This window comes from Phenylobacterium sp. LjRoot219 (assembly GCF_964252995.1).
Taxonomy (GTDB): Bacteria; Pseudomonadota; Alphaproteobacteria; order Caulobacterales; family Caulobacteraceae; genus Phenylobacterium.
The window spans coordinates 1267330-1323242 of the sequence record NZ_CAXUQI020000001.1 but is presented as its reverse complement, the minus strand read 5'-3'; the positions used below and the strand labels follow the sequence as shown (position 1 = coordinate 1323242).

The following is a 55913-nucleotide window of genomic DNA, read 5'->3' as shown; positions in this document are numbered from 1 at the left end:
CCGAGGTCGCGCGCACCTTCGGCGCCCTGCCGCCCCGCCCCGCGCCCGAGCGCGCAGCGGCCGAGCAGCGGCGCACCGGCTTCCCGGCGCCGACCGCCACGCCGATCGTCCTGACCCACAAGGGCCGCCCCGACCAGGCGGTCGGCTACATCGCCTGGCCGACCAGCGACCTGTGGGCCGATCCGCAGCGGGCGCTCGCCACCACCGTGCTCGGCGAGGTGCTGCGCAACCGGCTGACCGAGGAGCTGCGGGAAGCCCAGGGGGCCACCTACAGCCCGTCGGTCGGCTACACCCACAGCCAGGTCTGGGAGGGCTGGGGCTATCTCGCCGCCAGCGTCGAGGTGCCGCCGGAGAAACTCGACGCCTTCTTTGACGACGTGAAGAAGATCGCCGCCGACCTGCGCGACCAGCCGGTCGCGGCCGACGAGCTGGCGCGCGCCAAGCAGCCGCGGGTGGAGACCCTGCAGCGGGCGCGGGTCACCAACCAGTACTGGCTGGCCGAGCTTTCCGGCGCGCCGGCGGATCCGCGGAAGCTACAGTTCGTGCGCGACATCGTGCCGGGCACGGTCAAGGTCACGCCGGCCGACGTGCAGGCCGCCGCCCGGCAGTTCCTGCGCGACGACACCGCCTTCCGGCTGATCGTCCGGCCGCAGGCGCGCTGAGGCGGCACGTCGTGCCATTTCGGCACAGATGGTTGATGGCGCCGAACTTCCTGCAAGCCGCATGCGGCCACTGGCGGTCGCGTGAGGCGAGCCGATGTTCCACGCCAATACACAGCGACTGATCGACTACTGGACCCAGCGCGCCCAGCCGGGCCGCGCGCCGAGCCGGGCCTCGATCAATCCCGGCGACTTCCGCCAGCTGATGCCGCAGACCTTCATGCTCGGGCGGGAGGCGCGCGGCGCCTACACGGTGCGACTGGCCGGCGGCTTCGTCGGCGACCTGCACCGGCAGGACCTGCGCGGGACCAACGGCCTCATGCTGTGGTCGGAGCGCGATCGGCTGCGGCTGCAGGGCGCGCTGGAGGACATCCGCCGCCGGCCGGAACCGCTGGTCGCCATGGCCGAGGTGCTGACCGACGGCCCGAGCCTGTCGATCGAGGTGCTGTTCGCCCCGCTCGCCGCCCACGACGGCGGTCCGGAGCGCTATCTCGGGCTCTACCAGCCGCTCGCCATGGTCAGCCGACTGCAGGACCGGCCGGCGCTGGAGTTGTCAGTGCGCGCCCTGCGCCGCCCGGCCGCGGCCAACGAAGAGACCGCGCCGGTGCGGCTGGCGACGCTGTACGGCCGGCGGATCGCCTGAGCCTCAGACCGGCTTCAGCTCGGCCTTGAAGCGCTTCCAGTTGGCGACATAGCCGGCGGCGCTGTGGGCCAGGGTCTCGAGCTGCGCCGCGGAGACCTCGCGCACCACCTTGCCCGGCGCGCCGATCACCAGGGAGTTGTCCGGGATCACCTTGCCCTCCGGAATCAGCGCCTTGGCGCCGATCAAGCAGTTCCTGCCGATCTTCGCGCCGTTCAGCACGACTGCCCCAATTCCGATCAACGAGCCGTCGCCGACAGCGCAGCCGTGCAGCATCGCCATGTGGCCGACCGTCACATTGGCCCCGATGACTAGCGGCGCGCCCATATCGGTGTGAAGCACAGAGCCGTCCTGGATGTTGCTGTTCTCGCCGATGATGATTGGATCGTTGTCGCCGCGCACCGTGCAACCCCACCAGATCGAGGCGTTCTTCTTGAGAATCACCCGCCCCATCACGGCGGCGTTCGGTGCGATCCAATATTCGTCATCGTTTGGTAGCTCAGGCGTCACATTTCCCAAACTATAGATAGGCATCAATTATCCCCTGAACTATCGCAACAAGCGTATTTAACGGACCCGAAAGCACGATAGGATCATTCTAGTCGGGCGATTCGAGCAGGCGAAGGCCTTCTCGCTCGCCCCCGCGGGTCGGGGATCCGGTCCGCGTCAAGCGCTGGGCGGAGTTTGATGGCGCTGAGCAGGTCCAACCTTGGGGCGGAGACGTCCCATCGCAATCAGCCCGGCGGGCCACTTGGCCCGGCACGACGCCGCTCCCGTTTCTACACTGACCCGTCGAAGGGCGCTCCCGCAGGGAGACGCCCTTTTTTCATGCCCCCACGGAGGCCTTGATGAGCAAGCGAGCCATGAAGCGACAGCTGCGCGAAGGTACGTTCGATGCCGGTCAGTTCGAGGGTGATGACAAGATCCGCCGCTTGCCGCTGGAGCGCAGCTGGTCGCCGCTGGCCCATCACAACGACGATCGCGACCAGGGCTACCTGAAGACCATCAAGGCCAAGTCGCCCGGCCAGGAAGAGCTGATGAAGGCGATCGACGAAAAGAATCTGGTGCTCGCCCTGGGTCCGGCCGGCACCGGCAAGACCTACCTGGCGATCGCCAAGGCGGTCGAGGCGCTGGAGAGCGGCCGGGTCGGCCGCATCGTGCTGTCGCGCCCGGCCGTCGAGGCCGGCGAATCCATCGGCTTCCTGCCCGGCGAGATGGAGGACAAGCTCGCCCCCTACCTGCGGCCGCTCTACGACGCCCTGTCCGACCGGCTGTCGATGAAGCGGGTCCGGGCGCTGATGGCCGAAGGCGCGATCGAGATCGCGCCGGTCGGCTTCATGCGCGGCCGCACCCTGAACAACGCCTTCGTGGTGATCGACGAAGCACAGAACTGCACCTACGGGCAGCTGAAGATGCTGCTGACCCGGCTCGGCTGGCACTCGACCATGGTCGTCACCGGCGACCCCAACCAGTCGGACCTGCTGCCCGAGCTCTCCGGCCTCGGTCCGGTCGCCGAGAAGTTCGAGGCGGTGAGCAACATCGCCGTCGTCCGCCTGGCCGACCGCGACATCGTCCGCCACCCGCTGGTCGCCGAGATGCTCGGCGTCCTCTGACGCAAAAGGCTCCCCCGCGCGGCGGGGGAGCCTTCTTCCCCGCCGCCTAGGTTTGCGGCGTCTCGGTGCGGCGGCTGAAGTCGGGGAACCACGGGTGCCAGGGGCGTATCAGCCCTACGGCCAAGGTGGTGACATGCGGTGGGCGACGCAATCGGCGGCCGACCGGCGCGGTGAACTCTGAGCGGCTACGCCGCGCCGGGGCCGCGCCCGCCTAATGCTTGCGTCCGCCGAGCTTGGCCATCAGCTCGGCCTTGCGCGCCTGCAGGCGCTCGCCCATCGCGTCGAGGTCGTCGTCGCCCTTCTTGGCCTGGGCGAACATGCCGCCGGGCTGCTCCTCCTCCTTGACGTGGTGCTTGATGTACTCGCTGAGCACCTTGACCTTGGCGTCGTATAGGTCTTCGTCCGGCTTCATCGCCTCGATCTCGGCGATCAGCCGCTTGGCGCCGGCGTGCTCGACGTAGGCCTCGTCGAGGATGTCGTCGTCCACCTCGCCGCGCTCCTCGGGATAGAAGATCTCTTCCTCGATCTGCGTGTGGACCTTCAGCGCGAGCGCGATCTTGCGGAACAGCTCGAGCTTCTCGGCGTCAGCGTCCAGTTGCTCGAACTCGTCGAACCATTCTTCGACCTGGCGGTGGTCCTTCTTCAGCAGCGAGATCGCCAGTGGATCACGCCGCGCGGTGCCGCGGGTCTTGCGCGCGGTGGGGCGGCCGGAGGTCGTCCGGGTTTGGGCGGTAGCCATGAGGTTGCATCCTGAAGTTTCGAGCCCCTTCAAACACTTCCGGCCGGCTCGCGTTCCCCGCAACCGCTCCCTGCGAGTCGCTCTCAACGCCGGCGGTAGCGGCGCGATCTTCGGCCCCGGAACGATGCGCCGCGGCGCACCCGAGATGCGACAGTTGACGCCTTGCCGCCGGCGACCGACGGGCGCAGATGTCGCACGTTGAGCTGCGCTGTACCCGCAACCCAGGACGCCCGATGCACCGACGCCACCTCCTTCAGAGCGGCTGCGCCGCGATCGCCTTCGGCGCGCTGGCCCGCGGCGCGGCGGCCGGCCCGGCCCCGGCGCCGAGCGCGTTCGCCCAGCTGCGCGACCGCTATTTCCTGGAGGCGATGCGCCGCAATCCGGTGACCGCGACCTACCTGGGCGGCGACGGCTACAACCCGGCGCTGGCGCGCATCAACGGCGCCCTGCGCGACTATCGCCCCGAGGCCCTGGCCCAGGAGGCGGCGTTCTACCGGCGGATCCTGGCGGCGGACCAGGCGATCGCCCCGCAGACGCTCTCCGGCCCCGAGCGCGTCGACCAGCACCTGATGCGGGCGCAGATCGCCTTCATGCTGCACCAGCTGGAGCGCCGGTATCAGGAACGGGCGATCGACAGCTACGTCGCCGAGCCGTTCCGCGGCGTGGACTGGCAGATCCAGCAGATGACCGAGCTTCCCGGCGGCCAGCTCGGGACCGACGCCGAATGGGCCCTGGTGGCGGAGCGCGTGCGCGCCGTACCGGCCTTCCTGGAGGTCGCGCTGGCCAACCTCAAGGCCGGGGCCGCCTCGGGCAATCGCCCGGATTGGCGGATGGTCGAGCGCGAGGGCGTCGCCGGAGCCCGCGACGCGGCCAACTACTTCGAGAAGCCGCTGCTAGAGCAGGTCCAGAGCTATCTTGGCGACCGGCCCTCGAAGGCGATGCTGACGGCCGAACTATCCGCCGCCGGCGCCGAGGCGGCGCGCGCCTTCCGGGCGTTCGCCGAGGGCGTGCGCGCGACCTATCCGGCGGCCGACCGCCAGGACCGCTACGCCGCCGGCGAGGCCGAGTACGCCTGGCGACTGCGCAACAACCTGCGGGAGGCCCGCAGCACCGCCGAGCTGTTCGCCTACGGCCAGCAGCAGACGGCCTTCTACCAGGGGCAAATCTACAAGGTCGCCCAGGAGGTCGCGGCCGAGGCCGGCCTCGGCCTGCCGTTCGGGACCACGGCCGAGAAGAACGCCTCGGTGCGCAAGGTGATGGAGCACCTCAGCGGCGACTCGCCGAAATCCGACGCCGAACTGCTCGCCTGGTACGTGGAGACCGGCCGCCGGGCGGTGCAGTACGGCCGCGAGCAGAAGCTGTTCGACGTGCCGGCCAGCTATCGGCTCGACGTCGTGCCCACCCCGCCGGTGCTGCGCGCGGCGCTCGACGCCGCCTACTATCCGGCCCCGCCGTTCAAGAACGCGGGCGTCGGCCGCTTCTACCTGACGCCGACCGGCGACGATCCCGCGGCGCTGCGCGAAAACAACCGCGCCTCGGTCGCCGACACCGCCGTGCACGAGGGCTTTCCCGGCCACGACTGGCACTACAAGTATATGACCGAGCATGCGGCCGGGATCAGCAACGTCCGCTGGTTCACCCCCGGCGCGGTCGAGGATTCGGCGTCGATGTGGGGCGACTCGCTGGCGACCGAGGGCTGGGGCCTCTACGCCGAGGAGCTGATGGCCGAGCCCGTCCCCGGCCGGCCGCACGGCTTCTACAGCGCCGCCGAGCACCTCTACGAACTGCAGGGCCAACTGCTGCGGGCGGTGCGGGTGGTGGTCGACGTCGGCATGCACACCGGCCGCATGAGCTACGACGAGGCGGTCGACTACTTCACCGCCAACGTCGACTTCATGCCGAACGCCCGGGCGCGCGCCGCCAGCGATCCCGCCGCCCGCGCCGTGGCCGAGCGGGCCGAGAAGGCCATCTACCGCTATTCGAAGTGGCCGACCCAGGCGATCACCTACAACCTCGGCAAGACGGCGATCATCGCGCTGCGCGAAGAGTTCAAGGCTGCGCGCGGGGCGGCCTACCAGCCGAAGGACTTCCATGAACGCTACATGCGCCAGGGGCCGGTCGCCCCGGCGCTGATGCGCGACGAGCTGCTGCAGGGGGCGCGGACCCCGTAGAGTCTGCGGAACCGCCCTCGCCGCCGCCCGCTTCTCCGGGCGGAGGCCAGCATGAACGCGAAAACCCCCACGACCGCGCCGACGCAAGTCGAGGTCGCGACCGGCGACCGCCATGACGAGGTGCACTTCGAGCCCGATCCCAATCAGCTGGTCGTGGCCTGGCACCTAGTTCGCCCCGCCGGGCCGCCGGTCGAAGATCCGGCCGGCCACCTCGCGCTCGCCGACTCGCCGCCGGTCGAGGACGTGCTGGTCGCCCCGGACGGGCCGGATGGACCGTCGGTCTGGGATGCACGGCCGGCGGACGACACGGGCAAGCGCTGAGAACCCCGCACCTTATCCGCTCGTCCCCTCGTCTTTCGCCAACCTCCTACCTCCCCCGCGAAGCGGTGGGAGGGGGACCACGCGCCGCAGAGCGCGTGGTGGAGGGGGCAAGCCCCCAGCTCAGACTCGTCGCTTCGCCGACAACCGATCTTCTACGGATCCCGCGGAAAGGCCGCAGGCGCCGCGTGCCCCCTCCACCGCCCGCTCTGCGGCGGGCGGTCCCCCTCCCGCCATCGCTGCGCGATGGGGGAGGTAGAGCGACACCCCTTGCGGCGCTGCGCGCGCTATACTAGATAGTTCGGCAACCTAACTATCTAGATCCGAGTTATCTCAACCGATGACCGTCGCCGCCCCGTCCGCTCCCGCCGCCCGCGAGGTGATCGCCCTCGCCGACGCCTTGCGCCCTGCCTTGCTGCGGCTGTCGCGGCGGCTGCGCAACGAGGCGCAACGGGCCGGGATGTCGGCCCAGGACGCGATCGTGCTGGGCCTGGTGAAGGCCTATCCGGGGATCGGCGTCAGCGGATTGGCCGAGGCCGAGCAGACCGCGAAGCCGACCATGAGCGGCCACGTCAAACGGCTCGAAGCCGAAGGGCTGATCACCCGCGCCGACGACATCGAGGACGGCCGCCGCAGCGGCCTGAACCTGACCCCGGCCGGCGTGCGCCAGCTCGAACAGATCCGCGCGCAGCGGAACGACTGGCTGGCCAAGCGGCTCGCCCGGCTGGACCCGGTCGAACGCGAGCAGATCGCCGCCGCCGCCGCCGCGCTCCTCAAGATGGCGAGCGTCGACGGATGAGCGACGAGGCTATCGATCCCCGCTTGGCGCTGGCCGATCCGCCGGCCTCCCAAAGCGGCCGGCCAGGCTGGCTGGTGCCGGCGATCATCGGCTCGGCGCTGATGATGCAGTCGCTGGAATCCACGGTGATGTCCAACGCCCTGCCGAGCATCGCCCGGGCGCTGCACGAGGATCCGCTGCGGCTGAACATGGCCATCACCATGTTCCTGCTGGCCACCGCCGTCTTCCTGCCGGTCAGCGGCTGGATCGCCGACCGGTTCGGCGCCAAGCGGGTTTTCATGGCCTCGATGGTGCTGTTCGCGGTCTCCTCGGCCGCCTGCGGCCTGGCCGCCGACCTGCCCCAGTTGATTCTGGGGCGCATCGCGCAAGGCGCATCCGCGGCGATGATGACGCCGGTCGCCCGGCTCGTGCTGCTGCGCATGACGCCGAAGAGCGAGCTGGTCAGCGCCATGTCGGTGTTCACCATGCCGGCCCTGGTCGGCCCGGTGCTCGGGCCGCTGCTCGGCGGCTTCATCGTCACCTACGCCGACTGGCGCTGGATCTTCTTCATCAACCTGCCGATCGCCGCGATCGCAGTGCTGCTGGTGCGGGCCTTCGTGCCGGACCTCAAGGGGCAGACCGTTTCGCCGATCGACTGGATCGGCATCCTGCTGACCGGTGTCGGCCTCGCGGCGTTGATGTTCGGCTTCGAGAACCTCGGCCGCGCCTTCCTGCCGGCCTGGCAGGTCGCCGCGCTGTTTGTCGGCGCTGCGCTCTGCTTCCTGCTCTACTGGCGGCACGCCGCTGGCAACCGGGACGCCATCATCGACCTGGCGGTGTTCCGCATCCGCACCTTCAGCGCGGCCACGGTCGGCGGCGGCTTCATGCGCATCAGCATCGGCGCCATGCCGTTCCTGCTGGCGCTGCTGCTGCAGATCGGCTTTGGCATGAGCGCCTTCACCGCCGGCCTGATGACCTTTCTGTCCTCCGCGGGCGCGCTGGTGATGAAGAGCATCGCCCCGCCGGTGCTGCGCCGCTTCGGCTTCCGCACGGTGCTGATCGTCAACGGCCTGCTGGCCTGCGCGAGCTTCGGAATCTACGCGATCCTGCGCCCCGACATGCCGCACTGGGTGATCATGGCGCTGCTGGCCGGCGGCGGCTTCTTCCGCTCCCTGCAGTTCACCGCGCTGGGCAGCCTGGCCTTCGCCGACATCGACCAGGACCAGATGATGCGCGCCTCGACCACCTCGTCGATGTGTCAGCAGGCGGTGCAGACCATGGGCGTCGGCCTGGCTGCTCTGCTCGTCCACTTCATCCAGGTCGCCCGCGGCGACGAGCACCTGACCTGGCAGGCGGTCAGCCCCGCCTATCTGGCCGTCGGCCTGATCGCCGCCATCTCCCTGATCTGGTTCGTGCGCCTGCCGCGCAACGCCGGCGCCGAATTGAGCGGCCGCGCCGCCGACTGATCCATCAGGCGCTTGCGGACGGCTTAAGCGTCACCCTAGCCTCCCGGGGTGAACAAGCTGCTTTCCCTGCTCCTCGCCGCGAGCCTGGCGTTCGCCACCCCGGCGTGGAGCGCGCTCGCGCCGCAGGCCGCCGCGTCCGTCGACCGGGTGATCCTGCCGGCCGAGGTCGCGCCGGAACGCTACGAGATCCGCATCACGCCCGATCCGGACCGCCTGGCCTTCCGCGGCCACGCGCGGATCACCGTCACCGTCGCGCGGCCGACGGATCGGATCGTGCTGAACGCCGCGGACCTCGGCTTCGGCCAGGTCAGCCTGTCCGGCGTCTCCGCCACGCCGAAGGTCGTGCTCGACGCGGCCGAGCAGACCGCGGCCTTCGTCTTCCCGCAGCCGCTCTCGCCGGGGCGCTACACCCTCGACATCGACTACACCGGGCGGATCTATCAGCAAGCGTTCGGCCTGTTCGCGCTCGACGGCGACGTCGGCGGCCGCAAGAGCCGCGCGCTGTTCACCCAGTTCGAACACTCCGACGCACGCCGCTTCGCGCCGATGTGGGACGAGCCGGCGCTGAAGGCGGTGTTCGCGCTGACGATCGAGGCCCCCGCCGGCCAGATGGCGGTGTCCAACATGCCGACAGCGCGGGTCGAGCCGCTGCCGGACGGCCGCGTCGCGACCACCTTCGCCGACACGCCGAGCATGAGCTCCTACCTGCTGTTCCTGGCGCTCGGCGACTTCGAGCGGATCCAGCGCAAGGTCGGCGACGTCGAACTCGGCGTGGTGGCGCTGCGCGGTCAGGCGGAGAAGGGCCGCTTCGCGCTCGACACCGCCGCCGAGCTGCTGCCCTGGTTCAACGACTATTTCGGCAAGCCCTATCCGCTGCCCAAGCTCGATCTCATCGCTGGGCCCGGCCAGAGCCAGTTCTTCGCCGCGATGGAGAACTGGGGGGCGATCTTCGCCTTCGACCGCAACCTGCTGCTCGAGCCGGCCGCCAGCCCGGCCGAGCGGCAACGGGTCTTTACCATCGTCGCCCACGAGATGGCGCACCAGTGGTTCGGTAACCTCGTCACCATGGCCTGGTGGGACGACCTGTGGCTCAACGAGGGCTTCACCTCGTGGATGGAGAGCAAGGCCGCCGACCACTTCCACCCAGAATGGAAGATGTCGCTGCAGGAGATGGCCAACCGCGAGCGGGCCATGCGGCTCGACGCCGGGGCCGGAAGCCATCCGGTGATCACCCCGGTCCGCGACGTCTTCGCCGCCTCGAGCGCCTTCGACGCGATCACCTACCAGAAGGGTCAGGCCGTCGTGCGGATGCTGGAGCAGTTCGTCGGCGAGGACGCCTTCCGCGCCGGCATCCGCGCCTACATCGCCCGCCACGCCTACGGCAACACCACCACCGACCAGCTGTGGGCGGAAATGGAGCGCGTCGCGCCGCGGCCGGTGACGCGGGTGGCCCATGACTTCACCTTACAGAGCGGCGTGCCGTTGATCCGCGCCGAGGCCGCGCCCGGCGGCGTCCGCCTCACCCAGTCGCGGTTCGGCGGCGCCCTTCTGCGCGGCGGGACCTGGCTGACGCCGGTGCGGGTCGCCGCGCCGGCGACCGACAAGACCTGGGTCGGCCTGGTCAGCAGTCCGCGGCCGGAGCGCGTCGCGCTTGCCCCGGGGGCCGCGGCGGTCGTCAACGCCGGCCAGACCGGCTACTTCCGCACCCGCTACGCGCCCGAGCTGTGGACCCGGCTGGCGCCGGGCTACCTGAACCTCGAATCCGCCGACCAGCTCGGCCTGCTCTACGACTCCCGGGCGCTGGGCGAGAGCGGGCTCTCGCCGCTCGGCGACTTCCTGGGGCTGGCGAAGACCGCCGCACAGGCCGAGGAACCGGTGGTGCTGACAGGGCTGGCCAACGAGCTCACCGCGCTCGGCCGCGCCTATCCGGCAACCGACGGCGCGGCCTATCGCGCCTATGCGAGCGCCCGCCTGGCGCCGGTGCTGGCGCGCATCGGCTGGGACCCGCGCCCCGGCGAAGGCGACAACACGCCCGCCCTGCGCGACGCCCTGGTGCGGGCGCTGAGCGATTTCAACGACCCCGGCGTGCGCGCCGAGGCGCTGCGGCGCTTCCAGGCCTCGGCGGGCCAACCCGACAAGCAGGCCGGCGCACTGGCGCAGACCGTCCAGGCCGCCGCCGCGCGGCACGCCGATCCGGCCACCTGGGAGCAGTTGCACACCCTGGCCCGCACGGCCGGCCCTAGCAGCGAGCGCGCCCGCTTCTACCGCCTGCTCGGCTCGGCCAAGGATCCGGCGCTGGCCGACCGGGCGCTGGCCCTGGCGCTCAGCGGCGAGCCGCCGCCGACCACCGCCCCGGCGATCATCGCCGCCGTCGCCGTGCTGCACCCGGACAAGGCCTTCGACTTCGCCGTGGCCCATCGCGCCGAGGTGGAGGCGTTGCTGGAGCCGACCAGCCGCACGACCTTCATCGCCAACCTCGCCCGCGGGTCGCGCGACAAGGCGATGCTGAAGAAGCTCGACGCCTTCGCCGACACGGTCCCGGCCTCGAGCCGCAGCGAGGTCCGCAAGGCGGCCACCGAGATCCGCAACCGCCGCGACTTCGCCGACCGCGGCCTGGCCGAGATCGACCGCTGGCTGGCGGCCAATCCCGGCTGACCAAAAACCCGCGGAGGGAAGGACTGGCGCCCTGTTCCCCCTACCCCGCCGCGTAGACCCGCGGCCGCAGCGGCTTGACCCGCACCGGCAGGCCGGCGGTCACGCCGGCGGGCGCGTCGCGACTGTGGACCTCAAGCTCCATGTGGCGGCCCTCGATGGTGCAGTCGATGCGCATCTTCGGGCCGCGCGCAGTGGCGGCGCGCACCTCCGCGACCAGGCCGGCGCCGTCGTGCGGCGCGAAAGCCACCTCGTCCGGACGGAAGAAAACATCGACCGCGCCCTGCGGCGCCCCTTCCGGCGCGGCGGTCTCCCAGTCGGCGACCTGCAGCCGGCCGTCGGCGACCACCCCGGGCAACCGGCAGGCCGGGCCGAGGAAGTCGTAGACGAACGGATTGGCCGGCGCCTCGTAGAGCTCGCTCGGCGCGCCCAGCTGGACGAGCTCGCCGTCCTTCAGGATCGCCACCCGGTCGGCGAGGTCCAGCGCCTCTTCCTGGTCGTGGGTGACGAACACCGTGGTCACGCCCGCCCGGTCGTGCAGCTCGCGCAGCCAGCGGCGCAGGTCGCGACGGACCTGGGCGTCGAGCGCGCCGAACGGCTCGTCGAGCAGCAGCATGCGCGGCTCGATGGCCAGCGCGCGGGCCAGCGCCACGCGCTGGCGCTGGCCGCCGGAGAGCTGCGCCGGGAAGCGCTTGTCCAACCCGTCGAGCTGCACCAGCGACAGCAGGTGCTGGACGCGGTCGGCGACCTCCGACTTCGCCGGCCGCTCGCTCCGCGGCCGCACGCTCAGGCCGAAGGCGATGTTCTGCGCCACGGTCATATGGCGGAACAGGGCGTAGTGCTGGAACACCATGCCCACCCGGCGGCGGCGCACCGGCAGCGCCAGGAAGTCCTCGTCGTCAAAGCGCACTTCGCCTTGGTCAGGGGTCTCCAGGCCGGCCAGCACCCGCAGCAGCGTGGTCTTGCCCGAGCCGGAGGGCCCCAGCAGCGCCAGGAACTCCTTGTCGCGGGCGTGCAGCGACACGTTCTTCAGCGCCGGGAAGCGGCCGTAGGCCTTTGAGATCCCACGGATTTCCAGCGAGCGGGAGACGGCGTCAGTGTCGGCGGCTAGCTGCAAGTTCACCTGCGTGTCGCCATTCGAGGACGGTCTTGAGGACCAGGGTGACGAGGCCGAGCGAGGCGAGGATTGAGGCTGCCGCGAAAGCACCGACGAAGTCGTAGTCATTGTAGAGCACCTCCACGTGCAGGGGGAGCGTCGTCGTTTCACCGCGGATATGGCCGGAGACGACTGAGACCGCGCCGAACTCCCCCATGGCGCGCGCGTTGCAGAGTAGGACGCCGTACAGCAGCGCCCAGCGGATGTTGGGTAGGGTGATCTTCCAGAAGGTGGTGAAGCCGCCAGCGCCGAGCGTCAGCGCCGCCGCCTCCTCGTCCGAGCCCTGGTCCTGCATCAGCGGGATCAGCTCGCGGGCGACGAAGGGGAAGGTGACCAGCACCGTGGCCAGGACCAGCCCCGGCAGGGCGAAGATGATCTTAACGTCGTTCTCGAGCAGCCAGTCGCCGAAGAAGCCCTGGGCGCCGAACAGCAGCACCCAGACCAGGCCGGACACCACCGGCGAGATCGAGAACGGCAGGTCGATCAGGGTCAGCAACAGCGCCTTGCCCTTGAACTCGAACTTGGCGATCGCCCAGGCCGCGGCGACGCCGAAGACCGCATTCAACGGCACGGCGATCGCCGCCACCAGCAGCGTCAGGCGGATCGCCGCCAGCGCGTCCGGCTCCTTGAGCGCGGCGAAGAAGGCGCCGACACCCTTGGCGAAGGCGTCGTGGAAGACGACGCCAAGCGGCAGCACCACCAGCCCGCCCAGCACCGCGACCGCGCCCAGCAGCAGCAGCGGGGCGTAGCCCGGCAGACGAATGACAGGGGCGCGGATCATCGGCGGCCTCGTCCGGCGAGCAGCAACTGAACTGCGTTGATCAGGATCAGCGTACCGAAGGAGATAGCGACCATCGCCAGGCCCACCGCGGCGGCGCCGGCGTAGTCGTACTGCTCGAGCTTGATGACGATCAGCAGCGGCGCGATCTCGGTCTTCATCGGCATGTTGCCGGCGATGAACACCACCGAGCCGTACTCGCCGACGGCGCGGGCGAAGGCCAGCGTCACGCCGCTGATCAGCGCCGGCGCCAGGGCCGGGAAGACCACGTGGCGCACGCGCTGCCAGTCGCTCGCGCCGAGCGTCTGGGCCGCCTCCTCGACCTCGCGGTCGAGGTCTTGCATCACCGGCTGCAGCGCCCGGACCACGAACGGCAGGCCGATGAAGACCAGGGCGATGAAGATGCCGAGCGGCGAATAGGCGGTCTTGATCCCGACCTTCGCCGCCAGCGCGCCCAGCGGGCCGGTCGGCGCATAGAGCGCGGTCAGGGCGATGCCGGCGACCGCCGTCGGCAAGGCGAACGGCAGATCGACCAGCGCGTCCAGCAGCCTACGACCAGGGAACTCGTAGCGCACGAGCACCCAGGCCACGAGCAAGCCGAGGACGGCGTTCAGCAGCGCGGCGTAGAGCGACAGGCTGAAGCTGAGCCCGAGCGCCGCGGCGACGCGGTCCTCGGTCAGCGTCGCCCAGACGCCAGACAGGCCGAGCTCCCAGGGCTTGATGGCCAGGGCGGCGAGCGGGATGATGACGATGGCGCCGAGGTAGGCGAGCGTCACCCCGATCGACAGGCCGAACCCGGGCAGGATCGACGGCTCGCGCCAACGCGCGAGGCGGGGCCGCTTGGCCCCGCCTGCTGTTGGAAACGGCGTGCTGGAGGTGTGGTCCGTCACGGCTTGTAGATCTGGTCGAACACGCCGCCGTCGGCGAAGTGCTTGGCTTGCGCCTTCTTCCAGCCGCCGAAGGTGTCGTCGATGGTCACCAGCGGGATCTGCTTGAACTCCTTGGCGTACTTGGCCGCCACGTCCTTGTTGCGCGGACGGTAGTGGTTCTTGGCGATGATCTCTTGCGCCAGCGGGCTGTAGAGGAAGTTCAGGTAGCCCTCGGCCAGGGTGCGGGTCTTGTGCCGGTCGACGTTCTTGTCGACCAGCGCCACCGGCGGCTCAGCCAGGATCGAGATCGACGGATAGACGATGTCGAAGTTCGGGCCGAACTCGTCGATGATCAGGTAGGCCTCGTTCTCCCAGGACAGCAGCACGTCGCCGATGCGCCGCTGCGCGAACGTCGTGGTCGAGCCCCGCGCGCCGGTGTCGAGCACCGGAACGTTCTTGAACAGCTTGGTGACGTAGTCGCGGGCCCCGGCTTCGCCGCCCTGCTTCAGGCCATAGGCCCAGGCCGCCAGGTAGCCCCAGCGCGCGCCGCCCGAGGTCTTCGGGTTCGGCGTGATCACGCCGACGCCCGGCTTGATCAGGTCCGGCCAGTCCTTGATCTTCCAGGGGTTGCCCTTGCGGACGATGAACACCTGGGTCGAGGTGTAGGGCGTCGAGTTCTGCGGCAGGCGCGACTGCCAGTTGGCCGGCAGCAGCTTCGCCCGTTGCGCGATCTCGTCGATGTCTGCGCCCAGGGCCAGGGTGACGACGTCGGCCTGCAGGCCGTCGATCACCGAGCGGGCCTGTTTGCCCGAGCCGCCGTGGCTCTGGTTGATGGTGATCGCCTGGCCGGTCTTGCTCTTCCAGTAGGCCGCGAAGGCCGTGTTGATCGCCTTGTAGAGCTCGCGGGTCGGGTCGTAGCTGACGTTCAGCAGGGTGGTCGGGCTGGAGGCGGCCAGCGCCTCGCCGCCGAGCAGCGGCAGGGCGGCGGCGCCTGCGGCGGCCAGGCCGCCGCTCGCCATCAGGCCGCGGCGCGTGAGGAGTTTGTCGGTCATCTCAGGATGTCTCCGAAAGGATTAGAATGCGACCTGGGTACGGAACGAGACGATGTCGACGTTCTCGCCGAGGTCTCCGCCGGTGGCGCTCAGGCGATTGACGTCCACAAACTGGTAATCGAGCAGGAACCGCACGACGCTGTTCGGGTACCAGTTGAGGCCGACGGTGGTGATCTTCTGCTCGCCGCCGCGGATGCCGCCGCTCGGCGCTGCGCGACCCGGCGCCCCGTCCTCGTCGTTGAGGTCGAGCACGCTGTAGCGCGCCGCCAGCTCCCAGGCGCCCCAGGTGTTCTTCTTGGGATTGAACGCCTTGTCTGGGCGGATGCCGCGGAAGCCGCCGTTGGCCGCAGCCCAGATGTGCCGCTCGCCGGTCAGGGCGTAGGCGCCCTGCACGTACCAGCCGGTGAACGACGGATCGAACGGCGAGGCCGCGGCCGTCAGGCTGCTGCGGTTGACGTCGAACTTGAACCACTCGCCGGCGACGTAGAAGGCCTTGTAGCTGGCGCCGGCTTCCACGCCGTAAGTCGTCAGGCTCTTGGCGTTGATATTGCCGGTGTCGACCAGCCGCGTGCCGTCGACCCGCACTTCCGGCCGCTCGCGCAGGCGCAGGACCTGGCTCTCCGCCGGGCCGGCGGCGGTGTCGGCCGCCGAGAGGACGCCGGTGATCGTGCCGCCCAGGTGGACGTCGTAGTCCTGCCCGCGGAACGGATTGATCGCGGCGCGCAGGATGTAGCCGGACTGCTGATCGTACTCCGGCGTGGCCGGCACGCCGACCGTCTTGCCGGTCCACACCGCCGAGCCGTACCAGCGTTGACCGTTGGCGAAGATCCCGACGCCGGTCCGGCCGTCGCCCGCGGCCTGGCCGCGGACCAGTTCGGCGGCGGCGGCGCGCTCGAGGAACAGGCTCTCGGTGTTGCTGGTGGCGTCTTCCAGGCCAACCGGCGTGGCCCAAGCGCCGGCGCGGATGCGGAACTCGGTGTCGGCGCCGAACGGCTTGAAGCCGGCGTATTCGAGGTAGGCCTGATTGAGGACCGCCGACTCGCCGCCAGTGCCGCCGAATTCAGCCCACAAGGCGAAGTTCCAGTCCTTGAAAGCGGTGCCGTCGAAGCCCAACCGCGCACGCCGGAAATTCGTTCCGGAGGCCAAGTCGTTGTCGGTCCGCAGCGGCTTTACGTCGTAGTCGGCGGCGTCGAACTGCACGACCGAGCGCAGCGCGAACTTGAAGGCGCCGTCCGGCGTGGAGATCTGCGGGCGCGCGTTCGAAAGCGTGACCTTCGGCTGGGCGGCGATGTCCTGGCGGATCGCCTGCTCGCCAGCGCCGACCTGCGCCTTCAGGTCAGAGACCTGGTCGCGCAACTCGTTGTTCTGCTGCTCCAGCGCGTCGAGGCGCGCGCTCAGCGCCAGCGCCTGCTCCTGGCTGATGCCGCTGGCGGCGCCTTCGCGCGCGGTCGAGACCGCTTGCGCCAGGGCCGCCGGTGCGACGCTGCTCAACAGGGCCGCCAGAGCCGCTGCTCGGAATATCGTTTTCGCCATCATCTATCCCCCAGATGTGTTGCGAAGCTACTAAGCTCCCCATCCCCCATGGGGCCAGTGGGATTTTGATACGCAGCTCCGAGAAATTCTAATGCGCAGGAAACCGGAGCTATTCGCGGGACTCAATCACCGCGGTTAAACAAAGCGCACTTCGACTCGAGTTCGCGCTTCGCTTGCGCATACTGTTCCGCGAGTTGCGTCACCCGCTCGCCCGCTCCGATCACCTCGTGGATCGCGCCGACGCCCTGCCCGCTGCCCCAGATGTCGCGCCAGGCCTTGGCCGCGGTGTTGCCGCCCGACGCGAAGTTCATCTTCGAGGGATCGGCCTCGGGCAGACGCTCGGGATCGAGACCGGCGGCGGCCACCGAGCCCTTCAGGTAGTTGCCGTGCACGCCGGTGAAGAGGTTGGAATAGACGATGTCGCCGCCGGAGCTGTCGACGATCATCTGCTTGTAGGCGTCCGGCGCGCGGGCCTCGCGGGTCGCGATGAAGGCCGAGCCGATGTAGGCGAGGTCCGCGCCCATCGCCTGGGCCGCCAGGATCGAGCGGCCGTTGGCGATCGCCCCCGACAACACCAGCGGCCCGTCGAAGAACTCGCGCAACTCCTGCACCAGGGCGAACGGCGACAGCGAACCGGCGTGCCCGCCGGCTCCGGCGGCGACGGCGATCAGCCCGTCGGCGCCCTTCTCGACCGCGCCGCGCCCGTGGGCGGCGTTGATCACGTCGTGCAGCACCACCCCGCCTGAGGCGTGGACCGCGTCATAGACTTCCTTCCGGGCTCCCAGCGAGGTGATCACCACTGGAACCTTGCGGCGGCAGGTGACCTCCAGGTCGTGCTCCAGCCGGTCGTTGGTCCGGTGGGAGATGTGATTCACCGCGAACGGCGCGGCCGGCGTCTCCGGATGCGCCCGATCCCAGGCCGCCAGTTCCTCGATGATCTGGCAGATCCACTCGTCCAGCTGCGCGGCCGGGCGCGCGTTCAGCGCCGGAAACGACCCGACGACGCCCGCCTTGCACTGGGCGATGACCAGCTCCGGGCCCGAGACGATGAACATCGGGCTGCCGATCGCCGGCAGGCGCAGGCGTTCATGCAGGACGGGCGGCAGGGCCATGGCCATTCTCTCCAGCGAATCTCGCCGCGACCACGTCACACGACAGCTGCGCGCGCAAGCCACCGCGCGCCGCTGCCGGAGGTGCAATCGAGACCGCCCAGGCGCTGATCGCACCGGGAGCGCGGCGCCAACTTGACGGACCCCCATGCTCCGGCCCATTTGCGCGCATGGCAGATGCAAGCCGCCTCAGCGCTGATTTCCCCCCCGCCACGGCCGAGTCGTGGCGCACCCTGGTCGCCAAGACGCTTGGCGAAAAACCCTTCTCGGTCCTGGAGAAGACGACGGTCGAGGGGCTGCCGATCGCGCCCCTGTATCCGCCCGGCGATCTTCCCGGCGAGCAGGCCTTCCCGACCCGGCCGTTCAACGCCGAGCGTCCGTGGGACTTGCGGGTCCTGGTGAGCCATCCGGACGCCGCCCGGGCCAACGTCGAGATCCTCGGCGACCTGGAAGGCGGCGCCGCGTCGGCCCTGCTGCGCATCGACCCCACCGGCCAGGCCGGCGTGGCGATCGGCTCGGCTGACGACCTCGGCCGCGCGCTGAAGGGCATGATCCTCGAGCTCGCCCCGGTCAGCCTAGACGCCGGCTTCCTCGGCGCGAAAGCCGCCGACTGGCTGGGCGCCGTCGCCAAGGCCTCGCCCGGCGCCAAGCTCAACTTCCACATGGATCCGCTGAGCGCCTTCGCCGAAATCGGCGCCAGCCCGGGCCCGATCGACAGCCACCTGGTCAGCGCCGCCACCGTCGGCGTCCGCCTGGCCGAGACCTATCCGCACGCCGAACTGTTCCTGGCCGCCGGCCGGGTGGTCCACGAGGCCGGCGGCGGCGAGGCCGAGGAGCTGGCCTTCGCCGCGGCCTCCGCCATCGCCTACGCCAAGGCGCTGGTCCGCGCCGGCCTGCCGATGGCCGACGCCTTCGCCCGCATCACCCTGGGGCTGGCGGTCGACGCCGACTACTTCCTGACCATCGCCAAGCTGCGCGCCGCGCGCGAGCTATGGGCGCGGATCGCCGTGGCCTGCGAGGCCGGCCCGACCGCCCGCATCGAGGTGCGCACGTCGCGCCGGATGCTGGCCCGCCAGGACGCCTGGACCAACATGATCCGGCTCACCGCCGCGGGCTTTGGCGCCGCGGTCGGCGGCGCCGACGCGATCGTGCTGGGCAACTTCACCGACGCCATCGGCCTGCCCACCGCCTTCGGCCGCCGGCAGAGCCGCAACACCCAGCTGGTGCTGATGGAAGAGGCCCACGTCGGCCGCGTCGCCGATCCGGCCGCGGGCTCCGGCTATGTCGAAGCCATGACCGATCAGCTGGCCCGCACCGCCTGGGCCAAGCTTCAGGAGATCGAGGCCGCCGGCGGCCTCGCCGCCGCCCTGACCTCGGGCCTGATCGCCCGCGACGTGGAGGCCGCCAAGGCCGCCCGTCCGGAGCCCAAGCTGGTCGGCGTCAACGCCTTCCCGCCGACCAAGGAAGAACCCGTCGAGGTCGAGACCCCGACGGTCACGGCCGTCGACGCGCCGTCGGCGACCCTGCCCGGTCCCGACAGCGCCTGCCCCGCCCTGAAGCCCATCCGGCTCGCCGAAGCTTATGAGGCCGCCCAATGAGCGTCTTCCCCGATTTCGCCAACCTGCCGTTCGACAGCAAGCTGCCGGCGCCGACCGCGCCGTCCGCCGATCCCTGGCTGACGCCGGAAGCCCTGTCGGTGAAGCCGTCCTACGGCCCGCAGGACGTGCTCGACCTGCCGCACCTGCAGGGCGCCTATCCGGGGCTCGCGCCGTTCCTGCGCGGTCCCTATCCGACCATGTACCTCACCAACCCGTGGACCATCCGCCAGTACGCGGGCTTCTCCACGGCCGAGGATTCCAACGCCTTCTACCGCCGCAACCTGGCGGCCGGTCAGATGGGCCTGTCGGTGGCCTTCGACCTGGCCACCCACCGCGGCTACGACTCCGACCACCCGCGGGTGAAGGGCGACGTCGGCATGGCCGGGGTGGCCATCGACTCGATCCTCGACATGCGCACGCTGTTCGACGGCATACCGCTCGACAAGATGAGCGTGTCGATGACCATGAACGGCGCGGTCCTGCCGATCCTGGCGCTGTACATCGTCGCCGGTGAAGAACAGGGCGTGCCGCACGAGAAGCTCTCGGGCACGATCCAGAACGACATCCTGAAGGAGTTCCTGGTCCGGAACACCTACATCTATCCGCCGTCGCCCTCGATGCGGATCATTTCGGACATCTTCGCCTACACGTCGAAGGAGATGCCGAAGTTCAACTCGATCTCGATCTCCGGCTACCACCTGCAGGAAGCCGGCGCGACGCTCGACCTTGAGCTGGCCTACACCATCGCCGACGGCATCGACTACGTCCGCGCCGGCATCGCCGCCGGCATGACCGTCGACCAGTTCGCGCCGCGCCTGTCGTTCTTCTGGTGCGCCGGCATGAACGTCTTCATGGAGATCGCCAAGCAGCGCGCCGGCCGCCTGCTGTGGGCCAAGCTGATGAAGGAGAACTTCGACCCGAAGGACTCCCGTTCGCTCTCGCTGCGCGCCCACACCCAGACTTCCGGCTGGAGCCTGGCCGCGCTCGACGTCTTCAACAACGTCCCGCGCACCCTGATCGAGGCGATCGCCGCCACCAGCGGCCAGACCCAGAGCCTGCACACCAACGCGCTCGACGAAGCCCTGGCGCTGCCGACCGACTTCTCGGCGCGGATCGCCCGCAACACCCAGCTGTTCATCCAGCTGGAGAGCGGCCAGACCAAGGTCATCGACCCCTGGGGCGGCTCCTACTACATCGAGCGGCTGACCGCCGACCTCGCCGCCCGCGCGCTTGACCACATCGCCGAAGTCGAGGCCCTCGGCGGCATGACCAAGGCGATCGAGGAAGGCCTGCCGAAGCGGCGGATCGAGGAAGCCTCGGCCCGCACCCAGGCGGCGATCGATTCCGGCGCCCAGACCCTGGTCGGGGTGAACCGCTACAAGCCCGACGTCGCCGACGTGATCCCGATGCTGAAGGTCGACAACAGCGCGGTGCGCGAGCGTCAGTTGGAAAAGCTGAAGAAGCTGCGCGCCGAGCGCGACCCGGAAGCCGTCCGTCAGGCGCTGGAAGCCCTGACCAACGGCGCCGCCGGGGGCGGCAACCTGCTGGAGCTGTCGGTCAACGCCGCCCGCGCCAAGGCCTCGGTCGGCGAGATCTCCGACGCGCTGGAGAAGGTGTTCAACCGGCACAAGGCGAGCGCCGACGCGGTGAAGGGCGTCTACCTGCGCGCCTCCGGCGACACGCCGACCGCCCTGCGGGTCAAGGCGATGATCAAGGACTTCGTCGCCGCCGACGGCCGCAAGCCGAAGATCCTGGTCGCCAAGATGGGCCAGGACGGTCACGACCGCGGCCAGAAGGTGATCGCCTCGGGCTTCACCGACCTCGGCTTCGACGTCGACATCGGCGACCTGTTCCAGACCCCGGCCGAGGCCGCGGCCCAGGCCGTCGAGGAGAACGTCCACGCGGTGGGCGCCAGCTCGCTGGCCGCCGGCCACCTGACCCTGGTTCCCGAGCTGAAGGCGGAGCTCGCCAAGCTCGGCCGTCCGGACATCATGGTGGTCGTCGGCGGGGTGATCCCGCCGGAGGACTTCAAGGCCCTGGAAGACATGGGCGTGGCGGCGATCTTCACGCCCGGCACCGCGGTGCCGGACGCCGCCATCACCGTGCTCGACCGGCTCAACGGCCTGCTCGGCTACGCGCAGGAACAAGCGGCGCAATAATCGCCGCACCCGCTGAATTCGGCCCGGACGCTCCCCACGCGGGGGCGTCCGGCGACCGTCAGCGTACGATCATAGCCACGCTTGGACTCAAGCCTGCCCCTGTGCGTTAATCGCCAGGGTCATCAAGGCGGATAGCGAGGCGATCGTGGAGCAGCCCGAATATTCGATCCGGCGCGCCGCGATGGACGACGCCGAGGCGCTCGCCCAGGTCCACGACACCACCTGGCGCGAAGTCTACGCCGGACTGATGTCCGAGCAGATGCTGAACGCGCTGACCACCGACGCCCGCGCGACCGTCTGGCGGCGGATGCTCTCGGGCGACGCAGGCTTCCTCGGCACCACCTTCATCGCCGAACGTGACGGCGAGGTCGTCGCCTACGCCTCCTGCGGCGAGCAGCGCGACGAGGACTTCCGCGCCGCCGGCTACGCCGGCGAGTTCACCGCGGTCTACGTGCTCAAGACCGATCAGCGACGCGGCGTCGGCACCAGCCTGATGACCACCATGATGAAGGACCTGGCCGACCGCGGCCTCGTCGGCTTCACCCTGTGGGTGCCGCGCGAGAACATCCCCGCCCGCTCGCTCTACGAACAACTCGGCGGCAAGCTGCTCGGACAGCGCGACGTTCATCGCGAACAGGGCACGTTGACGGAAGTGGCCTACGGCTGGAACGCCGCCTGACCGGAGCGCGGCGCACGCGCCGGACGCCTCGCCGGGGCTGACGCCGCCGCGCGAGCCGTCTACAAGCTGCGAAGGCGCGCCCCCTTGGCGGAATTGGTAGACGCACGCGACTTAAAATCGCGAGCCGTATGGCGTCCCGGTTCGATTCCGGGAGGGGGCACCACGCCGCGCAGTCCATCAGCAGCGCCGGCGGCGCCCACGCTGGATCGGGGACACTCCGGACCTATATTGGTCGCCACGCCCGTCTCGGAGAGCCTGAAGCATGTCGACCGCCACGCTTGCCCCCCGCACCCGCCGCTTCGAAGGCGCGGGCGTCGAGATCGTGGCGGACGAGGCCGGCCCGCAGGACGGGCGGCCGGTGCTGCTGCTGCACGGCGGCGGCCAGACCCGCGGGGCCTGGGGCGGCGCGCTGAAGGAAGGCGCCCGGCGCGGCTACCGGATGATCAGCTACGATCTGCGCGGTCACGGCGAAAGCGGCTGGGCCGAGGACGGCGACTATGGGGTCGACGCCCACGCCCAGGACCTGGCGCGAATCGTCCACCAGCTCGACCAGGCGCCGGCGGTGGTCGGCGCCTCGCTGGGCGGCATGACCGGGCTCAGCTACGCCGGCGAAGGCGGCAAGCTCCGCGCGCTCGCCCTGGTCGACATCGCGCCGAAGATGGAGCTGGCCGGAGTGCTGCGGATCCAGGACTTCATGCAGAGCGCGCCGGACGGCTTCGCCAGCCTTGAGGAAGCCGCCGACGCCGTCGCCGGCTTCCTGCCGCACCGGCCGCGGCCGAAGGATTCCAGCGGCCTGATGAAGAACCTGCGGCTGCGCGACGACGGCCGGCTCTACTGGCACTGGGACCCGCGGATGCTGACCCGCGTCGATGACGACGACGGCCTGCCGAACATGGACCGGCTGCGCGACGCCGCGCGCCGACTCGCCGTCCCGGCCCTGCTGCTGCGCGGCAAGATGAGCGACGTCGTCTCACTGGACGGGGCGAAAGACTTCCTGGAACTGGTCCCGCACGCCGAATTCGTCGACATCGCCGGGGCCGACCACATGGTGGCCGGCGACCGCAACGACGCCTTCAACACGGCGGTCTTCGCGTTCCTCGACCGCCACAGCTGAGGCCGGGCTCAGGCCGACGGCGGCCGGGCCATGAAGAACTCGCGATTCGGATAGCCGCTCTCCGGCGGGATCGACAGCACGGTCCCGTCCGGCCGCCGCTCGACGGTGGGGCTGACCGGCACGATTCGCCGGCTGCGCGCCGCGGCCACGGCCTGCTCCACCGTGCGCGACTGCGCCAGCAGGTCGAGCTGGCACTTGGTCGGGAACAGCAGGTTGCGCTCGCCCGACGCGCCCAGCGCGATGGCCGCGGCCGGCGGCAGCCATTCCACCGCCACCGTCTCGCGGCCGTCGGAAATCGCCTCCATCTCCGCGGTCATCCAGCAGAGGCGGAAGTAGGTGTCGAACCGCTTGGGCGCGCCTTCCGGCGTGACCCAGTGGGCGAAGGGGAGCATGGCCGACAGGTCGAGCCGACCGCCCGAGCGCCGCACCAGGTCCAGGAAGGATTCGCCCGCCTTCGGCTGCGGCCGCCGCTGCGGCGCCTCGAGCAGCAGGATCCCGGTCTCCTCGTGCAGTTCGCGGAAGCCGGCGATTCGCCGCGCGCGCTCGTCCGCGTCCAGCGCCGCGGCCCCGTCGACGAGGTCGAGCCAGGCCGGGTCGGCGTCCTCGGCGTCGACGCCGCCGCCCGGGAAGACCATCGCCGAGGCGTATTGTCCGCGCTCGTTGCGGACGACCATCAACACCTCCAGCCCGTCCGCGCCGTCGCGGACCAGCAGCACCGTGGTCGAGGGACGCGGCGTCGGCGCGGTCATCGGACGACGGCCCGCTCGGGATGATGTCGCAGCAGGCTCATGGCCCCTCCCCGTCTCGTTCTTCTCGTCGCGTTCCGCACTGTGACGGGCCGTCCGCATTTGCGTCAACGCGACGCGGCGCGAATTCGCCAGCGCGTTCGATCGCCTGCCGTGGCCGCCGAGCTTGCCGCGCGAATCTGGCGCAATATGTTTAGCTTGCGTAGGGACAACCGGGCGGGGGTTCGGGCGATGACCGCGGGATGGCTGCTAACCGGCGTCGGCCTGTTGATGCTGGCCTTCGCGTTCGCGTTCGGCGGCCGCGAGGAGCGCCTGTTCGTCGCCGTCCAGGCGGCCTCGGGGCTCGCCGAGCACAGCGCGGTGCGATTCGGCAGGGACGTACCGTCGGCGGTGCTGATCGATCTGGTGGTGCTGTCGATCATCGTGCCCATGGCGCTGCGCACCAACAAGGCGTGGCCGCTGTTCGCCGCCTCGCTGTCCGTCGCCGCCCTGATGACCGAAGGCGCGCAGATGTTGGTGCACGCCACCGACGCGGCCTACGCCATCATCCAGGGAACCTGGGACCTGCTCGCCAACCTGATCGTCGTCGTCGGCGCGTGGAACGTCTGGCGCACGCGACGCGAGCCGGGCGACCCGGAACTCTCCCGCGCCTGAACGCAAAACGCCGGGCCCAGGCTCTCGCCCGGACCCGGCGCTGATTGCAGCGCAGACGCTCGCGGTTAAGCGAACTCGACCAGCACCTCGTCGGCGGCGACGCTGTCGCCGGCCTTGGCGTTGACCGCCTTCACCACCCCGTCGCGCTCGGCGCGGATGATGTTCTGCATCTTCATCGCCTCGATGATCGCGACCTGCTCGCCCGAGCGGACTTCGCGGCCGACGGAGACATCGAGGGCGACGACCAGCCCCGGCATCGGCGAGAGCACCATCTTCGAGGTGTCCGCCGCTTGCTTCGGCGGCAGCTTCTCATGCAGTTCGGCCGAGCGCTCGGTGAGCACCAGGACGTGGGCGGTCGCCGCACGATGGCGGATCTTGAAGCCTTCCGCCGCCGGCTGCACTTGGACGCTGAACGCCGTCCCGTCGAGCACGCCGGCGAACACCGGCTTGCCCGGACGCCAGTCGACCTTGGTGAGCCGCAGCTTGCGGCCCTCGCCGAGGAACTCGACGACGAACTCATCGCCGCCGTTGCTCACCCGGGTCGCCCGGCGCTCGCCGTTCTCCACCACCACCCAGTCGTTGCGCAGCAGCTGCGGCGCAGCGCGGCGGGTCACGGTGCGGTGCATCGACAGCGCCACCGCGGCCATCACGTCACGCTGGAAGCTGGTCGGCTCGGCGCCGTGGAAGCCCTCGGGGAACTCGTCCTTGATGTAGTTGGTCGACAGCTTGCCCGAGCGGAAACGCTCCTGGTCCATCACCGCGGCCAGGAACGGCACGTTCTGGCCCAGGCCCTCAATGTGGAAGTCCTCGAGCGCGCGGCCCATGGTGTCGATCGCCGCCTCGCGGGTCGGGGCCCAGGTCGACAGCTTCGAGATCATCGGGTCGTAGAACATCGAGATCTCGTCGCCCTCGCGGACGCCGGCGTCGTTGCGGATGATGCCGCCGCCGAGCAGCGGGCCTTCGGCCGGCGGGCTGTAGCGCACCAGACGGCCGATCGACGGCAGGAAGCCGCGGTAGGGGTCTTCGGCGTAGATCCGGCTTTCGACCGCCCAGCCGTCGATCTTCAGATCATCCTGGCCGAACGTCATCTTCTCGCCGGCGGCCGAACGGATCATCTGCTCGACCAGGTCGACGCCGGTGATCATCTCGGTGACCGGATGCTCGACCTGCAGACGGGTGTTCATCTCCAGGAAGAAGAAGCTGCGGTCCTGGCCGGCGACGAACTCGACGGTGCCGGCGCTGTCGTAGTTGACCGCTTTGGCCAGCGCGACGGCCTGCGCGCCCATCTCGGCGCGGGTCTTCGCATCGAGCAGCGGGCTCGGCGCTTCTTCGATGACCTTCTGGTTGCGGCGTTGGATCGAGCATTCGCGCTCGAACAGGTGCACGACGTTGCCGTGCTTGTCGCCGAGCACCTGGATCTCGATGTGGCGCGGGCTCTCGATGAACTTCTCGATGAAGATCCGGTCGTCGCCGAAGCTGGCCTTGGCCTCGGCGCGCACCGCCGGGAAGCCTTCCTCGACGTCCTGGCGGTTCCAGGCGACGCGGATGCCCTTGCCGCCGCCGCCGGCGGAGGCCTTGATCATCACCGGATAGCCGATTTCCTCGGCGATCTTGATCGCGTGGGCGGTGTCTTCGATCTCGCCGACGTGGCCGGGGACGGTCGAGACGCCGGCCTTGGCGGCGAACTTCTTCGACTCGATCTTGTCGCCCATCGCCTTGATGGCGCCGGGGTTGGGACCGATGAAGACGATGCCTTCCTTGGCCAGCCGCTCGGCGAAGCCGGCGTTTTCCGACAGGAAGCCGAAGCCCGGGTGGACCGCTTCCGCGCCGGTTTCGCGGCAGGCGGCGACGATCTTGTCGGCGACCAGGTAGCTTTCGGCGGCGGGCGCCGGGCCGATGAAGACCGACTCGTCGGCCATCTCGACAGCCATCGAGTCCGCGTCGGCCTCGGAATAGACGACGACGGTCTTAATGCCGAGCTTGCGGCACGTCTTGATAATGCGGACCGCGATTTCCCCGCGGTTGGCGATCAGGATCTTGGAGAACATGGCGTAAGCCCGACGTCCTTCCCGTAACTAGAGTTGTTCTCGAGCCCTCTCTGACGAGGCGCGACACGCGCGCCCCGACCGTTAGAGCGGGATGTTGTCGTGCTTCTTCCAGGGATTGCTGAGTTGCTTGCCCTTGAGGCTCTTCAGCGCCCGCACCAGCCGGCGACGCGTGCCGTGCGGCATGATCACGTCGTCGATGTAGCCGCGCGAGGCGGCCACGAACGGGTTGGCGAACTTCTGTTTGTACTCGGCCTCGCGCTTGGCGATGGCCTCGGAGTCGCCGATCTCCGAGCGGAAGATGATCTCCACCGCGCCCTTCGAGCCCATCACCGCGATCTCGGCGGTCGGCCAGGCGTAGTTGACGTCGCCGCGCAGGTGCTTGGAGCTCATGACGTCGTAGGCGCCGCCGTAGGCCTTGCGGGTGATCACCGTCAGCTTCGGCACGGTGGCCTCGGCGTAGGCGAACAGCAGCTTGGCGCCGTGGCGGATCAGGCCGCCCTGCTCCTGACGGGTGCCCGGCATGAAGCCCGGCACGTCGACGAAGGTGACCAGCGGGATGTCGAAGGCGTCGCAGAAGCGCACGAAACGCGCGGCCTTGCGGCTGGAGTCGATGTCGAGCACGCCCGCCAGCACCTGCGGCTGGTTGGCGACGACGCCGACCGGCTGGCCGTCGAGACGGGCGAAGCCGACGACGATGTTCTTGGCGTATTCCGGGCTGACCTCGAAGAAGTCGGCCTCGTCCACGACCTTCAGGATCAGTTCCTTGATGTCGTAGGGCTTGTTCGGATTGGCCGGCACCAGGGTGTCGAGCGAGGCTTCGTCCCGGTTCGGGTCGTCGAAGCTTTCGCGGACCGGCGGCTTCTCGCGGTTGGAGAGCGGCAGGAAGTCGATCAGCCGGCGGACCTGGGTCAGCGCTTCGAGGTCGTTCTCGAACGCGCCGTCGACCACGCCGGACTTCTGGGCGTGGACGCGGTAGCCGCCGAGCTCGTCGTGGGTGACGTCCTCGTGGGTGACCGTCTTCACCACGTCGGGGCCGGTCACGTACATGTAGCTCGTGTCCTTCACCATGAAGATGAAGTCGGTGATCGCCGGCGAATAGACGTCGCCGCCGGCGCACGGGCCCATGATTACGCTGATCTGCGGGATGACGCCCGAGGCCAGGGTGTTTTCGAGGAAGATGTCGGCGTAGCCGGCGAGGCTGTCCACGCCTTCCTGGATGCGGGCGCCGCCCGCGTCGAACAGGCCGATGATCGGCGCGCCGACCTTCATGGCCTGGCGCTGCACCTTGACGATCTTCTGGGCGTGGGTCGCCGAGAGCGAGCCGCCGAACACCGTGAAGTCCTTGGAGAAGACGAAGACGACCCGACCGTTGATCGTGCCCCAACCGGTGATCACGCCGTCGCCGGGGATCACGTTCTCGCCGGTGTCGAATTCGTTGCGGCGCGGTTCGACGAACATGTCGAACTCTTCGAACGAACCTTCGTCGAGCAGCAGGTCGATCCGCTCACGCGCGGTCAGCTTGCCCTTCTTGTGCTGGTTGGCGATCCGGCGCTCGCCGCCGCCCAACCGCGCCTCGGCGCGACGCTTCTCAAGCTCTTCCAGGATGTGCTTCAAGCCCGAACTCCATCTGTCACGCAGCGCCATATTGACGTCGGCGGCCAGCGGCAAGCTTTCGTTGCGACAAATGGCCAAGATGCCTCAACGGTGAAGCCTGCGGTCCGGCAGGTGATTGTCTTCGCAGGGCTGTTTGGGGCAGAAGCCAATCCATGATCCTGACCCTCTCCTGCCCCGACCAGCCAGGCATCGTGGCGCGCGTCGCCACCACCCTGTTCGAGCGCGGGGCCAACATCCTCGACGCCATGCAGTACGGCGATGAGGAGACGGGCCGCTTCTTCATGCGCGTGGTGTTCGATCCCGGCCCGGGCGAGCCCGAGGCGCTGCGCGAGGCGCTGGGCCGGGTCGCCGCGGAATACGGCATGGACTGGCGACTGCGCGATCCGAAGGAACGCCGGCGGGTGATGATCCTGGCCTCGCAGCAGGATCACTGCCTGACCGACCTGATCTGGCGCTGGCGCCAGGGCGAGCTGCCGATGGACATCACCGCGGTGGTCTCCAACCACCCGGAATCGATCTTCCCGCACACCGACCTGAAGGGAATCGCCTTCCGCCACCTGCCGATCACCGCGGAGACCAAGCCGCAGCAGGAGGCGCAGCTGCTGGGCCTGATCCAGGAGACCCGCACCGACCTGGTCGTGCTCGCCCGCTACATGCAGGTGCTGTCGAACGACCTCGCGACGCAGCTGGCCGGCCGCTGCATCAACATCCACCACTCGTTCCTGCCCGGCTTCAAGGGCGCGCGGCCCTACCACCAGGCCCACGTGCGCGGCGTGAAGCTGATCGGGGCCACCGCCCACTTCGTCACCGCCGACCTCGACGAAGGGCCGATCATCGAACAGGACGTCGAGCGCATCAGCCACCGCGACACGCCCAAGGACCTGGTCCGCAAGGGCCGCGACATCGAGCGCCGGGTGCTGGCCCGCGCCGTGCGCTGGGTGCTCGAGGACCGGGTGCTGCTGAACGGCCAGAAGACTGTGGTCTTCACCGGCTGAGGTCCAATTCCACTACAATCTCCGTCATCCTGGACGGCCGACAGGCCGATCCGGGACCCAGGGGGTTCTTCAGTGCGCGCGGCCCTGGGTCCCGGCTCTCCGCTGCGCTACGGCCGGGATGACGAGTTTTGGGGACGGCAGTGAGCGAGCAGGCGCAGGACTTCGGGACCTACGACTACGTCATCGCTGGCGCCGGCTCGGCCGGCTGCCTGCTGGCCAACCGGCTGTCGGCCGATCCGAACACCCGCGTGCTGGTGCTGGAAGCCGGCGGCCAGGACGACTGGATCTGGTTCCACATCCCGGTCGGTTACCTCTACGCGATCGGCAATCCGCGCGCCGACTGGATGTTCGAGACCGAGGCCGAGCCGGGGCTCGCCGGCCGCAGGCTGGCCTATCCGCGCGGCAAGGTGATCGGCGGCAGCTCGGCGATCAACGCGATGATCTACATGCGCGGCCAGGCGGCGGACTACGACGGCTGGCGCCAGCTTGGCCTGACCGGCTGGGGCTGGGACGACGTCCTTCCCTACTTCCTGCGCCACGAAGACCACATGGCTCCGCCGGGCGAGCACCACCGCGCCGGCGGCGAATGGCGGGTGGAGCATCCGCGGGTGCGCTGGGAGATCCTCGACGCCATCCGCGAGGCCGGGGCCACGGCGGGCATCGCGCCGATCGACGACTTCAACTGCGGCGACAACGCCGGCTCCTCCTACTTCCAGGTCAACCAGCGGGCCGGCCGGCGCTGGAGCGCGGCGCGCGGTTTCCTGAAGCCGGCCCTCAAGCGGCCGAACCTGCGGCTGGAGACCGGCGTCGAGGTCGAGCGCGTCACCTTCGACGGCCGCCGGGCGACCGGGCTGGTGTTCCGGCGCGGCGCCGAGCGCTTCACGGTGCGGGCCGCCGGCGAAGTGATCCTGGCGACCGGCGCGGTCGGCTCGCCGAAGCTCCTGCAGCTGTCCGGCGTCGGCGACGCCGCGGCGCTGCGCGCCCTGGACGTGCCGGTGGTCCACGAGCTGCCGGGCGTCGGCGGCAACCTGCAGGACCATTTGCAGATCCGTCCGGTGTTCAAGGTCAGCGGGGTGCGCACCCTCAACACCGACTACGCCAATCTCGTCCGCCGCGCCGGCATGGCGCTGCAGTACGCGCTGTTCCACACCGGCCCGCTGACCATGGCCCCGTCGCAGCTCGGCATGTTCGCCCGCTCCTCGCCGGACTATGCGACGCCGAACCTGCAGTTCCACTTCCAGCCGCTGTCGCTCGACAAATGGGGCGACGGCCTGCACCCGTTCGCCGCCTTCACCGCCAGCGTCTGCAACCTTCGGCCGACCAGCCGCGGCCGCGTCGGCCTGGCCAGCGCCGATCCCTCGGCCAAGCCGGTCATCGCCCCGGGCTATCTCTCCACCGACGAGGACCAGCGGGTGGCGGTCGACTCGCTCCGGCTGGTGCGCCGCATCGCCGCCCAGGCGCCGCTGGCCAAGTTCCGCCCGCAGGAGTTCCGCCCCGGCCCCGCCGCCGAGACCGACGCCGAGCTGCTGCAGGCCGCCGCCGAGCTCGCCACCACCATCTTCCACCCGGTCGGCACCTGCGCGATGGGCGCCGAGGGGGATCCGCACGCCGTACTCGACGCGCGGCTGCGGGTGCGCGGCCTGGAGGGCCTGCGGGTCATCGACGCCTCGGCCATGCCGAGGATCACCTCCGGCAACACCAACTCGCCGACCCTGATGATCGCCGAGAAGGGCGCCGCCATGGTGCTGGAGGACGCCCGGCGCTGAGCGTGAGCGTCTAGCCGCACCCTGAGCGGCGGCAGAATCGTCCTAGCTTCGCCGCCGAGATGAAGCGGCTGGTGTTCGACCTCGACGGGACGCTGATCCACGACGATCCGTCGGTGGACTACGCCGCGCGGCGGCCGACGGAGCTGCGGACGTGACCGTCCGGCTGATCATGTCCGGGGCGCTGGTCGGCCAGGAGCTTGCGGCCGAGTTCGGGCCGTTGCCGCCGGCCTTCCTGCCGGTCGGTGTCCAGCGGCTCTACGAGCTGCAGCTCAAGGCGTTGGCCGGCGCCGGACCGGTGCACCTGGTGCTGCCCGAGACCTTCGCCGCCCCGCCGGCCGATCTCACGCGGCTGGCCGAGCTCGGCGTCGAGATCATCCCCGCGCCGGAGGGGCTGAGCCTCGGCGAGGCGGTGGTCTATGCGCTCAACACCATCGGCGCCGGCGACGTCGCCGTCCACCTGCTGCACGGCGACACCCTGATCGCCGAGCCGCCGTTGCACGACCACGACGTAATCGTCGCCGGCCCGCGCTCGACCGAATACGCCTGGGCGGAGATGGCGATCGACGCCGACGGCCGCGTCCGGTCGCTGGTCAACACCCCCGCCGGCGAGGAAGGCCACGAGGGCTGGCCGATCGCGGCGGGCTATTTCGCCTTCGCCTCGGCGCTCGACCTGCTGCGGGCGCTGACCCGCGAGCGCGGCGACTTCATCGCCGGCCTGAACCACTACCTGGCCGGCCGGGCGGTCCAGGCTGTGGACGCCGCCGACTGGCTCGACTTCGGCCACCTGACGACCTTCTTCCAGTCGCGGCTGGCGGTGACCACCGCGCGCGCCTTCAACACGGTGCGGATCGACGGGCTGTCCGCGCGCAAATCGAGCGAGGACGCCGCCAAGATCCGCGCCGAGGCGCACTGGCTGCAGGCCGCCCCGCCCAGGGTGCAGCTCTATTGCGCCCGCCTGGTGGGCTTCGGCCTGGAGCAGGGCCAAGCCTACTACGAGACCGAATACGAGTTCCTGCCGGTGCTCTCGGAGCTGTTCGTCTACGGCGCGGTGGGCCGCAAGCCGTGGCTGCGGATCCTGGCCTCGTGCGAGGAGCTGCTGCGGGCGCTGGCCGCGACCCGCGGCGGCGGTTGCGGCGACGCGGCGTTGCGCGCGCTGGCCGTCGACAAGACGCTGGCCCGGCTCGAGGCCTACGCCCGCGCCGGCGGCGTGCGGATCGACGCGCCGCTCAGCTACGCCGGCCGGCCCTGCCCCTCGCTGCTGGAGATCGCCGAGCGGCTGGTCCCGGCGATGGACCTGGCCAGCGGCCGGACCGCCTGCGCCATGCACGGCGACCTCGGCTTCTCGAACCTGCTCTACGACAGCCGCAACCGGCGCATCAAAGCCCTCGATCCGCGCGGCGCGATCGAGCAGCAGCCCAGCGTCTACGGCGATCTGCGCTACGACCTCGCCAAGCTCGGCCACTCGATCGTCGGGCGCTACGACCAGATCGTCGCCGGCCGCTGCCGGCTGACGCGCGACGGCGGCGACTATGACCTGGCGTTCGAGCCGGTCGCCTGCCAGCCGTGGCTCGCCGCGGCGCTCGGCGACCTCGCGGTCGACGGCGTCAGCGGACTGTCGGAGCCGGTGCGCGCGGTGACCGTCAGCCTGTTCCTGTCGATGCTGCCGCTGCACGCCGACCGGCCGGACCGTCAGCAGGCGTTCGTCGCCAACGCCCTGCGGCTGTGGACCGAACTCGACCGCTGATCGCCGCCCCGGTCGAGGCGCGGGGCCTCAGGCCTCGATCTCGGCCACGTCGGCGATGCCCGCCGCCTTGAGCGCGGCGATCAGCTCGCCGACGGCTGCGGCGATCTCCGCCGGATCCCGGCCCCTCAGCACCAGATTGGAGCCGAACCGGCCCGGCTCGAAGAACGGATAGCTGCCGAGCGACATCTCCGGATGCGCCCGGGCGACCGCCTCCAGCGGCGCGGCGATCACGCCTTCGCCTGAGCCCTCGACGCGCACCGTCCGCGACTGGGTCACCGCCCCACCCTTCAGCCGGTGGCCGACGTCCTGCAGCATGCCGCGCATGATCTGCGGCACCCCGGCGAGGACGAAGACATTGCCGATGGTGAAACCCGGCGGGCCGTTCACCGGATTGATCACCAGCTCGCCGCCTTCGGGCACGCGCGCCATCCGGCGGCGGGCCGGCGTCAGTTCGTACTTCGCCTGCATCATCTGCAGGATGTCCGGATGCTCATACAGCTCGACGCCGAACGCCGCGGCCACCGCGTCGGCGGTGATGTCGTCGTGGGTCGGCCCGATCCCGCCAGTGGTGATGACGTAGTCGTAGCGGCTGCGCAGCGCGTTCAGCGCCTCGACGATCACCTCGATCACATCCGGCACGGTGCGGGCCTCGGCGACGTCGACACCGTGAACGCCAAGGTAGGCGGCGATGTCGCCCAGGTTGGTGTCCCGGGTGCGGCCTGAAAGGATCTCGTCGCCGATGATCAGCACCGCGGCGGTGACCCGCGCTTCCTGCCCGCTCGCCATCGGCCGATCCCTCGCCTAAATCCAGTGTGCCCCAGCGCCCAAGCTTTCGGGGGTGTCGCCCCTACGGACTAAAACCATCGATGGACTTCCCGCAACCGCTGACGCGCGGCCGGCTCGTGCGCCGCTACAAACGCTTCTTCGCCGACGTGGTGCTGGAGGACGGGACCGAGCTCACCGCCCACTGCCCGAACCCGGGCGCCATGCTCGGCCTGAACGCCGAGGGCCTGGCCTGCTGGCTGTCGAAGTCGGCCGACCCCAAGCGCAAGCTCGCCCACACCCTGGAGATGGTCGAGGCCGACGGGGCGCTGACGGTGGTCAACACCCTGCACCCCAACCGGCTGGTCGCCGAGGCGCTGGCGGCCGACGCCATCCCCGAACTCGCCGGCTACGCCACTCACCGGCGTGAGGTGCGCTACGGCGCGGCCAGCCGGGTCGACTTCCTGCTGGAGGGCCCGGACCGGCCGGCCGCCTGGGTCGAGGTGAAGGGCGTCACCCTGCACCGCGGCGCCGGCCTCGCCGAATGGCCCGACTGCGTCTCCGCGCGCGGCGCGCGGCACATGCACGAACTCGCCGAGATGGCGCGGCTTGGCGACCGGGCGGTGGTGCTGTTCGTCGTGCAGCGCGCCGACTGCGACCGCTTCGCCGTGGCCCACGACCTGGATCCGGCCTTCGCTGCGGCGCTCGCCCGAGTCCGCGCCGAGGGGGTCGAAGTGCTGGTCTACGGCTGCGACGTCAGCCCCGAACGGGTGACGCTGCAGCGCGCGATCGGCATGGCCTGACGCCGATTAGGCGCGCCTTGCGGTCTGGCCTATAGACGCCGGATCGCCCCGGGGGCGGACGAGGGAAAGATGACGCGCAGGCAGAAGGTCGGTCTAGAGAGTTCCGCGACGCGGATCGCGTTGCTCGACGCCGCCGAACTGTTGATGCGGGAAGAAGGCTACGCCGCCGTGACCTCGCGCCGGATCGGCGCCACGGCCGGGGTCAAGCCGCAACTGGTCCATTACTACTTCCGCACGATGGACGACCTGTTCATCGCCCTATTCCAGCGGCGCGCCGAACGCGGCGTGGAGGCTGCGGCGCAGGCGATGGAATCCGACACCCCGCTGCGCGCGCTGTGGGACCAGAGCCGCGATCCGACCGACGTCGCCATGAACCTCGAGTTCATGGCCCTGGCCAACCACCGCAAGGCGCTGCGCGTCGAGATGGGCCTGTTCGGCGAGCGTCTGCGGAAGATCCAGCAGGACGCCCTCGCCCGCCACTTCCAGCGGCGCGGGATCGACCCGCAGATTTCGCCCGGAGTGGTCACCCTGATCATGGCCGGCGTCGGCTCGGTGCTGGTGCTCGAGGCGACGATCAACATGTCGAACGCCCACGAGGCCACCGAGGCCCTGGTCGAGGACTACCTGCGCCGGTTCGAGGCCGCCGAGGCCGTCCTGCCGCAGATCAAGCCGCGCGCGCCGACCGCCGGCTGAGCCCGAACGCCGAAGATGCTCCCCTGTTAAGGAGGATCTAAGCCGTTCCGACTTCACATTTTGGCGATCGCCAAATTGCCTTGACGCCCGCGACGCCCGCCGCCTAAGCAGGTGCTCAGCCCCTAGCGGATCGCACTCCTGAGGTCGCCCGATGAACGCGCTGAGTGAAGCTCCGGTCCACTGGGACCCGTACAATCCCAAGTATTTCGCCAACCCCTATCCGGTCTTCCGCCGCCTTCGCGAAGAAGCGCCGGTCTATTACAACGAAGAGTACGAATTCTACGCCGTCAGCCGCTACGACGACGTTCAGAACGGACTGGCTGACCGCGACACCTTCATCTCCGGCCGGGGCGGCGTTCTCGAGTTCATCAAGTCCAACATCCCGGTGCCGAAGGGCGTCTTCATCTTCGAGGACCCGCCGCTGCACGGCATCCACCGCGGCGCGCTCACCCGGGTCTTCACACCGAAGCGGATGACGGCGCTGGAGCCTCAGATCCGCGACTTCTGCGCCAAGGCGCTCGACCCGTTGGTCGAGGGCGGCGAGTTCAACTTCATCGAGGACCTCGGCAAGGAGATGCCGATGCGGGTCATCGGCATGCTGCTGGGCATCCCCGAGGAGGACCTCAAGGTCGTCCAGGAGAATGCGGACGCCAACCTGCGCACCGAGCCCGGAAAGCCGATGGAGGTGTCGCAGCACAACTTCATGGGCGAGGGCTTCGCCGAATACATAGCCTGGCGGGCCAAGCATCCGTCCGACGACCTGATGACGGAGTTGCTGAGCGCCGAGATCGTCGACGAGACGGGCCAGACGCGGCGCCTCTCCCACGAAGAGATCATCATCTTCTGCAGCATCCTGGCCGGCGCCGGCAACGAGACCACCAACCGGCTGATCGGCTGGACCGGCAAGGTCCTGGCCGAGCACCCCGACCAGCGCCGCCAGATCTACGAAAACCGCGGCCTGATCCCGCAGGCGATCGAGGAACTGCTGCGTTTCGAAGCTCCCGGCCCGTCGGTGGCGCGCTATGTGGCGAAGGACACCGAGATCCGCGGGACCAAGATCGCCGCCGGCAGCGCGGTCTGCTTCCTGGTGGCGTCGGCCAACCGCGACGCCGACAAGTTCGCCAACGGCGAGCAGTTCGACATCAACCGCGAGCGCGTGCCGCACCTGACCTTCGGCCACGGCTTCCACGTCTGCATCGGCAATGCACTGGCCCGCGTCGAAGGCCGGGTGGCGCTGGACGAGATCCTCAAGCGCTTCCCCGAATGGGACGTGGATCTGGAGAACGCCCGCCTCTCGTCGACCTCGACCGTGCGCGGCTGGGAGACCTTGCCGGCCTTCACGCCGAAAGCGCGCGCCCGCCGCGCCGCCGCGCCGACGCCGGCCAAGCCCGCCGCGGCGGAGGCGGGGCCGGAACGGCTGCCCGGCGCCGAGGCCTGGCAGATCACCCTGCAGACGCCGATGGGCCCGCAGGAGATGACCGCCCAGTTCGTGCGCGACGGCGACGCCTTCACCGGCCGGATCGACAGCCCGATGGGCTCGGAGGTGATCACCGACGGCAGGATCGCCGGCGACGCCCTGACCTGGACGATGGAGGCGAAGAAGCCGGCGCCTATCAAGCTCAGCTTCGAGGTCGTCGTGACCGGCGACGAGCTCGCCGGCTCCGCCAAGCTGGGCATGTTCGGCAAGGCGCAGCTCAGCGGGCGACGGGCCTAGCCCGGCGGCGGCGGCTCAGACCAGCACCGCCCCGCCGTCCACCGAATAGACCCCGCCGGTCTGGAAGGCGGCCTCGTCGCTGAGCAGATAGGCGATCAGGCCCGCGACCTCCGCGGCCTGCGCGAACCGCGGCATCGGGAAGCCGGCGCAGACCTCGGCTTCGTGCTCGCGGTAGGCAGGCGACAGGATCGGCGTGTCCACCAGCCCCGGGCAGATTGCGTTGACGCGGATGTTGTCGCGGCCATGCTCAATCGCCGCGACCTTGGTCAGCGTCAGAATCCCCGCCTTGGACGTGCCATAGGCGGCGGTGTTCGCCGGCGGCTTCAGCGCGCCCTTCGACGAGGTGTTGACGATCGCCCCGCCCTCGCCCTGCTCGACCATCCGGCGCAACACCGCCTTCAGCCCCAGGAACACGCCGCGCAGGTTGACGCCCAGCACCCGGTCGAACTCGCCGGCCTCCATGTCGACGATCGGCGTCAGCTTCCCGAGGATGCCGGCGTTGTTGACGAACAGCTGCACGCCCCCGAACCGCTCGACCGCCGCGCGGACATAGGCCTCGCAATCCGCCTCGACGGCGACGTCGGCGGCGACCGCGTGGAAGCGTCCGGTATCGGCCGGCGCACAGACGCGACGGGCGGCCTCCGCATCCAGGTCCACCCCGACCACCTGGCAGCCCTCGTCGAGCAGCCGGCTCACCGCCGCCGCGCCGATCCCGCTGGCGGCGCCGGTGACGATCGCCGTCTTGCCGCCCAGGCCCCGCAGTCCCGCCATCGCCGTCGCCTCCGTCGCCTGATCCGACCACGAGGCTATGAGCCGGGCGAACGCCGGCAATGACCAGCGGCGCAGGCGCTCTTGCTCCGGCTCGTCGCCGACGATTGCAGCGCGGGTCAAGCCACCGACGCTGTGCGACCGCCAAAACCACGCTAACCTCTCCGCTGCCGAACCGCGCGACCCGAGGCGCGGACGGCCCGGGCGGAGGAACGGACATGCAGTCAGCGGCGGAGCTCGATCTCCCTCATCTCGCGATGGAAGACCCCGCCTTTGCGGTGGACCCCTTCGCCCAGTTCGACGCCGCACGGGCGCGCCATCCCTGGCTGGCGAAAGCCACCTTCGGCTACGTGGTGACCGAATACGAGGCGATCAAAGACCTGCTGTCGATGGACGAGCGCTTCCGCACCGCGCACGAGGGCGTGGTGCAACTGATGGACGCCGAGGGCACCGCCTGGGGCCGCTTCCAGCGCGAACAGATCCTCGCCCTGTCGGGGGATTCGCATAAGCGCATCCGCGACGTGCTGGCGCCGATGTTCACCCCGCGCGCGGCCAACGAGCACCGCCAGCTGATGCGCCAGGTGGTCTCCGACCTGCTCGACGAGTGGGCCCCGAAGGGCGCCTTCGACTTCGAGGAGTTCGCCTCCTTCTTCCCGGTCACGGTCATGTGCAGCCTGATCGGCGCCTCGCCGAGCGAGCTGCCGCGGCTGCGCTCGTCGCTAGAGGCCCTGGGCCTCAGCTTCAACCTGATCCCCGACTTCCTGCCGAAGCTGGAGCAGGGCATGGAGATCCTCGACGCCTTTGTCCGCCAGCTGGTCGCCGACCGCCGCGCCGGGCGGCGGCCGGGCCCGCAGCGCGACCTGTTGGACGCCCTGGTCGAGGCCAGCGACGCCGGCGACCTGAGCGACGACGAGCTCTACAACCTGTTGGTCTTCCTGTTCGTCGCCGGCTACGACACCTCGAAGAACGTGCTGACCCTGATCATGCACGTGCTGATGGACCGGCCTGAAGACTATGTCCGCTGCGCCGAAGACCGCGCCTTCTGCGGCAAGGTGCTGGAAGAGACGCTGCGCTACCACAACCCGGCGACCATCTCGCGCCTGACCGACGAAGACCTGGTCTATCGCGACGTCGTCTTCCCGAAGGACACCATGCTGTTCTTCCCGGTCAGCGTCGCTAGCCGCGATCCAAAGTCGATCCCCGAGCCCGAATCCTTCCAGCCCGAGCGCACGCACGACAACCGGCACATGGCCTTCGGTCGCGGCATGCACATCTGCCTGGGCCAGTTCATCGCCCGCGCCCAGATCGAAGAGGGCCTGCACCTGATCGCCCAGCGGATCACCGCGCCGAAGCTGGCCGGCCCGGTCGGGCGGCGGCCCTTCCCCGGCGTCTGGGGCCTCCGCGGCCTGCCGATCGTGTTCACCCCGGCGCCGCGCCCGGAACCACAGCCCGCGACGGCGAGCGAAGCCTGATCACGTTGATGCGTCGCGCCAGTTGAATTCCGCGACGGGATTGCGACATAAGCGCATTCTCAACTGGCGATCCGGCGTGCGGATTGTGGAGCCTGGCCGATGCATACCGACGCCCTCGACACCGAATACCGCACCGGCCAGATCAAGCTGCACACGCCGGAAGACTTCGAGGGCATGCGCCGCGCCGGCCGCTTGGTCGCCGAGTGCCTCGACATGCTGGTGCCCTACGTCGTGCCGGGCGTGGTCACCGACAAGCTCGATGCGCTGGCCCGCGAGTTCACCCTCGACAATGGCGGCCTGCCCGCCTGCCTGGGCTATCGCGGCTACACCAAGACGCTCTGCATCAGCCCCAACCACGTGGTCTGCCACGGCATCCCCGGCGACCGGACGCTGCGCGAAGGCGACATCGTCAACATCGACCACACCGTGGTGGTCGACGGCTGGTACGGCGATAGCTCGCGGATGTTCGGCGTCGGCGAGGTCGCGCCGCGCGCCAAGCGGCTGATCGAAATCACCTACGAGGCGCTGCAGCGCGGCCTGGACGCGGTGAAGCCCGGCGCCCGCACCGGCGACATCGGCCACGCCATCCAGACCTATGTGGAGAGCATGCGCTGCTCGGTGGTGCGCGACTTCTGCGGCCACGGCTTGGGCCGGGTGTTCCACGACGCCCCGAACATCCTGCACTTCGGCCAGCCGGGCGCCGGCGAGGAGCTGAAGCCCGGCATGTTCTTCACCATCGAGCCGATGGTGAACCTCGGCAAGCACCCGGTGAAGCTGCTCGCCGACGGCTGGACGGCGGTGACCCGCGACAAGTCGCTGTCGGCCCAGTGCGAGCACTCGGTCGCCGTGACCGAGACCGGCATCGAGATCTTCACCCAGTCGCCGGCCGGCCTGTTCCAGCCGCCGGTGCAGGGCGGCTAAGGCCCCGCCCCGCTCCCGCCGGCTGAGGCCTCAGGCCTCGACCAGCACGTTCGGCCAGACATGGGTCTCCATCGCGGTGACCATCTGCGCCATGCCGTCCATCGCGCCCTGCTCGGTGCGCCAGGCGATGTACTTGCGGTAGGCCTCCTCGCTCTCCCAGCGCTCGACGAACAGCACCTTGGTCGGGTCGTCCTTGTGCTGGACGATGCGGATGCTGCGGAAGCCGGGGAAGGTCGTGGTGCCCTCCAGCAGCATCGGCGCGGCCTGCACGAACATGTCGACCGCCTCCGGCTTGAGGGTCATGTGGAACGTGATCGTCACGCCGTCGCTGCTGGCCATGCGTCCTCCCGAACGTCTCTGATGGACTTTGTCCGCACAGCTGACACCGCCGTTCGGCGACGATCAACCCTGGCCTTGCGCAACTCGAACAAATACGGAACATTGGGCGACATGGACCGCCGGCCCGCCCTCGAGGACGCCTCGCCGCAACCCGACCTGTGGGCCGCGCCGGCGCGCGCGTCCGCGCCCAAGCCGCACTATCTGGGGCATCGCGAACGCCTGCGGGAACGCGCGGACACCGCCGGCTTCACCGGGCTGCCCGATTACGAGCTGCTCGAACTGCTGCTGTTCCGCTCGGTCCCGCGCGGCGACGTCAAGCCGCTGGCCAAGCAGCTGATCGCCCGCTTCGGCTCGCTGGGCGCGGTGCTCGCCGCCGGCCCGGAAGCGCTGAAGCAGGTGCGTGGCGTCGGCGAGGCGGTCGCCCGCGACCTGACCCTGGTGCACGAGGCGGCGCTGCGCGCGGCGCGTGAGCAGGTCGCCCGCCGCCCGGTGATCTCCTCCTGGTCGGCGCTGCTCGCCTATGTGAAGGCCGCGCTGGCGCACGAGCCGCGCGAGCAGGTCCGCGTGCTGTTCCTCGACAAGAAGAACCAGCTGATCGTCGACGAGGTGGTCGGCCGCGGCACGGTGGATCACGCGCCGCTCTACCCGCGCGAACTGATGCGCCGGGCGCTGGAGCTGTCGGCCAGTTCGCTGATCATCGTCCACAACCACCCGTCCGGTGATCCGACCCCCTCCTCGGCCGACGTCGAGATCACCCGCCAGATCGTCGAGGCCGGCCGCACGCTGCGGATCGCGGTGCACGACCACCTGGTGGTCGGCCGCGACGGCATCGCCAGCTTCAAGGCGCTGGGCTTGCTTTAGGCCCGCTCACATCCCCAGCCGGCGGAGCAGCAGCAGGGCGGCGCCGACGACCAGCGCGCAGAGCGCCGCCGCCGCGGCGAAGCCGCCCGGCGAATGGGCGAAGGGGATCCCCTCCAGGTTCATGCCGAACGCCCCGGTGACAAGGGTCGGCGGGATCAGCAGGGTCGAGAGGATGGTCAGCGCCCGCATGCTGCGGTTGGTGGCGCTGTTGATCAGGGTGTCGATCTCCTCGTGCAGCAGGCGGCCGCGCTCCTGCAGCACGCCGGTGTCGCGATCGACGTCGTCGACCGCCGCGATCAGCTCCGCCAAATCCTCGGACAGCGCCGCGACGCGGCGGCCCTTGCGGCGGCCGGCGTGGGCGCGGGCCAGCGCGTTGCGCAGCCCCTGCAGTTCGCGGCGATAGCGGGCGATGCTGCGCCGCAGCTTGCTGAGGCCGGTGTCGCGCGGATTGCCCGGCTCGGTGAGCACATAGTCCTCGATCCCGGCGAGCTGCTGGGCGAGGTCCTCGACCAGGCTCTCCACCCGGTCGATGTAGCTCTCCACGTGGGCGACGATGGTCGCGCCCGGCGAACCGAAAGCCTCGCCGGCCTGGGCCTGGCGGCGCAGGTCGTCGACCGCAAGCAGCGGATGCAGCCGCCCGGTCAGCAGCCGGCGGCCGTCGAGCGCGAACACCAGCCGGCCGGCGCCCTGCGGCCGGCCGGAGAAGTCGCGCTCGAGGTCCGGCAGCACGCCGAACACCCAGCCCTCGTCCTCGGCGATCTGCACCCGGGTCTCGCCGGTGACGAACAGCTCCAGGGCTTCGGCCGGCAGCCCGGCGACCCGCCGCAGCAGCGCCACCGCCCGCACGTCGCCAAGCCCAAGGTGCGTCCAGGCCCAGTCGCCCGGACGCTCGGCCAGCGCCGAGCACGGGTCCGCCAGCGTCCGCGCCCCGTCCGCACCGAACGCAAAGGCGCAGATGACGCCGGACGCCGGGCCGTCCCGCTCCTCGATTACCCGCGCCGCCTGAGCCGCCATGGGTGAGCTTTGCGACGCACCGATGACAGTCGTGCGACAGCCGTCACCCGCCCCAGCAGCGGAATCCGCCGGCCGAACTGTCATAGGATGGAGGTCGAGAACCCGACCTATGAGACGAAGATTGTGTCGACGTTCCGCGCCCGCATCCCCCGGGACGTCGAACGGACCGGCCCGGTCACAAACGAGCCCCACTCCAGTCGGGCCGGTCCTCCCGGGGGGCTCAAAAACCCCCCGGCACGTCCGTCGGCGCCTCCAGGGCGCTCGCCGGCAACACCAGCTCACAGATCAGGCCCTGCGGCCGCCAGTCCAACCGGGTCTCGCCGCCGATCGGCCCCGATAGCGCGCGACCCAGCAAGGTCGTGCCCAATCCGCGGCGCGCCGGCGCCCGGACCAGCGGACCGCCGGTCTCGCGCCAGGTGAGGCGCAGCTCGCCGGCGGCGTCACGGCTCCAGCGGACCTCGACGCGCCCCTCCGGCGCGGACAGCGCCCCGTACTTGGCGGCGTTGGTGGCCAGTTCGTGCAGCGCCATGGCGACCGACTGCGCCGCGGCGGGCGCCAGGGCGACGGACGGACCCTGCAGCGCCACGCGCCCCTCGTCGCCGAGGCTGAAGGGCAGCAACTCCTCCTCGACCAGCCGCCGCAGGTCGGCGCCCTCCCAGCGGGCGTTGGCCAGCAACTGGTGGGCGCGGGCCAGCGCATTGACCCGGCCGGTGATCACCCGCTTCAGGGTTGAGGCGTCGTCGGCCTGGCTGAGCGCCACCGTGCCCTGCACCACCGCCAGCAGGTTGTTCGCCCGGTGGTCGACCTCGCGCGCCAGCAGCCGCATCCGCTCCTCGGCGGCCTTGCGCGCGCTGACGTCCTGCACCGCGCCGACGAAGCGGGTCGGCGCCACGCCGTCCTTGCCCGGCTCGAACACCGCCCGGCCCATCGCGTGGATCCAGCGCACCTCGCCGCCGGCGCGGACGATCCGGTATTCGTGAGGCCGGTGGTCGCGCGGCTCCGGCGCGGCCGCGCGGGCGGCCGCCAGATAGCCGACGTGCGCATCCTCCGGATGGGTCGCGGCGCGGACCATGTCGTAGGTCACCAGCTCGTTGGCCCCGAAGCCGTAGATGCGCTTGGCCTCGTCCGAGCAGAACATCTCGCCGGTCTGCGGCCGCCACTCCCAGACGCCGACCTGGGCCGCCGCCGTCGCCAGGTCCAGCCGCTCCTGGCTTTCGCGCAGCGCCAGCGCCGTCGTCCGATAGGCCGCGGCGGCGGCGATCACCAAGGCGCCCGAGAGCACGTATAGCGACATGCTCGCCGCGGCCGTGGGCCCGAGCAGCCAGCTGTCCGTCGGCGTCAGCAGCGGCCAGCTGAACAGCCCGCCGACCAGCAGAGTGATGAAGCCGGCCTGCCAGCCGGCCAGCCCGGTGGCGAGTAGGATCGCCGGGAACAGCAGCATGAATCGCGCGACGTCGGGGATCACCAGGGCGATCATCCAACGCATGCCGAAGGCGAGGGCCGCGAGCGCGCCCCCCACCACAATCTGCACCACCGGAGCCGGCGCCAGGCACTTCAGACGCCCCGGCAGGTCGAATGAGCTCAGTCGACCGATCACCACCTAGGTCCCCTCGGAGCGAATTTGTTTGCCCGGGCGCGGCGCGAGGTCAACTGCGGCAGGCCCGCAGCGGCCCACCGAAGGCCTGTACGGGCCCCCTGCACGCAAATGTGATCAAAACCGGAACCGCGTCGGCGAAGGCGGGTTCTCCTGCCCAGGGACAAACCCAGGGAGACGCCCATGAGACGCGCACTGCTTCTGGCCGCCGCGGCGGCCACCGCCCTTTCGCTCGCCGCCTGCAACAAGCGCCCCGCCGAAGGCAACACCGCCGAGGCGAACACGGCGGCGATGAACGCCACCGCCCCGGGCCAATCGGGGCCGGTGAACGCCGCTCAGGACGCCATGGGCGCCGCGGTCGGCGCGACCTCGGCGGCGACCGTCGGCGCGCGCGACACCGACGCCTTCGTGCAGAACGCCGTCGAGGGCAACATGTACGAGATTAAGGCGGCGGCGATCGCCGCGGAGCGCTCGACCTCGGCCGACGTCAAGGCGTTCGCCAAGATGATGACCGTCGACCACACCGCGCTGCAAAACCAGCTCAAGCCGTTGATCACCAAGGCCGGTAAGACCGCGCCGACGGAGCTCGACCAGCGCCGCCAGGGCTTCCTCGACAACCTGAAGGCCGCCAGCGCGGCCGACTTCAACAAGGTCTACCTCGACCAGCAGGTCGCCGGGCACGAGGAGACGCTGACCCTGATGAAGGGCTACGCCGAGCACGGCGACAATGCGGAGCTCAAGGCGGCGGCGGCCAAGACCGCGCCGAAGGTCCAGGCCCACCTCGACAAGGCCAAGGCGCTGCAGGCCAAGGCCGGGGCCTGAAGCCTTAAATGAACCTGCCGGCGGCCGCGCTCGCGCCGGCCGCCGGCCTCAGGCCCGGGCCGCCGCCGGCGCGGCCGCGCGCAGGCGCAGGATCTCCTTGGCCTTCAGGTGCGAGATCACCGGGTAGAGGGCGGCCATCAGCGAGATCATAAAGCCGAGGTCGCCGTCGCGGCGGCCCTTGCGGCCGACGTAGCACTTCCAAAACCGGCGGAAGCCGCGGAACACATTGTCCCACAGCCCACCAGCGTCGCCGCTGTCGGCCAGGTCGGTCGCGCGCAGGGTCGTGTAGCGGTTGAGGCGCATGACCATGTCGCTGAGGTCGTCGTCGACGTAGTGCAGCAGCGGCGAACGGAGCGCGCCCGCATAGGCCCCGTCAAAGACCACGCCGGGATGCACGCGGTCGGCCTTCCAGCGCTTCGCGCCGCGCCGATAGAGCCGGGCCCCTAGGGTCGTGCCGAAGCTGCCGCCCCAGCCGAAGCGGACCAGCACGTCGCCGACGTAGTTGTCGAGCGGCACCTTGAACCAGTCGCCCTTGGTCGCGGCGACCGCGGCGCGGATCTCGGCGGCGAGTTCAGGGGTGACGTGCTCGTCGCAATCCACCTCGAGGATCCAGTCGCCGCGGCAGACCGCCAGCCCGGCCTCCTTGCGCGCGCTCTCCAGCGGGAAGGCGCCCTCGACCACCCGGGCGCCGGCCTGGCGTGCGACGGCGGCGGTGGCGTCGCCGCAGCGATCGGCCACGACCACGACTTCGTCGAAGCCGTTCAGCTTGGCGAGGCAGGCGCCGATCCGGGCTTCCTCGTCGTGCGCGCACACCAGGGCCGAGATTTTCACCGGCCGCCTCCCCTGCCGTCGAATCGTGCAGGCCTTATAGGGCACGGCAAGGTTGCAAGCGAAGCCTACTCGGGACGGGCGGGACGCAAGGCCGCAGGCGGTGTCGGGCTACTGCGGCCGCGGCGTCGGCTCGGGCGCGGCGGCCGCCTCGTTCCAGCCGGCCGCCGGTGCGACCTCCAACCGCTCGTGCGGCAAGGCCTCGTCCTTGAGGCCACGGATCATCGCCTCGCGCACGATGCAGCGCAGATCGAACAGCCGGCCCGGGCTGGTCGCGCTCATCAGCAGGCGCAACTCCACGCAGGTCTCCCGGGCCTCGGTGACCTGTAGGGCGTTGACCCGGCGGTCCCACAGCGGCGAGGCGCTGAGGATCTCGGTCAGCCGCGCGCGCAACGGCTCGATCGGGGTGTCGTAGGCGACGTACAGCATCACCGATCCGGTCTGGGCGGCGGTGTCGCGCGTCCAGTTCTGGAACGGCTTCTGCAGGAAATAGGTCAGCGGCAGCACCATCCGGCGCTCGTCCCAGAGCTTCACCACGACATAGGTCGCGGTGATCTCCTCGACATTGCCGACCTCGTTCTCGACCACCACCTGGTCGTCCAGCCGGATCGGCTGGGTGGCGGCGATCTGGATGCCGGCCAGCAGGTTGGACAGCAGCGGCTGGAGCGCCAGGCCGACGAAGATGCCCGCCGCCCCGCCCGCGGCGAGCAGGCTCACGCCCCACTGGCGGACCTGGTTGATGGTCATCAGCGCCAGCCCGGCGGTGAGGATCACCACCAGCACGCTCGCCGCCCGCTGCAGGATGCGCACCTGGGTCAGGTGTTTCCGCGCCAGCAGGTTGTCGGCGACGTTGACCTGGGTGCGGCGCAGGAACAGGGCCGCCGCCACGTCGACCGCGATCATCGCCATCCAGCCCAGCACGATGATGAAGCCGATCGCGAAGACGTGCTGCACGAACGCCGTCTGCGGACCGGAGAGCGGCGAGGCCGCCAGCGCGGCGCTCAGCGCGACGATCGCCATCGCCATCCGGGTCGGCCCGCGGGTGCGCACGATCAGCGGCCGCCAGAACTCGCCGCGGCCGCGGATCCCCCGGCGCACCAGGCGCATGATCAGGAAGTGGATGATCAGCGCCGCCAGCAGGGCGATGGCCATCGCCACCAGGGTGAAGACCCAGGGCGGGGCCCAGGCGAAGTAGGGCTGCAGCCGTTTCAGCGAGGAGACAAGATCCATCGACGGTCCATGGCGGCGCCCCCGCCGTCGCCTTGAAACTCACGGGCCCGGCAGAGGTTCACTTGTCTGACGCCCCTTGACCGCCTGGAGACCGCCATGGCCGCGCCCGCTCGGATCCTGCTGCAAACCACCATTCCGTCGGTCGACGACGACTGGTCGATCGCGCGCTTCAGCCGCCTGGCGACGCTGCTCGCCGACGTGCGCGACAGCGAAGGCGCGCCGCTGTTCGAGGTGGTCGCCCGCGATCGCGCGACGGCCGACGGCGCCGACCCGGTGCTGGCCAGGCTCGACGAGAGCGACTTCGCCGCCCTGTGGCTGTTCGCCGTCGATACCGGCGACGGGCTGACCGCCGACGAATGCGCCGCCATCAGCCGCTTTCGCCGCCGCGGCGGCGGGCTGATGGTCACCCGCGACCACATGGACCTCGGCTCTTCCGTCTGCACCCTAGGCGGCGTCGGCGCGGCGCACTTCTTCCACAGCCGCAACCTGGACCCGGACGAGACCCGGCACGCCAACGACGACACCGAGACGCCGGACATCCAGTGGCCGAACTACCATTCCGGGGCGAACGGCGACGCCCAGGAGGTCGCCAGCGTCGGGCCGGTGCATCCGGTGCTGCGCGACCCGGCGGCGGCCGGCGCCCCGCTGCGCTATCTGCCGGCCCATCCGCACGAGGGCGCGGTCGGCGCGCCGGCCGACGATCCGAGCGCGCGGGTGATCGTCACCGGCCGCAGCCAGACGACCGGCAGCACCTTCAACATCGCCGTCGCCTTCGAGCCCTCGGCGGACGGCGGGCCGGCGATCGCCGAGTCGACCTTCCATCATTTCGCCGACTACAACTGGGAGCCGGCCGACGGCGCGCCGAGCTTCGTCAGCGAGCCGCCGGGACATGGCCTGGCCGCCTCGCCCGAGGCGCGGCGACAGGTGCGCCAGTACGCAGTCAACGTCGCCTGCTGGACCGCCGGCCTGCCGCCGACGACAGCCCCGATCTGAGAGCCGCGCCCTGGTTCAGCCAAGCCTCTTCGACGTCCCGCCCCCCGGCCTGCCGGAAGGCCTGGTCTATCGGCCCGACCTCCTCTCCGCCGAGGAGGAGGCCGCCTATGTCGAGCACCTGCGGGCGCTGCCGTTCGCCGCCTTCCGCTTTCACGGGTTCGAGGGCAATCGCCGGGTCGTCTCGTTCGGCTGGCGCTACGACTTCGAGCAGGGCGGACTGAAACGGGCCGAGCCGTTCCCCGGCTGGCTGCAGGCGCTGGCGGCGCGCGCCGCGGCCTTCGCCGGCCTGCCGCCGGAGGCGTTCGTGCACGCCCTGCTGACCGAGTACACGCCGGGCGCCGGCATCGGCTGGCACCGCGACCGGCCGCAGTTCCAGGACGTGGTCGGGGTCTCGTTCCTCGCGCCCTGCCGGTTCCGGTTCCGCCTGCGCGAGAGCGCGGGCTGGCGGCGGGCGGCGTTCACCGCCGAGCCGCGCTCGGCCTATCTGCTGCGCGGCCCCGCCCGCCAGGCCTGGGAGCACTCGATCCCGCCGATGGAGACGCTGCGCTACTCGATCACCTTCCGCAGCTTCCGGCCCGACGTGCGGCTCCCGGCGATCTAATCCAGCACGCTAGCGGCTGGCGAGCTCCGCCGACTTGTCGAGCTGCGAGATCAGCGCCGGATCGCGGCCGTAGATGTCCTTGCGCAGGCTCAGGCCCTGCGAGGTCGGCGCGGCGGTGAAGTAGACGAGGTAGACCGGCACCGGCTCGGGCAGGTCGACGCGGGTCTCCGGCGGCCCGGGCTCTTCGCCCTCGGCGACCACCGCCTCGTCCAGCAGCCACTTGGCCAGACGGGTGGCGTCCTCCAGGCGCACGCAGCCGGCGCTGGCCAGCCGCTCGTCGCCGTCGAACAGGTTCCGGATCGGGCTGTCGTGCAGATAGACGCCCAGCTCGTTGGGGAACATGAACTTCACCTGCCCCATCATGTTGCCGGGACCCGGCAGCTGACGGACGCGCACGTCGCGCTTGCCGGCGGCGACCGCGCGCCAGTTGACCTGGGACGGATCGAGCCGTTCCGGATTGTCGCCCCAGTCCGATAGCGCCTCGAACTTCTGCGCCTCGAAGTAGCCGAGGCCGCGTTTGACGACCTTCGGCGCGACCGACTTGGCGATCAGGTCCGGCGGCACGTTCCAGTAGGGGCGGAAGACCGCGAAGCGGACCACCGCGGCCATGGTCGGCGTCGGCGCGTTCGGCCGTCCGACCACCACCTTCATGCCGTCGGTCGGCTCGCCGTCCTCATAGGTCCAGAGCCGTTGGGCGGCGATGTCGACCAGGATGTAGCGGCGGCCCAGCTCGACCGGCAGCGCCCGCGCGCGCTCCAGGTTGGCGCGGATCACCGGCACGTTGGCGCCGTCGTGGGCGATCTCGTCGGCGAGCGCCGCGCGCAGCCGCATGTAGATGGAATTCATCTTCGCCACGGAGGCGATCCCGGCCTTCAGCGATGGCGCGCTGGCGACGCTGTCCAGCACTTCGCGGCGGGTCATCACCGGCGAGCGGAACTTGGCATCGCTGTAGAGCACCTCGGCGGCGGGCTTCGGGCGATGCAGGTCCGCGCCCCAGGAGGCCAGCGCCGCCGTCAGCGCCAGCTCGGCGCTCGCCTGCTCGTCGCGGTCGTGGCGAGCGCGCTGCACCGCCTCGGTCAGTTCGTCCGGCTGATAGTGCGCAGGGTCGAGCCCGTCCGCGGCGGCGCCGCGCAGCCGGGCGATGAACTGCTTCGCTTCCGGCGAGATCTTGCCGCGCTGGAACCACAGCGGACGGCCTTCTCGGGCTTCGTAAAAGGCCGCGAGATCAGGATCGGCGTCGGGCGCCGACAGCCTGGCCGACATGCCCTCGCTGAACGGTCCCGCCTCGGCGGCGTAGAGGCTGGCGGCGGCGGCGCCTGAGACCGGCAGCGTCATCGGCGCGGTCATGCCGCCCGCGACTACGATCAGCGCCAGCAACCAGCTGGATCGCGCCTTGGACTGGCCCGAACGATACCCCACCGCCATACCCCTCAGCGCCTGTCGCCGAAGGTCGCGCGGTCGTTGGTCATCGACGCGGGCCTCCGGTTCATTGCGCACAGCTCCCACTATCCCCACGCCCCGCCGGTAACGGCGCAAAGCGCAGCCTGTTCCGCGACTTACCTTACAGCAACCCCGACCGGCAATCCGCTCACAGGCGCGGCGCCCATGCCGAAGCCGTTCGACTGCTGAAGGTCGAAGCGCGACCGTCACCTTGTGTGCGCGAAATGTGGCCGAGCTTAGGCCCGGGCGGTTCCGTTCAAGCCGGTTCCAGCAGGGCCGCGAGCCTGGTCGTGGTGTTCCAGTTGCGGCCGGTCCCACGCAGGCGCAGCGTCCGCTCGATGAGGCCGCCGGTGAGCTTCGAGCGGCCGATCCCATCGGGGTAGCTGACGTACAGACAGCCCGGACCGGGCGCGAACTCCTCGGGGCCTGCGACCTTCGCCCGCAGCGCCGCCACCGCCTCGGCCTGCGGCGCGCCGCGCAGGAACATCACCAGCAGTTGCGACGGCGCCGCCTCGGCCAGCTTCGCGAACGGGTTGCCGGCCACCACCGCGGCCAGCGCCGCATGGTCGCGGACGAAGACCTCGGGACTCGCGCCATAGGCGGCTTTGAACGCGGCCTCGACGCGCGATTCAATCACGCCGTCGGCCCCGACGGCCGCGGCCACGGCGTTGCCGCTGGCGCCGAGCGTCCGCGCCTCCGACAGCCCGGCGTCCGCGAGCACGGCCTTGAAGTCCGCCATCGCCAGCCGCCGCCCCGCCAGGTTCACGGCCCGCAGCAGGACCGCGACGGGGCGCTCGCTCATTTGGCCTCGGCTTCCCAGGCCAGGAACTCCGGCGCCTGGAGCAGACGTTCGCAGTATTCCCCGCCGCGGCCGGTGTCGCCGAAGTCGGACAGCCGCACGCCGTAGGTCCGCAGCCGGGTCGCCACCGGAGTGTAGAAGGCGTCGGCGATCCCCCACTCCGCGCCGCCCAGCCAGGGGCCGCCCAGGCGCTGCAGCAGGTCGCTCCACAGTTTGGCGATGCGGCGCAGGTCCTTGTGGGTCGCCTCCGACAGCTCCGCCACCTTCGGCTCGGCCCGCAGGTCCATCGGGCATTCGCCGCGCAGCGAGGAGAAGCCCGAATGCATCTCGGAGGCCGCCGCACGCGCCAGGGCGCGGGCCGCCGGATCCTTCGGCCAGAGGCCGGCCTCGGGGAATTTCTCGGCGAGGTATTCGCAGATCGCCAGCGAATCCCAGATGACGATCCCGTCGACCTTCAGCGCCGGGACATGGCCGCTCGGGCTGTGCGGGGCGATCGCCGCCTCGGTGCGCGCGCCCTGGCGCAGCTCGATCGGAATCTCGGTGAACTCCGCCCCGGCCCGCTTCAGCACGAGCCACGGCCGCATCGACCAGGTCGACCACGCCTTGTTGCCGATGACGAGTTCCATGCCTTGAGGCCTCCTGCGCCGGTCCAGATTACATGCCGCCAGGGTTGCGCGGCTAGCTCGCGGTCTCGGCGCTGTAACGCGCGATGAGCCCGGTGCGGATCGCATAGCGGTAGACGCGTGTGAAGATCACCCCGGCCAGCCCGAGATAGAGCACCGCCAGGCCGGCGGCGATCGCCAGCATCTCCCAGGGGACGGGCTGGCCGGCGACCACCGCCCGCATGCCCTCGAAGACGTAGGACGGCGCGAGCGTGTGGCCGATCGCCTGCATCCACGGCGGCAGGATCGCCAGCGGATAGAACACCCCGACGAAGGGCGAGAGCAGCGAAGGGATCGGCCAGATCAGCCACTCCGAGGCCGGCCCGAACCGCAGCACGATCGCCGCGCCGAGGATGCCCAGCGCGATGCCGGTGATGAACAGCACCAGCACGAAGGGGACGATGGCCACGCCATAGATCAGGAAGTCGAGGCCGAACACGCCGACCGCCAGCGCCAGCATGGCGACCAGGCCCAGCAGGCTGGTGCAGATCCCGGTGGCGACCAAGCCGGTGAGATACTCCGAGATGCGCAGCGGCGTGGCGAACAGGTTGAGAAAGTTGCGCGACCAGACGTCCTCGAAGAAGGCCGTGGTGGTCCCCTGCATCACCCGGGTCATGAACTCCCAGAACAGCACCGCGCCAAGCAGCGAGGCGGTGAGGTTCACGCCGGGCCCGGTCAGCTCGCCGATGTAGCGGGTGATGAAGCCCCACAGCACGATGTCGATGGCCACCCAGGCCACCAGCGGCAGCAGGCGCACGGGACTGCCGCGCAGCAGGTAGACCTGCCGCAGCACGATGGCGGCGACGCGGGAGAAGGTCATCAGCCGAGCCCCTCCCCGGTGGCCGGATGCTCGTGCGCCACGCGGATGAACAGCTCCTCGAGGTTGGGGGCGGCATGCTCGGCGACCAGCCGCTCCGGCTCGCCGGCCAGCAGCACTCGGCCGCGCGAGAGGAACAGCACCCGGTCGCAGACCTCGGCCACCTCGTACATGTTGTGGCTGGTCCACAGCACGCCGGCCTGCCGCTCGTGCGCGAACTCCAGAATGCGGGCACGGATGTCGCGGGCGGTCGACGGATCGATCGAGGCGGTCGGCTCGTCCAGCAGCAGCAGGCGCGGCCGGTTCAGCATGGCCTTGGCGAGCGCCACCCGGGTCTGCTCGCCGGAGGAGAGCACGCCCGCCTTGACCTTGCGGTGGCGGGTCAGGTCGAACTCGGCGATCAGGTCGTCGATCCGCGCGGAAAGCTGCTTCACGCCATACATCAGGCCGAACACCCGCAGGTTCTGCTCGACGCTGAGGTTGCCCGGCAGCGGCGCATAGACCGCGGCGAAATTGGCCAGGGCCAGCGCCCGGCTGCGCGCCTTGGCCAGGTCGACGCCGCCGATGTGAATGCTCCCCGCGGTCGGCTGCAGCACGCCGAGGATCATGCTGATTACGGTGGTCTTGCCGGCCCCGTTCGGCCCGACCAGGCCGACGATCTCGCCCGGCCGCACCTCCAGCGAGACGCCGTCCACCGCGGCGAGGTCGCCATAGGTCTTGCGCAGGCCCTCGGCGACGAGCACCGGCTCAGACGGAAAGGACGCGGCGTCGGGCATCGCAGGCTCAACTCTCGGGAGGCGAGTCCGGCTGCAACGCTGTTCCACGGCTCCGCGCGACGAAGCGTTAACCGCGCCGTCCCTAGCCTCGCTCGACAACGATTCGGTTGGGGAGACTGGCGATTAGGACCGTGTCACTGGCGTTGGCCGCGGCGCTGCTGGCGGCGACTGGCGCGTCTGCGGAAGGGTCCGCGCCCGCCGCGAGCAAACCTGTCCGCCCCGCGCCGGCGGCGCGCAAGCCGGCTCCGCCGTCGCCCGCCGTCCGCGCGACCGCGCCGCTGACGTCGCCCATGACCTGGCCCCTGGCCGCGCCGACGCCGGCTCCGGTCGTGGTCGCCCCGCTGGTCGTGCGCCCGCCGGCGTCGATCGTCGTCAGCGTTCCGGCCTCGCCGCAGGAATGGCGCGCGCTCGACGCCCAGAACACCCTGGTGATCGAGACCGACAAGGGCCCGATCGTCGTCGAGCTGCGGCCCGAGTTCGCCCCCCTGGCGGTGGCGCGGATCAAGCGGCTGGCGCGCAGCGGGGTCTATGACGAGCTGAAGTTCCACCGGGTGGTCGACGGCTTCGTCGCCCAGACCGGCAACCCCAACAACATGGACGGCGGCAAGAGCCTGGAGCCGGACCTGCCGCCGGAGTTCACCTTCCGCCTGGGGGCCGAGACGCCGCGCGCCCAGCTGGCCCGGCCGCAGGGCGAAAGCCAGGGTTTCATCGGCGCCCAGCCCTATGTCGCCGTCGACGAGATCCGCATGGCCTTGTCGCCGGACCGCCGGGTCAGCGCCTGGGGCGCGTTCTGCTCGGGCGTGGTCGCCATGGGCCGCGACGTCGAGCCGAACGGCGGCAACGCCGGCTTCTTCATCATGCGCGGGACCACCCGCAGCCTGGATCGGCAGTATTCGGTCGTCGGCCGAGTGATCGCCGGCATGGAGGTGGTGCGCGCGCTGACCGCTGGCGACCCGCCGATGCAGCCCAGCCGCATGCTGCGGGCCCGGGTGATGGCCGATTTACCGGAGACGCTGCGGCCGCAGATCGCGGTGCTGAACACCCTGAGTCCCGAGTTCCACGCGCTCGCCGAGCAGGTGCGCGACCTGAAGGGCGCGGACTTCTCGATCTGCGACGTCGAGGCGCCGGTGCGAATCACCGCGCCGCCGCCGGTGGTCGCCGAAAAGCCCGCGCGTAAGCGCCAGCGCCGCGCCGCGGGCGCGCCGGCAGCGCCGGCGGCGTAGCTCACAACAACCCCCGTCATCCCGGACGGCCTGCAAGGCCGATCCGGGCTCTCCGCTACGCTTCGGCCGGGATGACGGTGGAATTGGGTCTTGGACGCCTGAAGCGACCTATTCCTCCCGCGCCCGGCGCAGTTCGGCGATGTCGAGCTTGGTCATCTTCATCATCGCCGCGGTCGCCCGGCGGGCCTTCTCCGGATCCGGGCCGCCGAGCAGCTCCGGCATCGCCTTCGGGACGATCTGCCAGGACAGGCCGAAACGGTCCTTCAGCCAGCCGCACTGGCTTGGTTGCCCGCCGTCGGCGATCAGCTTCTCCCAGTAGGCGTCGATCTCCGCCTGGTCCTCGCACGGCACCGAGAAGGACACCGCCTCGGTGAACTTGAAGTGCGGGCCGCCGTTCAGCGCGATCAACGACAGGCCGTTGAGCTCGAACTCGACGGTCATCGCCCGGCCATCCGGCCCCGGTGTGACGCGCCCCAGCCGGGCGTTGGGGAAGATTGAGACGTAAAGGGCGGCCGCCTCCTCGGCCTGAGTGTCGAACCACAGGAAGGGGGTGATCTTCTGCACAGCGGTCTCCTTCGGCTTGCGCCCTAAAGGACGCACGACGACGTGCGGATCCGACACCGGGCGGCCGGTGTTTCTCGCGCGACCTGTTTTCCGCCGGGAGCGCACCGTGGCTTACGAGCTCTACTACTGGCCGAACATCCAGGGCCGCGGCGAGTTCGTCCGCCTGGCGTTGGAGCAGGCCGGCGCCGACTACGTCGACGTCGCCCGCGAGACCGGCCCCGGCCGCGGCATGGACGCGCTGCTCGCCCTGCTCGATGATCCCAAGCAGACGCATCCCCCGTTCGCGCCGCCGGTCCTGCGCGACGGCGACCAGTTGGTCGCCCAGACCGCCGCCATCCTGCTGCACCTCGGGCCGCGCCTCGGTCTCGCGGCGAAGGACGAGGCCGCGCGGCTCTGGACGCACCAGATCCAGCTGACGATCGCCGACCTGGTCGCCGAGGCCCACGACACCCACCACCCGATCGGCGTCGATCTCTACTACGAGGATCAGAAGCCGGAGGCGGCGCGCCGGGCGGCCGAGTTCCGGCGCGAGCGGATCCCGAAGTTCGCCGGCTGGCTGGAGACCATTCTCGTCCGCAATCCCGCCGGCTCCGGCTGGCTGGTCGGCCCTGCCCTCAGCTACGCCGATCTCTCCGCCTTCCAGATCGTCGAGGGGCTGAACTACGCCTTCCCCGCCGCCGCCGCGCGCACGCTGAAGAAAACGCCGAAGCTGGCGGCCCTGGCGGAGCAGGTGCGCGCGCTACCGAACATCGCCGCCTATCTGGCGAGCCCGCGGCGCATCCCCTTCAACGAAGAGGGAATCTTCCGCCGCTACCCGGAGCTGGACGAGACCCGCTGAGCCAGCGCGCCCTGCGCGGCCATCTGCTCCCAGACGTCGACCACCCCGCGCTCGGCCAGGCCGGCGAACAGCCGCTGCACGGCGATGGCGTTCTCCCGCAAAAGGCCGCGCCACGCGGGCTGCATCAGCGTGCCGTCTGCCAGCGCCACCCCGCCCGGTCCGCTGACGCAGGTCCCCGCCTCGACCAGCGCCAGGACGTGCCGGCGCACGGTTTCGGCCGGCAGCCGGGTGCGCCGGGCCAGCGCCCCGGCCGTCACCGCAACCGGCGGCCCGCTCTCCGTCCCCGCAGCCACCGCCAGCAGCGGCAGCAGCACCAGGGTGGCGGTCAGGTCGCCGGTGCGCGCGCCCACCGCCTCGGCCGAGCGCAACAGATAGTCGGCCATCAGCCGGGCGACTCCCCGGATCGGCGGCTCGCGCTCGTGGTAGTTGGCGGCCGGCAGCGGCTCCAGCAGGCCGCGCGCCGCGAGCATCCGGTAGAGCGAACTCAGCCCCTCGTGCCCCACCCGCGCGGCTTCGGCATAGGCCGGCGAGGACATGAAGGCGGTGGGCGCCACCACGCCCGCATCGCTCGTGACGCAGGCGCCCTGCGCCTCGAGCCGGCGGATGTTGCGCCGCGCCGTCTCGTACGGCAGCTGCATCGACGCGGCCACGGCGCGGATGCTCACCGGCCGGCGCTCCTCGTCAGGCGCGGCGTTCTCCAGCGCGCCGTAGCGGCTGCGGGCGGCTGGG

The 55913-nt window shown here is 70.5% G+C and carries 52 protein-coding genes, 1 tRNA gene and 1 pseudogene (2 of these 54 only partly in view); 28 read left to right on the top strand and 26 right to left on the bottom strand.

Annotated elements, in window-relative coordinates:
* Both ACSQ14_RS06495 and ACSQ14_RS06490 read left to right on the top strand, forming a co-directional pair.
* Positions 1–662: the end of a M16 family metallopeptidase gene (locus ACSQ14_RS06495; protein WP_436010910.1), read on the top strand. Its footprint begins 2203 nt before the window's first position; the window shows 662 of its 2865 coding nt (coding positions 2204–2865); its start codon lies off the left edge, out of view; it ends in the stop codon at positions 660–662.
* 94 nt (positions 663–756) lie between these two features.
* Positions 757–1302 carry a PAS domain-containing protein gene (locus ACSQ14_RS06490; RefSeq protein ID WP_436010908.1) on the top strand — a complete coding sequence of 182 codons (546 nt, stop codon included), beginning with the start codon at positions 757–759 and terminating at the stop codon, positions 1300–1302.
* A gap of 3 nt (positions 1303–1305) precedes the next feature.
* Here the strand turns inward: ACSQ14_RS06490 and ACSQ14_RS06485 are convergent, their stop codons facing one another.
* On the bottom strand, positions 1306–1833 hold the full coding sequence (locus ACSQ14_RS06485; RefSeq protein WP_436010905.1) for a gamma carbonic anhydrase family protein: 528 nt from the start codon (positions 1831–1833) through the stop codon (positions 1306–1308).
* A 314-nt stretch (positions 1834–2147) separates the two neighbouring features.
* Here ACSQ14_RS06485 and ACSQ14_RS06480 point away from each other — a divergent pair, with 314 nt between their 5' ends.
* Entirely contained in the window at positions 2148–2912 is a 765-nt protein-coding gene (locus ACSQ14_RS06480; RefSeq protein WP_436010903.1) for a PhoH family protein, read from the top strand.
* Between the two features lie 211 nt (positions 2913–3123).
* Here the strand turns inward: ACSQ14_RS06480 and ACSQ14_RS06475 are convergent, their stop codons facing one another.
* Positions 3124–3651, bottom strand: coding sequence for a hemerythrin domain-containing protein (locus ACSQ14_RS06475; protein ID WP_436010901.1), 528 nt, complete (start codon positions 3649–3651; stop codon positions 3124–3126).
* A 233-nt stretch (positions 3652–3884) separates the two neighbouring features.
* Here ACSQ14_RS06475 and ACSQ14_RS06470 point away from each other — a divergent pair, with 233 nt between their 5' ends.
* The 5 genes from ACSQ14_RS06470 to ACSQ14_RS06450 all read left to right on the top strand — a co-directional run bounded on the left by ACSQ14_RS06470 (position 3885) and on the right by ACSQ14_RS06450 (position 11039).
* Positions 3885–5822: a DUF885 domain-containing protein gene (locus ACSQ14_RS06470; protein ID WP_436010899.1), complete on the top strand. Its 1938-nt coding sequence runs from the start codon at positions 3885–3887 to the stop codon at positions 5820–5822.
* A 51-nt stretch (positions 5823–5873) separates the two neighbouring features.
* Positions 5874–6143: a hypothetical protein gene (locus tag ACSQ14_RS06465; RefSeq protein ID WP_436010897.1), complete on the top strand. Its 270-nt coding sequence runs from the start codon at positions 5874–5876 to the stop codon at positions 6141–6143.
* A 337-nt stretch (positions 6144–6480) separates the two neighbouring features.
* Complete coding sequence (locus ACSQ14_RS06460; RefSeq protein WP_436010895.1) at positions 6481–6939, top strand: MarR family winged helix-turn-helix transcriptional regulator; 459 nt, start codon at positions 6481–6483, stop codon at positions 6937–6939.
* Positions 6936–8384: an MFS transporter gene (locus tag ACSQ14_RS06455; RefSeq protein ID WP_436010893.1), complete on the top strand. Its 1449-nt coding sequence runs from the start codon at positions 6936–6938 to the stop codon at positions 8382–8384. The genes ACSQ14_RS06460 and ACSQ14_RS06455 overlap by 4 nt, the downstream gene beginning before the upstream one ends.
* A gap of 48 nt (positions 8385–8432) precedes the next feature.
* Positions 8433–11039: a M1 family metallopeptidase gene (locus tag ACSQ14_RS06450; protein ID WP_436010891.1), complete on the top strand. Its 2607-nt coding sequence runs from the start codon at positions 8433–8435 to the stop codon at positions 11037–11039.
* 40 nt (positions 11040–11079) lie between these two features.
* On the opposite strand, the gene ACSQ14_RS06445 is transcribed toward ACSQ14_RS06450, so the two are convergent.
* The 6 genes from ACSQ14_RS06445 to ACSQ14_RS06420 form a co-directional block, all read right to left on the bottom strand.
* Positions 11080–12153 carry a sulfate/molybdate ABC transporter ATP-binding protein gene (locus ACSQ14_RS06445; RefSeq protein ID WP_436015375.1) on the bottom strand — a complete coding sequence of 358 codons (1074 nt, stop codon included), beginning with the start codon at positions 12151–12153 and terminating at the stop codon, positions 11080–11082.
* The gene (gene cysW / locus ACSQ14_RS06440) at positions 12131–12973 is read right to left on the bottom strand and encodes a sulfate ABC transporter permease subunit CysW (protein WP_436010889.1); all 843 of its coding nucleotides are present in this window, start codon (positions 12971–12973) and stop codon (positions 12131–12133) included. The genes ACSQ14_RS06445 and cysW overlap by 23 nt, the downstream gene beginning before the upstream one ends.
* Entirely contained in the window at positions 12970–13860 is an 891-nt protein-coding gene (cysT, locus tag ACSQ14_RS06435; RefSeq protein WP_436010887.1) for a sulfate ABC transporter permease subunit CysT, read from the bottom strand. Before cysT ends, cysW begins: the two co-directional genes overlap by 4 nt.
* On the bottom strand, positions 13857–14891 hold the full coding sequence (locus tag ACSQ14_RS06430; RefSeq protein WP_436010885.1) for a sulfate ABC transporter substrate-binding protein: 1035 nt from the start codon (positions 14889–14891) through the stop codon (positions 13857–13859). The genes cysT and ACSQ14_RS06430 overlap by 4 nt, the downstream gene beginning before the upstream one ends.
* A gap of 21 nt (positions 14892–14912) precedes the next feature.
* Positions 14913–16382, bottom strand: a complete 1470-nt coding sequence (locus tag ACSQ14_RS06425) for an OprO/OprP family phosphate-selective porin (RefSeq protein WP_436010883.1) — start codon at positions 16380–16382, stop codon at positions 14913–14915.
* 164 nt (positions 16383–16546) lie between these two features.
* Positions 16547–17536 (bottom strand): NAD(P)H-dependent flavin oxidoreductase, encoded by a 990-nt coding sequence (locus ACSQ14_RS06420; protein WP_436010881.1) that lies wholly within the window; start codon positions 17534–17536, stop codon positions 16547–16549.
* A 167-nt stretch (positions 17537–17703) separates the two neighbouring features.
* On the opposite strand from ACSQ14_RS06420, the gene ACSQ14_RS06415 reads away from it, so the two are divergent.
* The 5 genes from ACSQ14_RS06415 (at position 17704) to ACSQ14_RS06395 (ending at position 23083) form a co-directional block, all read left to right on the top strand.
* Positions 17704–19131 carry a methylmalonyl-CoA mutase family protein gene (locus ACSQ14_RS06415; protein ID WP_436010879.1) on the top strand — a complete coding sequence of 476 codons (1428 nt, stop codon included), beginning with the start codon at positions 17704–17706 and terminating at the stop codon, positions 19129–19131.
* Positions 19128–21290 (top strand): methylmalonyl-CoA mutase, encoded by a 2163-nt coding sequence (gene scpA / locus ACSQ14_RS06410; RefSeq protein ID WP_436010877.1) that lies wholly within the window; start codon positions 19128–19130, stop codon positions 21288–21290. Before ACSQ14_RS06415 ends, scpA begins: the two co-directional genes overlap by 4 nt.
* Before the next feature lie 145 nt (positions 21291–21435).
* A complete protein-coding gene (locus tag ACSQ14_RS06405) occupies positions 21436–21969 on the top strand; it encodes an N-acetyltransferase family protein (protein ID WP_436010875.1) in 534 nt (177 codons plus the stop codon).
* A gap of 78 nt (positions 21970–22047) precedes the next feature.
* Positions 22048–22132 (top strand) — tRNA-Leu (locus tag ACSQ14_RS06400).
* Positions 22133–22231: 99 nt separating this feature from the next.
* Positions 22232–23083: an alpha/beta fold hydrolase gene (locus ACSQ14_RS06395; protein WP_436010873.1), complete on the top strand. Its 852-nt coding sequence runs from the start codon at positions 22232–22234 to the stop codon at positions 23081–23083.
* A gap of 8 nt (positions 23084–23091) precedes the next feature.
* On the opposite strand, the gene ACSQ14_RS06390 is transcribed toward ACSQ14_RS06395, so the two are convergent.
* A complete protein-coding gene (locus ACSQ14_RS06390) occupies positions 23092–23832 on the bottom strand; it encodes an NUDIX hydrolase (protein WP_436010871.1) in 741 nt (246 codons plus the stop codon).
* Positions 23833–23982: 150 nt separating this feature from the next.
* Here ACSQ14_RS06390 and ACSQ14_RS06385 point away from each other — a divergent pair, with 150 nt between their 5' ends.
* Positions 23983–24483 carry a hypothetical protein gene (locus ACSQ14_RS06385; protein ID WP_436010869.1) on the top strand — a complete coding sequence of 167 codons (501 nt, stop codon included), beginning with the start codon at positions 23983–23985 and terminating at the stop codon, positions 24481–24483.
* A 65-nt stretch (positions 24484–24548) separates the two neighbouring features.
* Here ACSQ14_RS06385 and ACSQ14_RS06380 read toward each other — a convergent pair whose 3' ends face one another.
* Together ACSQ14_RS06380 and ACSQ14_RS06375 are read right to left on the bottom strand one after the other, a co-directional pair.
* A complete protein-coding gene (locus ACSQ14_RS06380; protein WP_436010867.1) occupies positions 24549–26531 on the bottom strand; it encodes an acetyl-CoA carboxylase biotin carboxylase subunit in 1983 nt (660 codons plus the stop codon).
* A gap of 81 nt (positions 26532–26612) precedes the next feature.
* Positions 26613–28145 (bottom strand): acyl-CoA carboxylase subunit beta, encoded by a 1533-nt coding sequence (locus tag ACSQ14_RS06375; protein WP_436010865.1) that lies wholly within the window; start codon positions 28143–28145, stop codon positions 26613–26615.
* Positions 28146–28297: 152 nt separating this feature from the next.
* Here ACSQ14_RS06375 and purU point away from each other — a divergent pair, with 152 nt between their 5' ends.
* Positions 28298–29140, top strand: coding sequence for a formyltetrahydrofolate deformylase (gene purU, locus ACSQ14_RS06370; RefSeq protein ID WP_436010863.1), 843 nt, complete (start codon positions 28298–28300; stop codon positions 29138–29140).
* Here purU and ACSQ14_RS06365 read toward each other — a convergent pair.
* Positions 29130–29261 (bottom strand): annotated as a pseudogene (locus ACSQ14_RS06365) (hypothetical protein); the annotation flags it as partial. The gene purU and the pseudogene ACSQ14_RS06365 overlap by 11 nt on opposite strands.
* A gap of 19 nt (positions 29262–29280) precedes the next feature.
* On the opposite strand from ACSQ14_RS06365, the gene ACSQ14_RS06360 reads away from it, so the two are divergent.
* The gene (locus ACSQ14_RS06360) at positions 29281–30906 is read left to right on the top strand and encodes a GMC family oxidoreductase (protein ID WP_436010861.1); all 1626 of its coding nucleotides are present in this window, start codon (positions 29281–29283) and stop codon (positions 30904–30906) included.
* 151 nt (positions 30907–31057) lie between these two features.
* A complete protein-coding gene (locus tag ACSQ14_RS06355) occupies positions 31058–32650 on the top strand; it encodes a phosphotransferase (protein WP_436010859.1) in 1593 nt (530 codons plus the stop codon).
* A 27-nt stretch (positions 32651–32677) separates the two neighbouring features.
* Here the strand turns inward: ACSQ14_RS06355 and ACSQ14_RS06350 are convergent, their stop codons facing one another.
* Positions 32678–33436, bottom strand: coding sequence for a competence/damage-inducible protein A (locus ACSQ14_RS06350; protein ID WP_436010857.1), 759 nt, complete (start codon positions 33434–33436; stop codon positions 32678–32680).
* Between the two features lie 80 nt (positions 33437–33516).
* Here ACSQ14_RS06350 and sfsA point away from each other — a divergent pair, with 80 nt between their 5' ends.
* From sfsA to ACSQ14_RS06335, 3 genes are all read left to right on the top strand, one after another.
* Positions 33517–34215, top strand: a complete 699-nt coding sequence (sfsA, locus tag ACSQ14_RS06345; protein ID WP_436010855.1) for a DNA/RNA nuclease SfsA — start codon at positions 33517–33519, stop codon at positions 34213–34215.
* A gap of 69 nt (positions 34216–34284) precedes the next feature.
* Positions 34285–34908, top strand: coding sequence for a TetR/AcrR family transcriptional regulator (locus ACSQ14_RS06340; RefSeq protein WP_436010853.1), 624 nt, complete (start codon positions 34285–34287; stop codon positions 34906–34908).
* 151 nt (positions 34909–35059) lie between these two features.
* On the top strand, positions 35060–36622 hold the full coding sequence (locus ACSQ14_RS06335; protein ID WP_436010851.1) for a cytochrome P450: 1563 nt from the start codon (positions 35060–35062) through the stop codon (positions 36620–36622).
* 15 nt (positions 36623–36637) lie between these two features.
* Here ACSQ14_RS06335 and ACSQ14_RS06330 read toward each other — a convergent pair whose 3' ends face one another.
* Entirely contained in the window at positions 36638–37393 is a 756-nt protein-coding gene (locus ACSQ14_RS06330; protein WP_436010849.1) for an SDR family NAD(P)-dependent oxidoreductase, read from the bottom strand.
* 215 nt (positions 37394–37608) lie between these two features.
* Here ACSQ14_RS06330 and ACSQ14_RS06325 point away from each other — a divergent pair, with 215 nt between their 5' ends.
* A complete protein-coding gene (locus tag ACSQ14_RS06325; protein ID WP_436010847.1) occupies positions 37609–38862 on the top strand; it encodes a cytochrome P450 in 1254 nt (417 codons plus the stop codon).
* 99 nt (positions 38863–38961) lie between these two features.
* Positions 38962–39783 (top strand): type I methionyl aminopeptidase, encoded by an 822-nt coding sequence (gene map / locus ACSQ14_RS06320; protein WP_436010845.1) that lies wholly within the window; start codon positions 38962–38964, stop codon positions 39781–39783.
* Between the two features lie 30 nt (positions 39784–39813).
* On the opposite strand, the gene ACSQ14_RS06315 is transcribed toward map, so the two are convergent.
* Complete coding sequence (locus ACSQ14_RS06315; protein ID WP_436010843.1) at positions 39814–40122, bottom strand: putative quinol monooxygenase; 309 nt, start codon at positions 40120–40122, stop codon at positions 39814–39816.
* Between the two features lie 111 nt (positions 40123–40233).
* Between ACSQ14_RS06315 and radC the strand changes: the two genes are divergently transcribed.
* Positions 40234–40983, top strand: coding sequence for a RadC family protein (gene radC, locus ACSQ14_RS06310; protein ID WP_436010841.1), 750 nt, complete (start codon positions 40234–40236; stop codon positions 40981–40983).
* A gap of 6 nt (positions 40984–40989) precedes the next feature.
* Here the strand turns inward: radC and ACSQ14_RS06305 are convergent, their stop codons facing one another.
* Positions 40990–41997 carry a CorA family divalent cation transporter gene (locus ACSQ14_RS06305; RefSeq protein ID WP_436010839.1) on the bottom strand — a complete coding sequence of 336 codons (1008 nt, stop codon included), beginning with the start codon at positions 41995–41997 and terminating at the stop codon, positions 40990–40992.
* A 220-nt stretch (positions 41998–42217) separates the two neighbouring features.
* The gene (locus ACSQ14_RS06300) at positions 42218–43597 is read right to left on the bottom strand and encodes an HWE histidine kinase domain-containing protein (RefSeq protein ID WP_436010837.1); all 1380 of its coding nucleotides are present in this window, start codon (positions 43595–43597) and stop codon (positions 42218–42220) included.
* Between the two features lie 177 nt (positions 43598–43774).
* Between ACSQ14_RS06300 and ACSQ14_RS06295 the strand changes: the two genes are divergently transcribed.
* Complete coding sequence (locus ACSQ14_RS06295; protein WP_436010835.1) at positions 43775–44413, top strand: DUF4142 domain-containing protein; 639 nt, start codon at positions 43775–43777, stop codon at positions 44411–44413.
* A gap of 48 nt (positions 44414–44461) precedes the next feature.
* Here ACSQ14_RS06295 and ACSQ14_RS06290 read toward each other — a convergent pair whose 3' ends face one another.
* Both ACSQ14_RS06290 and ACSQ14_RS06285 read right to left on the bottom strand, forming a co-directional pair.
* Positions 44462–45244 carry a glycosyltransferase family 2 protein gene (locus ACSQ14_RS06290; RefSeq protein ID WP_436010833.1) on the bottom strand — a complete coding sequence of 261 codons (783 nt, stop codon included), beginning with the start codon at positions 45242–45244 and terminating at the stop codon, positions 44462–44464.
* A 108-nt stretch (positions 45245–45352) separates the two neighbouring features.
* Entirely contained in the window at positions 45353–46471 is a 1119-nt protein-coding gene (locus ACSQ14_RS06285; RefSeq protein WP_436010831.1) for a mechanosensitive ion channel family protein, read from the bottom strand.
* A 96-nt stretch (positions 46472–46567) separates the two neighbouring features.
* Here ACSQ14_RS06285 and ACSQ14_RS06280 point away from each other — a divergent pair, with 96 nt between their 5' ends.
* Together ACSQ14_RS06280 and ACSQ14_RS06275 are read left to right on the top strand one after the other, a co-directional pair.
* Positions 46568–47464 (top strand): hypothetical protein, encoded by an 897-nt coding sequence (locus ACSQ14_RS06280; protein WP_436010829.1) that lies wholly within the window; start codon positions 46568–46570, stop codon positions 47462–47464.
* Positions 47361–48065: an alpha-ketoglutarate-dependent dioxygenase AlkB gene (locus ACSQ14_RS06275; protein WP_436010827.1), complete on the top strand. Its 705-nt coding sequence runs from the start codon at positions 47361–47363 to the stop codon at positions 48063–48065. Before ACSQ14_RS06280 ends, ACSQ14_RS06275 begins: the two co-directional genes overlap by 104 nt.
* A 9-nt stretch (positions 48066–48074) precedes the next feature.
* Here ACSQ14_RS06275 and ACSQ14_RS06270 read toward each other — a convergent pair whose 3' ends face one another.
* The 5 genes from ACSQ14_RS06270 to ACSQ14_RS06250 all read right to left on the bottom strand — a co-directional run bounded on the left by ACSQ14_RS06270 (position 48075) and on the right by ACSQ14_RS06250 (position 52559).
* Positions 48075–49484: a L,D-transpeptidase family protein gene (locus ACSQ14_RS06270; RefSeq protein WP_436010826.1), complete on the bottom strand. Its 1410-nt coding sequence runs from the start codon at positions 49482–49484 to the stop codon at positions 48075–48077.
* Between the two features lie 277 nt (positions 49485–49761).
* Positions 49762–50307, bottom strand: coding sequence for a DUF1697 domain-containing protein (locus tag ACSQ14_RS06265; protein WP_436010824.1), 546 nt, complete (start codon positions 50305–50307; stop codon positions 49762–49764).
* Entirely contained in the window at positions 50304–50930 is a 627-nt protein-coding gene (locus ACSQ14_RS06260) for a glutathione S-transferase family protein (protein ID WP_436010822.1), read from the bottom strand. The genes ACSQ14_RS06265 and ACSQ14_RS06260 overlap by 4 nt, the downstream gene beginning before the upstream one ends.
* Before the next feature lie 52 nt (positions 50931–50982).
* Positions 50983–51786 carry an ABC transporter permease gene (locus ACSQ14_RS06255; protein WP_436010820.1) on the bottom strand — a complete coding sequence of 268 codons (804 nt, stop codon included), beginning with the start codon at positions 51784–51786 and terminating at the stop codon, positions 50983–50985.
* The gene (locus ACSQ14_RS06250; protein ID WP_436010818.1) at positions 51786–52559 is read right to left on the bottom strand and encodes an ABC transporter ATP-binding protein; all 774 of its coding nucleotides are present in this window, start codon (positions 52557–52559) and stop codon (positions 51786–51788) included. Before ACSQ14_RS06250 ends, ACSQ14_RS06255 begins: the two co-directional genes overlap by 1 nt.
* 290 nt (positions 52560–52849) lie before the next feature.
* Here ACSQ14_RS06250 and ACSQ14_RS06245 point away from each other — a divergent pair, with 290 nt between their 5' ends.
* Entirely contained in the window at positions 52850–53782 is a 933-nt protein-coding gene (locus ACSQ14_RS06245; protein WP_436010816.1) for a peptidylprolyl isomerase, read from the top strand.
* Positions 53783–53890: 108 nt separating this feature from the next.
* On the opposite strand, the gene ACSQ14_RS06240 is transcribed toward ACSQ14_RS06245, so the two are convergent.
* Entirely contained in the window at positions 53891–54346 is a 456-nt protein-coding gene (locus ACSQ14_RS06240; protein WP_436010814.1) for a VOC family protein, read from the bottom strand.
* A gap of 106 nt (positions 54347–54452) precedes the next feature.
* Here ACSQ14_RS06240 and ACSQ14_RS06235 point away from each other — a divergent pair, with 106 nt between their 5' ends.
* Positions 54453–55184, top strand: a complete 732-nt coding sequence (locus ACSQ14_RS06235; RefSeq protein WP_436010812.1) for a glutathione S-transferase — start codon at positions 54453–54455, stop codon at positions 55182–55184.
* On the opposite strand, the gene ACSQ14_RS06230 is transcribed toward ACSQ14_RS06235, so the two are convergent.
* Positions 55157–55913, bottom strand: the 3' portion of a protein-coding gene (locus tag ACSQ14_RS06230) for a hypothetical protein (protein WP_436010810.1). It continues 185 nt past the right edge of the window; 757 of the gene's 942 nt are visible here — the last part of the coding sequence; its start codon lies beyond the right edge, outside the window; the stop codon is at positions 55157–55159. The genes ACSQ14_RS06235 and ACSQ14_RS06230 overlap by 28 nt on opposite strands.

Bases quoted from the DNA above. Each gene is read 5' to 3' on its own strand.
- ACSQ14_RS06395 (WP_436010873.1), top strand. From the start codon at position 22,232: ATGTCGACCGCCACGCTTGCCCCCCGCACCCGCCGCTTCGAAGGCGCG.
- scpA (WP_436010877.1), top strand. From the start codon at position 19,128: ATGAGCGTCTTCCCCGATTTCGCCAACCTGCCGTTCGACAGCAAGCTG.
- ACSQ14_RS06245 (WP_436010816.1), top strand. From the start codon at position 52,850: ATGACCTGGCCCCTGGCCGCGCCGACGCCGGCTCCGGTCGTGGTCGCC.
- cysW (WP_436010889.1), bottom strand. From the start codon at position 12,973: ATGATCCGCGCCCCTGTCATTCGTCTGCCGGGCTACGCCCCGCTGCTG.
- ACSQ14_RS06455 (WP_436010893.1), top strand. From the start codon at position 6,936: ATGAGCGACGAGGCTATCGATCCCCGCTTGGCGCTGGCCGATCCGCCG.
- ACSQ14_RS06485 (WP_436010905.1), bottom strand. From the start codon at position 1,833: ATGCCTATCTATAGTTTGGGAAATGTGACGCCTGAGCTACCAAACGAT.
- ACSQ14_RS06475 (WP_436010901.1), bottom strand. From the start codon at position 3,651: ATGGCTACCGCCCAAACCCGGACGACCTCCGGCCGCCCCACCGCGCGC.
- ACSQ14_RS06280 (WP_436010829.1), top strand. From the start codon at position 46,568: ATGGCCGCGCCCGCTCGGATCCTGCTGCAAACCACCATTCCGTCGGTC.
- ACSQ14_RS06325 (WP_436010847.1), top strand. From the start codon at position 37,609: ATGCAGTCAGCGGCGGAGCTCGATCTCCCTCATCTCGCGATGGAAGAC.
- ACSQ14_RS06250 (WP_436010818.1), bottom strand. From the start codon at position 52,559: ATGCCCGACGCCGCGTCCTTTCCGTCTGAGCCGGTGCTCGTCGCCGAG.
- map (WP_436010845.1), top strand. From the start codon at position 38,962: ATGCATACCGACGCCCTCGACACCGAATACCGCACCGGCCAGATCAAG.
- radC (WP_436010841.1), top strand. From the start codon at position 40,234: ATGGACCGCCGGCCCGCCCTCGAGGACGCCTCGCCGCAACCCGACCTG.
- purU (WP_436010863.1), top strand. From the start codon at position 28,298: ATGATCCTGACCCTCTCCTGCCCCGACCAGCCAGGCATCGTGGCGCGC.
- ACSQ14_RS06415 (WP_436010879.1), top strand. From the start codon at position 17,704: ATGGCAGATGCAAGCCGCCTCAGCGCTGATTTCCCCCCCGCCACGGCC.
- ACSQ14_RS06430 (WP_436010885.1), bottom strand. From the start codon at position 14,891: ATGACCGACAAACTCCTCACGCGCCGCGGCCTGATGGCGAGCGGCGGC.
- ACSQ14_RS06260 (WP_436010822.1), bottom strand. From the start codon at position 50,930: ATGGAACTCGTCATCGGCAACAAGGCGTGGTCGACCTGGTCGATGCGG.
- ACSQ14_RS06315 (WP_436010843.1), bottom strand. From the start codon at position 40,122: ATGGCCAGCAGCGACGGCGTGACGATCACGTTCCACATGACCCTCAAG.
- ACSQ14_RS06265 (WP_436010824.1), bottom strand. From the start codon at position 50,307: ATGAGCGAGCGCCCCGTCGCGGTCCTGCTGCGGGCCGTGAACCTGGCG.
- ACSQ14_RS06350 (WP_436010857.1), bottom strand. From the start codon at position 33,436: ATGGCGAGCGGGCAGGAAGCGCGGGTCACCGCCGCGGTGCTGATCATC.
- ACSQ14_RS06285 (WP_436010831.1), bottom strand. From the start codon at position 46,471: ATGGATCTTGTCTCCTCGCTGAAACGGCTGCAGCCCTACTTCGCCTGG.
- ACSQ14_RS06380 (WP_436010867.1), bottom strand. From the start codon at position 26,531: ATGTTCTCCAAGATCCTGATCGCCAACCGCGGGGAAATCGCGGTCCGC.
- ACSQ14_RS06460 (WP_436010895.1), top strand. From the start codon at position 6,481: ATGACCGTCGCCGCCCCGTCCGCTCCCGCCGCCCGCGAGGTGATCGCC.
- ACSQ14_RS06340 (WP_436010853.1), top strand. From the start codon at position 34,285: ATGACGCGCAGGCAGAAGGTCGGTCTAGAGAGTTCCGCGACGCGGATC.
- ACSQ14_RS06275 (WP_436010827.1), top strand. From the start codon at position 47,361: ATGGCCTGGCCGCCTCGCCCGAGGCGCGGCGACAGGTGCGCCAGTACG.
- ACSQ14_RS06305 (WP_436010839.1), bottom strand. From the start codon at position 41,997: ATGGCGGCTCAGGCGGCGCGGGTAATCGAGGAGCGGGACGGCCCGGCG.
- ACSQ14_RS06295 (WP_436010835.1), top strand. From the start codon at position 43,775: ATGAGACGCGCACTGCTTCTGGCCGCCGCGGCGGCCACCGCCCTTTCG.
- ACSQ14_RS06390 (WP_436010871.1), bottom strand. From the start codon at position 23,832: ATGACCGCGCCGACGCCGCGTCCCTCGACCACGGTGCTGCTGGTCCGC.
- ACSQ14_RS06335 (WP_436010851.1), top strand. From the start codon at position 35,060: ATGAACGCGCTGAGTGAAGCTCCGGTCCACTGGGACCCGTACAATCCC.
- ACSQ14_RS06255 (WP_436010820.1), bottom strand. From the start codon at position 51,786: ATGACCTTCTCCCGCGTCGCCGCCATCGTGCTGCGGCAGGTCTACCTG.
- ACSQ14_RS06465 (WP_436010897.1), top strand. From the start codon at position 5,874: ATGAACGCGAAAACCCCCACGACCGCGCCGACGCAAGTCGAGGTCGCG.
- ACSQ14_RS06490 (WP_436010908.1), top strand. From the start codon at position 757: ATGTTCCACGCCAATACACAGCGACTGATCGACTACTGGACCCAGCGC.
- ACSQ14_RS06330 (WP_436010849.1), bottom strand. From the start codon at position 37,393: ATGGCGGGACTGCGGGGCCTGGGCGGCAAGACGGCGATCGTCACCGGC.
- sfsA (WP_436010855.1), top strand. From the start codon at position 33,517: ATGGACTTCCCGCAACCGCTGACGCGCGGCCGGCTCGTGCGCCGCTAC.
- ACSQ14_RS06480 (WP_436010903.1), top strand. From the start codon at position 2,148: ATGAGCAAGCGAGCCATGAAGCGACAGCTGCGCGAAGGTACGTTCGAT.
- ACSQ14_RS06420 (WP_436010881.1), bottom strand. From the start codon at position 17,536: ATGGCCCTGCCGCCCGTCCTGCATGAACGCCTGCGCCTGCCGGCGATC.
- ACSQ14_RS06470 (WP_436010899.1), top strand. From the start codon at position 3,885: ATGCACCGACGCCACCTCCTTCAGAGCGGCTGCGCCGCGATCGCCTTC.